We start from the raw sequence: 57,671 nt of genomic DNA on the forward strand, positions 1-57,671 counted from the left end.
CCAGCGGTCCCGCGCTCGCGGCGGCCGAAGAAGCGGCTCGCATTGCTCGCATCGGCTATCGGGAGGGCAAGTTCGGCCAGCTCGATTTGCTCGATGCTGAACGCACGCTCGCACAGACGCGGGCGGCGGCGGTCGACGCGCTGCTCTCGTATCACGTCGCCCAGGCGCAGCTTGAGCGGCTCACCGCCCGCGCGCCGATCATTCAGGGGGAATGACAATGAAGATCCGACACTCGGCGGCCCTGCCGCTCGCGCTGGCCGCTGTGCTGCTGGCTGGATGTTCCGGCAGCGAGAAAGCAGGCGACGAAGCGCAGAACGAGGCAGCGGCGGAAAGCGCCGCAAGCCCCGAGAACGGCGCGCACGCCGACGAGGAGGGCGAGATCGACCTCAGCGCCGATCAGATACGCAAAGCCGGCATCGAGCTGGTGCGCGTGATCCGCAACGGCGGCGGCGCGCTGACGCTGCCGGCGACAATCGAAGGCGACCCGCAAGGGATGCAGGTCGTGTCCGCCGCGATCGGGGGGCGGGTGGTGTCGCTCACCCGCAACCTCGGTCAATCGGTCGGGCGCGGGCAGACACTTGCGATCATCGAAAGCCGCGAAGCGGCCACGCTAAACGCAGAAATAGAGGCGGCGCGGGCCAGGCTAGCGCTCGCGGAAAGCAATCTGCGCCGTGAGCAGCGCCTGTTCAAAGAACGCGTCTCGCCGGAACAGGACTTGATAGCGGCGCGCACGGTAGCGACAGAGGCCCGAATCGCGCTGCGGCTCGCACAGCAACAGTTGTCGGCCGCTGGTGGAGGCGGTGGTGCGCTCAATCGCATTGCGATCCGTGCGCCGCTCTCGGGCCAGGTCGTCGCGCGTAGCGTGACGTTAGGCCAGACGGTAGCGGCCGATGCCGAGCTATTCCGCGTGGCCGATCTGGGCCGCGTCGCGGTCACGCTGGCGCTCTCGCCCGCTGACGCCGGCAAGGTGCGCCCCGGCTCTCGAATCGAGGTTGTTGCGGGCGATCGGCGATCGGTTGCGCAGGTCGATTTCGTGTCGCCCATTCTCGATGAAACCACGCGCCTCGCCACGGTCATCGCACTCATCGACAACCGCGCCGGCCAATGGCGCGTCGGTGAGCCGGTTACGACCTCGATCCAGCTCGCCGGTGGCGGTGCGTCCGCGCTGCTCGTGCCGCAAAGCGCGGTTCAGACGGTCGAGGGCCGCTCCACCGTGTTCGTCCGCACCGAACACGGCTTCAAGGCCACGCCTGTCACACTCGGGAGCCCCAACCGGGACAACGTGGTCGTGACCTCGGGGCTCAAGGGCGACGAACTGCTCGCCGGGCCGAACAGCTTCACCCTCAAGGCCGAGCTTGGAAAAGGCGAAGCGGAGCACGGGCACTGATATGATCGGCCGCATCGTCACATTTTCCGTCGAGCGCCGCTGGTTCATCCTGCTCATGACGCTCATCGCCGCGGTCATCGGAGGCTGGGCGATCTCGCGCCTGCCGATCGACGCCGTTCCCGACATCACCAACAACCAGGTGCAGGTGAACATCACCGCGCCGGCTCTGTCGCCTGAGCTGGTCGAGAAGCAAATCGCCTTCCCGATCGAAACCGCTCTCGCGGGCGTTCCTGGCCTTGAATATACGCGGTCGCTCAGCCGCAACGGGTTCGCCCAGGTCACGGCTGTCTTTACCGACTCAACCGACATTTATTTTGCGCGCCAACAGGTCGCGGAGCGGCTGCGCGTCGCCGAGGAAAGCCTGCCTGATGGTGCCGTCCCTACGATGGGACCGATCGCGACGGGCCTTGGCGAAGTCTATATGTGGACCGTCCATTTCCAGCACCGCAAGGAAGATACCCATAAACCGGGCGAGCCCGGCATGCAGCCCGACGGCAGCTACATCACGCCGGAGGGCGACCGTCTTGTCAGCGAAGCCGATCAGGCGACCTACCTTCGCACAGCGCAGGACTGGATCGTCGCGCCGCTGCTGAAAAACACGCCGGGCCTTGCCGGCGTCGATTCGATCGGCGGCTATGTGAAGCAGTTTCAGGTGATCCCGGACGTACAGCGGCTCGCCGCCCTTGGGCTGAACCTGAGCGATCTGGCGCGGGCGCTCCAAGAGAACAACGTCGGCGTCGGTGCCGGCGTCGTCGATCGCGGCGGCGAGGGCCTGGCTGTCCGGTCCGACGCTCGTATCCGCAATGTGGGCGAACTGGCAGGAACGGTCATCGCCACCCGCGAAGGCACCCCGATCCGGCTCGATCAGGTGGCGCAAGTCCGCCTCGGTCAAGCCATCCGCTACGGCTCCGCGTCCGAGAACGGCAAGGAGGTCGTGGTTGGAACCGCCATCATGCGGATCGGCGAGAACAGCCGCACTGTCGCATCGGCCGTCGCGGAGCGGATCGAGGCAATCAACGCCTCATTGCCAACCGATGTAGTGATTCAGCCGGTGCTGGACCGCACCGCGCTGGTCAACTCCACAATCAAGACGGTAGCGAAAAACCTGACCGAAGGCGCGCTGCTCGTCATCGTCGTGCTGTTCGTGCTGCTCGGCAATTTTCGGGCCGCTCTGATCGCGGCGCTGGTGATCCCGATCACCATGGCCATGACCAGCTTCGGGATGCTGCGAGGCGGCGTCTCGGCCAATCTGATGAGTCTCGGCGCGCTCGACTTCGGCCTGATCGTGGATGGCGCGGTGATTATCGTCGAGAACGCGCTGAGGCGCATCGCCGAACGGCAACATCACTATGGCCGAACGCTGACGCTGGAAGAGCGCCTGTCCGTGGTGACGCAGGCCGCGCGCGAGATGATCCGGCCTTCCGTCTTCGGGCAGGCGATCATCATCCTCGTCTATGTGCCGCTGCTGACCCTCACGGGCGTCGAGGGCAAGACGTTCACACCGATGGCGCTGACCGTCATCATCGCGCTCGTAAGCGCCTTCGTGCTTTCGTTGACTTTCGTGCCCGCCATGCTCGCAATCTGGCTCTCCAAGCCGGTCGAGGAAAAGGAGGGCCGGATCATGTCCTGGCTCAAGCGCAAGTATGAGCCGGGGCTCGATCAGGCGATGAAGCGGCAGACGCTGACCATGGGCGTTGGGGTCGGCGCGTTCCTCGCCGCCATCCTGACCTTCTCGTTCCTGGGGCAGGAGTTCCTTCCCCAGCTCGATGAAGGCGACCTGACCGCGCAAGTGCTGCGCGTACCGGGAACGTCGGTCGATCAAAGCCAGGCGATGCAATCGCGCATCGAGCGGGAGATCGGCAAGCTGCCCGAAGTCCGGTTCGTGTTCTCTAAGACGGGTACGGCTGAGCTGGCGTCGGACCCGATGCCCCCGAACATCTCGGACACCTTCATCATCATGAAGCCGCGCGAAGAATGGCCGGATGCCGGTCTCAGCAAGGGCGAGCTGGGGGCGAAGGTCGAAAAGGCGCTTGAGGGCCTGCCCGGCAACGCCTTCGAAATCAGCCAGCCTATCCAGATGCGGTTCAACGAACTGATCGCGGGGGTGCGCGGAGACGTCGCGGTCAAGGTGTTCGGCGACGACAGCGACGCGATGAACAGGACGGCCAACGCCGTTGCGGCGGTCCTTCGCAAGACGCAGGGCGCGGCCGACGTTCGGGTGGAACAGACCGAGGGCCTGCCGATGCTCGATATACGTCCCCGGCGGGACATCATGTCGAGGCTCGGGATCACTGCTCAGACCGTGCAGGATACTATCTCGGCCGCGATCGGCGGTCGCGATGCCGGCATGATCTTCGAGGGGGATCGGCGCTTTGCCGTCACTATTCGTTTGTCGGACGTGGCGCGCGCCAATCTGCAAACGCTCGGCCACGTGCCGGTGCCTCTGCCAGGCGGCGGGTTCGTGCCCCTACAAAGTGTCGCCGACATCGGCGTCACCGATGGCCCCAACCAAATCAGCCGCGAGAACGGCAAACGACGCGTCGTCGTGCAGGCGAACGTGCGCGGCCGGGACGTTGCAGGCGTGGTGGCGGACGCACAGGCGGCGATAGCGGCAGAAGTGCGTCTGCCTGCCGGCCAGTATCTCGATTGGGGCGGCCAGTTCGAGAATCTGCAATCGGCGACCGAACGCCTGATGCTGGTGGTGCCGGCGTGCTTCGCGCTCATCATCCTGTTGCTTTACGGGGCGCTGGGAAGCGTGCGCGATGCGGCGATCGTGTTCACTGGCGTCCCGCTCGCGCTGGTCGGCGGCGTCCTGGCATTGTTTCTGCGCGGTATGCCCTTCTCGATCTCGGCAGCGGTGGGCTTCATCGCCCTGTCCGGGATCGCGGTCCTCAATGGCCTCGTCATGGTGACGTCGATCCAAGGGCTCATGGCGCGGGGGCGGGATCGCGCAAAAGCGGCTCGTGAGGGGGCGATGCTGCGGCTGCGTCCTGTCGTCATGACGGCGCTGGTCGCCAGCCTCGGCTTCGTGCCGATGGCGATCGCCAGCGGTGCCGGTGCGGAAGTGCAGAAGCCGCTGGCAACCGTCGTCATCGGCGGCCTGATCTCGGCGACGTTGCTCACGCTGTTCGTCCTGCCGACGCTCTATGCCCGATACGGCCGTCCGGAAACGGATATTCCTCCGCCAACCAAGCACCTTGACGCGTCGCCTGCCGATCTCCCGCGCGCCGAAGGACAAACATCATGATCGAAAAGCTCCGTCTCGAAATTCCCGTCCTTTTGCCCGAGGTCACGGACGCGGCCGACGCGTTTACCCTGAAGGACACCACGGCGATCAATCAGGCCCCGGTCGCGGGCGAGAGTATGCCGGTCGATAAGCGGCCGGTACAGGACGATGCCGCGTCCCGCGCCAACCCCAATGCGGCAAGCCGCGTGTTCGCCGGCATCATCAACGGTCGCGGGTTGATCGAGATCGAAGTGACCCGCCTGTCCACCGAAAGTGTGCTCGCCAGGGTGGTGACGCTGGTCAGCGAAGCGGAAACGCAGAACTCGCCGACGCAACGCTTCACGGACAGCTTTAAGAAGTTCTTCGTGCCGGCAGTGCCAGCGCGTAGACCCATTATTCCGCGCAATGCAGCCCTATGCGAGGCGCGCAGTGGTGCCCGGGGACGGAATCGAACCGCCGACACCATGATTTTCAGTCATGTGCTCTACCAACTGAGCTACCCGGGCTTGCGACTGCGGCGGTCCCTTTACCGAGGTTTCGGGGACCGGCGAGCGGTTGGTTGCGGGCCTATGGCGAAGCGCGCCGCGCTTGGCAACCCCCCACTTGGGTTTTTTGAAGCAGCCTCCGCTCAGCCCGGTTCGCTCTCGTCCGGGATCTGCGCGGGGCCGGGGATGGCGTAGCCCTCATCCAGCCAGTTCAGCAGATCGCGGTCACGACAGTGCTTGGAACAGAACGGGGTGAACTGCGGGTCACGCGGCTTGGCGCAGATCGGGCATTTGCGTTCGAAGCGGGTCATGCAGCTATCGCCTGCGCGAAACCGCCGGTGAGGGCAAGGGTGGAATCCTTTTGCCAGATCACCGTGCGGCCGGATCGACGCATGAGTTCCGCTTCGTGCTGCGCAGCAATGGCGCACACGCGCGGATGAGCGGTGAGCAGCAGACGGCCCGGCGCGGCGACGAACGTGGCCTGCCGCAACAGCAGCAGGGCGCCGGCCAGCGCCGGGTCCTGGCGCAGGGTCTGGATCAGCGAAGGGCGTTCGAGCCGCGCCACCAACTGGACGAAGCCGAAGCCGTTCATCGCCGTGCGCTGGTGCGGCCAGTGCGCCAGCGCGGTGGCCAGCGCCTCGTCCACCGCGCGGCGATCCTCGCGGCGTTCGAGACTGGGAAAGTCGATGCCGATCGATCCGCCAAGGTCGAGCAGGCCGACGGCGGCGACGATCGGCGGAATCGCCGCCAGCGCCAGCGCGCGCGGCGGCAGGGTGCCGTCGATATCGATCAGCGTCATCGCCGGGGTCGGCGTGACCAGCAGCGCACCGCCGGCGAACGGGAAAGTGCCGTCGAGCGCCTGGGCGATGAGTTCGGGCCAGGGGTCTTCGGCGAACCGGGTCACCACTTTCACCGGCGCGCCTGCGCGGCGCAGGCGCTGGGCGAGCGAGGGGGCAGGGACTACCGCCTTGGTCGTAGGGCGACCCTGCGCGCGTTTGAGGCGGCCGGTTTCGGCGATGGCGGCGCGCGTCACTTCGATACGCAGTGGCGCGCCTTCGCTGGCGGCAGGGTCCAACCCATCTACCAGGGCTTCTTCACCCCCGGCAAAGCGCACGGTCCCGCGCGTTGCGCCTTTGGCACGGGCGATGAGCGTGGCCTCTTCGATTTGCCCGGAAACGAGCCTGCCGGGCCGTTCGAGCCGGGCGGCGATGACCTGGTCGTTTTCGACCAGTATCGTCCGGGTCTCGCCGATCCCTTCCTCGACCAGCCAGGTACGGGCGGCGGCTTCAGCCAATCGCGAAGCCGGCAGCGCGCAGCAGCGCGCGCGTTTCGAACAGCGGCAGGCCGACGACGCCCGAATGGCTGCCGCCGATCCACGCGATCAGGCCCTCGGCGCTGCCCTGGATGGCATAGCCGCCGGCCTTGCCGTGCCATTCGCCCCCGGCCACATAGGCATCGATCTCCGCCGTCGAGAGTGGCTTGAAGCGGACCACGGTTTCGGACAGCTTTTCGCGCAAGGTCCCACAAGGATAACGCAGCGCCACGGCGGAAAGCACGCGGTGGCGGCGGCCGGACAGGAGCGCGAGGCAGGCGCGCGCGGTCGCCTCGTCTTCGGCCTTGGGCAGAATGCGGCGGCCGCAGGCGACGACGGTATCGCCGGCAAGGACGTGAGCATCGTCCGCAGCCACTGCCAGCGCCTTTTCGCGGGCCATGCGGGTGGCGTAACCGCGCACCGGCTCTGCGGCGTGCGGGGTTTCATCGACGTCGGCGGCGCGGATATCCATCGCCGCAATGCCGAGCCGGGCCAGCAGTTCGCGGCGGCGCGGGCTGGCGGAGGCGAGGATCAGGCGCAAGGCGGCGGAGCCAGGCGGATCGGCGCGCTCCGCCTGCGTGGCGTCAGTACTGTCCGGGGCCACCGCGACCGGGCATGAAGCGATAGGTGATACGGCCTTTGGTGAGATCATAAGGGGTCAGTTCAACCAGCACTTCGTCGCCCACCAGCACGCGGATGCGGTTCTTGCGCATCTTGCCGGCGGTGTGGCCGAGGATCTCGTGGCCGTTTTCCAGTTCGACGCGGAACATGGCGTTGGGCAGAAGCTCAACCACCTTTCCGCGCATTTCGAGAAGTTCTTCTTTCGCCATGGGCGATCAGGTTCCAATGTTCTGTTCAGTCGTTGCGGCGCGCCATAGCCACACCCCGCCGAAAAGTGAAGCCTTGGCAAGGCCTGCGACAGCCACCCCACGACAAATTGTTACTGACCGCGACTTGTCTTGCGGAACCCGTGCCGCCATCGCTGGTCATAGGAGGCAGCGGGGCGTCAATTTCTGGAGTATGCTGCTTGCGGTCCTCACTTGTTCCGATTCTGCTTCTTTCGACCGCCGGTGGCGCGCTTGGCCTGGCTCCGAGCTTCGCGATGGCCGCTGCGGCGGCCGGCGCGCCGGCAAGCGATGATGACGATGACCCGGCCGGCAACGAAGGGCAGGAGCCGGCATCGGTGCCGGAGAACGAGATTCTGGTGATCGGCACCAGCCTCAAGGGCGAAGTGGACGTGCCGCAGAAGGCGGTGCAGACTTTCGACGAGGAGGACATCGCCGCATACGGGGTTTCCTCGATCGGCGAACTGATCGATGCGATCGCGCCGCAGACCGGCAGCGGTCGCGGGCGGGGCAATGGCCGGCCGGTGATCCTGCTGAGCGGCCAGCGGATTTCGAGTTTTCGCGAGATGCGCCAGATCCCGCCCGAGGCGATCCGGCGGATGCAAATCCTGCCCGAGGAAGTGGCCCTGCGCTTCGGCTATCCGCCGAACCAGCGGGTGGTGAACATCATTCTCAAGGACAAGTTTTCCGCCGTCACCGCCGATGGCGAATACAACCTCCCGACGCGCGGCGGCTATTCCAATTACGAAGCCCAGGCCGGGCTGTTCCGCATCGACGGGCCAAGCCGCTCGAACCTGTCCGCCAAGATCACCGAAAGTTCGCTGCTGACCGAGGCGGAGCGGGATATCACGCCTAACCCTGCCGAGGCGCGCACCGTGGCAAGCGATCCCGATCCGGCCCGGTATCGCAGCCTGTCCGACGCGAGCCGCGAGATCGTCATCAACGGCACCTCGACGCGGGCGCTGGGCGAGGGCGGGCTGGACGGGTCGATCACCGTCAACGGATCGTATACCCGCACCGACACGCGCGGTCTTCAGGGGCTGGATGCGGTGACTCTGAGCGACGGGACGGACACCGCCTATCGCACCTTGGCCGATCCGCGCACCACGCGCACCGGGACGGACCTCGCCGAAGCAGGGGCAGGCTATGCCCGGCAGTTCGGCGCGTGGCAGTTCAACGTCACCGCCGATGGCAGCTACAGCGACAGCACGACCCGGACCGATCGCCGCCGCAACCTGTCGGCGCTGCAGGATGCGGCCGCAGCCGGCGAACTGGCCGTGGCTGGCCCTCTGCCCGAGCTGGCCGGTGCCGGGACGGACAGCGCGCGCATCCGCAACCTCTCGCTCGACAGTCTGGCGACGCTGACCGGCAAGCCGTTCCGCATGCCCGCCGGCGATGCCCAACTGACCGCCAAGGCGGGGTACAGCTTCAGCCGTTCGCTCAGCAACGATACCCGCACCGATCTCGACCCGTTGCGGCTGACGCGCGGGGATGTGCAGGGCGGGCTGAACCTGGCGCTGCCGCTGACCAGCAAGCGCTATGGCGTGCTGGGCGGGGTAGGGGACCTGTCGCTCAACCTCAGTGGCGGACTTGATCGGCTTTCGGACTTCGGCACGCTGTTTGACTGGAGCGCGGGGTTCACCTGGTCGCCGACCAGTACGCTGACTTTCCAGGCTAGCTATATCGTCGATCAGGCGGCCCCGACGCTGGCCCAGCTTGGCGCGCCGCAGGTCGTCTCCAACGGGGTGACGGTCTACGACTTCGTGCAGGGGCGAAGCGCGCTGGTTTCGGTCATTACCGGCGGCAACCCCGATCTGGTCAAGGAAAAGCGCCGCGACATCAAGCTTTCGGCAACCTGGGACCTGCCGTTGTTCGACCGCTCCAATCTTCTCGTCGAATACTTCCGTAACCGCTCCAGCGACGTGTCGGAAAGCTTCCCCCTGCTGACCCCGGCGGTCGAAGCGGCATTTCCCGACCGCGTTACACGCGCGGCTGACGGTACGCTTATCGCGATAGACCGGCGCGCGGTGACGTTCGATGCCATCGCCAGTTCCAGCATCCGCTGGGGGTTCAACATCGGCGGCAAGCTGGGCAACAGCGGTGGCGACGAGGGACGGGGTGGACGCGGCGGGCGGATGGAAGGCGGCGGCGGCTTCGGTGGTGGCCCCGGCGGTGGGCCGGGGCGCGGCGGGCGCGGCAGCCGCTGGAACCTGTCGGTCTATCACACCTGGACCATCAGCGATCGCGTCCGCATCGCACCGGGAACGCCCTGGCTCGACCAGCTTGTCGGCGAGGCGCTGACCGCCGGCGGCGTCCCGCGCCACGAGATCGAGATGGAGGGCGGGCTTTTCGCCAACGGGCTTGGCGCGCGGCTCAAGGGCACTTGGAGCGCGCCGTCGCGGGTGGACGGCAGCGGTGCGCCGGGCAGTTCCGACCTGCGCTTCGGCAGCACGTTCGACCTCGGCTTGCGGCTGTTCGTGGACTTTGACCGCAGGGCGTCGTTGATCGAGAAGATGCCGTTCCTAAAAGGGGCGCGGCTGTCGTTCACCGTCGATAATCTGCTCGACAGCCGCCAGCGGGTAACGGACGAGACCGGGGCGACGCCTTATGCCTATCAGCGCGCGTTCCGCGAACCCCAAGGCCGGGTGATCGGCATCGACTTGCGCAAGATGTTCTGACCGCCTGCCAGAACCCTGCCCTATGTCCGGCATAGGGCGGCGGTATTGGTTCGCGGGCCATCGAGGGGTTACCCCCTTGCCGATCAGTGAATCGGCGCGGGGAAAACCTGCCTAACAATGGAGAGGTGCATGACCCAGGTGGACCGTACCGGACTTTCAGCGGACGAGATTTTCGTGCTCGATTTCCTCGACATGTGGGACGCCGAAGATGTCGATGGCATGGTGGCGAGATTCACGCCCGACGGCAGCTACATCGACATGCCGCTGCCGCCGCGCAACGGACAGGCGGAAATCGACACCTACATTCGCGCCGTGCTGAGCGCCTTCGCGGTACGGATCGAGACGTTTGCGATCGCTTCCAAGGGCTCGACGATCTTCACCGAACGGGTCGATCACCTGACGCTCAAGGACGGCAGCGGCAAGACGGTGCCGCTCCCGGTGACCGGGGTGATGGAACTGCGCGACGGCAAGATCCACAAGTGGCGCGAGTACCTTGATCTGGCGACGGCAGAACGCGGGCTGGGGCTCAAGATATCGTCCACCGAAGTGGTTGGATGATAACCGATGAGCCATGTTGATTGTGATCCGCAACGCTTTGCGGTTCATCGCACCACGGTGCGCGACAACGTGGAAATCGCATATGTCCGCGAGGGTATCGGCGGCGTTCCGCTGTTGCTGCTGCATGGCTGGCCGGGTTCGAAGCGATTGTTCTGGCGCAATATCGCCCCGCTGGCGGCGATGGGGTTCGAGGTCATCGTGCCCGACCAGCGCGGCATCGGCGATTCGCCGATCGTCGCCGATCATCCGCTGACGATCGCCGAAAGCGCGCAGGACATGCATGCCCTGATGCAGGCGCTGGGCCATGAAACCTGCGTGGGGGCGGCAGGGGATTTCGGCTCTATCGTCATGCTCGATATCGGCAAGCGCTTTCCGGGCTTCCTGCAGCGGCAGGTGCTGTACAACGGCGGCACCCCCGATGTGGCGGACGCCTATCTGGCGGCCGGACTTCCGGCCTCGATCCTTGACGACGTGACGCTACGTTCGGACCACTTCACGCTGCACGGCGCGCAGGCCGACGAACTGGTGGCACGGCTTGCCGGCGACGCGGATCGCCTCGCTTACGTCGAAAGCTTCTTCCTCGGCACGCACGAATGGCGCGAGGGCGATGGTCCGGTCGACCTGGCGGGGCCCGGCAACTTCACGCCTGAAGCCGCGCGGTTCCAGGCCGAGACGATGCGATCGGCGGACCGCCTGCGCGCCTCGCTCGATTTCTATGCCTGCCTGTTCGGGGAATTGTCGAAGACCGCAGCGCCGCCGATGCTGGCAGGCCCGGCGACGATCGAGACGATGGTGCTGTGGGGCATGGCCGACGGCATCGTCGCCTCCGCCTACCCGGCGATGATGACGATCGGCTGCACCGATCTGGTCGGCCCGCTGGTGCTGCCGGGCGTGGGCCACTTCGTGCCGTGGGAAGCGGCGACGATCTTCAACAACGTGCTGCGGGTGTTCTGCCGGGATCTGCTCGGGGCGCGGTGATCGGGGCGGTGTGTTGAAGTCCACACCAAAACAGAGAACTTCGTCACCCTGAACCTGGTTCAGGGTCCATTTCGCGGTCTACGCCGCCGCGTGCGCGCAGGCGCTTCCGGCGACGGTGTGCTTCGAGCCGTGCGGCGGGGCAGGAGGCCTGATGGATGCTGAAACGAGTTCAGCATGACCGCGATCGAGAGGGCAGGTTTGGGTCTGGCGACGGCGGCAGCCCACAAAAGAAAGGGCCCCGCGTTTGTGCGCGGGGCACTTTTGTGTCGCGGCGATCGGCGTCAATTGCCGAAGGTGCGCTGCCACCAGCCGCGGCGCGGGGAGTCGCCATCTTCGCCGGCACCTTCACCGTCGCTGACGGGCTCCGGTGCGGCTTCGGCGGTTGCTACCGGTTCGGCCGGAGCGGCGGATGCTATGGCCGGTTCGGCGGCGTCAGCCTTCTTGCGGCGCGGGCGCTTGGCCTTGGCCGGGGCTTCGGCATCCTCCGCCGGAGCATCGGCGACGACGGCTTCGGCGGCGGGTTCATCCGCCTTCTTGCGACGCGCGCGCTTGGGCTTGGCCGGGGCTTCTTCGGCCACGGCTTCAACCTCTGCCTCGGCCTCCTCAGCAGCCGGTTCGTCGGCCTTCTTGCGGCGCGTGCGCTTGGGCTTGACCGGGGGTTCCTCAGCGACCGGGGCCGCAGCGTCTTCGGCTGCGACTTCGGCGTCAGGCTCGACAGCATCGACGGTTTCGGCCTTCTTGCGACGGCCACGGCGGGGCTTGGCGACAACCGGTTCTTCGGCTGCCTCGGCCGGGGCCGGCTCGACGATCTCGTCCAGCCCGGCTTCGGCCAAGGCCGCTTCCTCACCGGTCAGTTCGCCTTCGCTTTCACCGGTCTCGGCACCATCCTCGCGGCGGCCGCGACGACGGCGACCACCACGGCGGCGGCGCTTGCGCGGGGCATCGCCTTCGAGCGTCTCTGCGGTGTCGAAGCCTTCGCCGACCTCGCTATCGGCAGCGTCTTCCGGCTCATCGCCTTCTTCGCCCTCATCAGCAGCATCGGCGCTGTCGACTTCGCCGTCAGCGCGATCGCGGTTACGGCCGCGCCGGCGCTTGCGCCGCTTGCGACGGGCACCGCCTTCGCCTTCGCCGTCCCCTTCGGCGCGCGGGGCACGCTCACGCGCGCCTTCGCGGACCGGGGTTTCTTCTTCCTCGTCCTCGTATTCGTCCTCAATGAAGTCGTCCTCGACCTCATCGGCGATGGGATCGAAGCGGGGCACGAAATCGTTGCGCGGGCCCGAGGAGATGACGCGCATCTTCGCGCCTTCGTTTTCGCCTTCGGGGATCACTTCGACCGAGACGCCATAGCGGGCCTCGATGTCACCCAGGTCCGAACGCTTGGCGTTCAGCAGGTAGACCGCAGCTTCGGTGCTGGCGAACAGCGAGATCACGATGCCCTTGCCCTTGGCAGCTTCGTCCTCGATCAGGCGCAGCGCCGACAGGCCGGCAGAGCTGGCGGTGCGGACGAGGCCGGTGCCGTCGCAGTGCGGGCAGGAGCGGGTGGTCGCTTCGAGCACGCCGGTGCGCAGGCGCTGGCGGCTCATTTCCATGAGGCCGAAGCTGGAAATGCGGCCGACCTGGATGCGCGCGCGATCGTTCTTGAGCGCCTCCTTCATCGCCTTCTCGACCTTGCGGACGTTGGAGCCGTACTCCATGTCGATGAAGTCGATGACGACGAGCCCGGCCATGTCGCGCAGGCGAAGCTGGCGGGCGATTTCCTGCGCGGCTTCGAGGTTGGTGGCGACCGCCGTCTGCTCGATCCCGTGCTCCTTGGTGGCGCGGCCCGAGTTGATATCGATCGAGACCAGCGCCTCGGTCGGGTTAATGACGATGTAGCCGCCCGAACGGAGCTGGACCACCGGATCGTACATCGCGGTCAACTGGTCTTCCGCACCGAAGCGCTGGAACAGCGGCACCGGATCGGAGTATGGCTTCACTTTCTTGCCGTGGCTCGGCATCAGGAGCTTCATGAAGTCCTTGGCCGCGCGATAGCCGTCCTCACCCTCGACGATCACTTCCTCGATGTCGCGGTTGTAGATGTCGCGGATGGCGCGCTTGATGAGATCGCTGTCCGAATGGATCAGCGCCGGGGCGGTGGAGCCCAGTGTCTTCTCGCGCAGTTCGTCCCACAGGCGGGCGAGGTAATCGAAATCGCGCTTGATCTCGGTCTTGGTGCGCTGAAGGCCGGCGGTCCGCACGATGCAACCCATCGACCGGGGCAAATGCATCTCGGCGATGATCGATTTCAGGCGCTTGCGGTCAGCGGCGGAGCTGATCTTGCGGCTGATGCCGCCGCCGTGGCTGGAGTTGGGCATGAGCACGCAGTAGCGGCCGGCCAGCGACAGGTACGAGGTGAGGGCCGCGCCCTTGTTGCCGCGTTCTTCCTTGACGACCTGGACCAGCAGCACCTGGCGGCGATGGATCACGTCCTGGATCTTGTAGCGGCGACGGATTGCCATGCGCTTGGCGCGCAGTTCGTCGGCCTGCTTGGAGCGACCCGCATTGCGTCCGCCCTGACGGCGACGACCGCGACGGCCGCGCGGTTCCTCGGCTTCGCCATCGGCGTGTTCGCCGTCTTCGTCCGCGAACGGGTTATCGACGTTCCCGTCTTCGATGGTCGCGACATCGTCCTTCTCGGACGTATCGACTTCCATGACGCCGCCATCGTCGTCACCGAAGCCGGCACCATCGTCGCCGTAATCGTCGTCCTCGTCTTCACCCTCGCTGGCGCGCAGGGCGGCTTCTTCCTCGGCCGCTTCGGCCTCGGCGGCGAGCAGCGCTTCGCGGTCTTCCTTGGGGATCTGATAATAGTCGGGATGGATTTCGCTGAACGCCAGGAACCCGTGGCGATTGCCGCCGAATTCGACAAAGGCTGCCTGCAGCGAAGGCTCCACGCGGGTGACCTTCGCCAGGTAGATGTTACCCTTTATCTGCTTGCGTTCATGACTTTCGAAATCGAACTCTTCAATGCGATTTCCCTTGAGTACCGCCACCCGCGTTTCTTCCGGGTGGCGCGCATCGATGAGCATGCGCGTTGCCATTATGATATCTCCATGAGCGCCGCGGCCTGGCCGGTGAAGGCAGGGCGGCGCTCTCATATTTGTGTGGTGTGCTGGTCGCCGCAGGCACGCTGGCCGGGCGAAATGGAATGCGCGACGCGGCGCCGGGGACGATTGCGTTCCCGGCCGGTGCGTTGTGCGCGCGATGTGCGTCTGCGAAGCGGAAAATGTGCGGCGATCGTGGTCGCACAGAGCCAGGCAACCGAACAGGCAACGCCCCTTCGGGCGCTTGCAGGTTCGACGGCATCTGGCTTTTCATGTTTCGCATCAACCTGTGGGTTGCCGGTGAAACCACCGGCCATATGACCAGTCCGATCGCCCGGCGATCCGCCGGCGCCGCGGCTGCGGCGTGTCCGGGACGGAAGATGCGAGGGCCTTGTCGACCTGGAATTGCGCGGACTAGCATTCATGGTCCGCTGCGGCAAGTTTATTGCCGGATTTCGTTCTAGTGCCACATGGTTAGCGTTTCGTTGCGCTTCAATGGGGGAAACTGCGCCGGTGCGGATTGTCGGGACCGGAATGGGTCAATAGGGATGGGGCCGCCTATGTCGCGCCGCCTGTCCCTGTTCGCCGTACTCGCCACGCCGCTGGCGGTGTTGGCGCTGGTGTTCGCCGTCAACCGGGATTTCTGGATGGCGAAGGATGGCGATGGCTACGTAATCCGGTTCGACATGCCTTCCGCGGACGCCCCGGTGGACTTGCCCGATGTGGAGGGGCCGGCGGATTCCAGCCGGCCGCTGGTCGTCATTGACGCCGGCCACGGCGGCTTCGATCCCGGTGCCGGCAATGCGGGCTTGCGCGAAAAGGACGTGGCCTTGGGCGTGGCGCTCGCGGTGCGCGACCGGCTGGTCGAGGAAGGCGGCATCCGCGTGGCTCTGACCCGCGACAACGATCGCTTCATCGCGCTGGCCGATCGCCCGGATATTGCCCGCCGGCTCAACGCCGACCTGTTCGTGTCAATCCATGCCGACAGCGCCGAGAACGATACCGCGCGCGGGGCCAGCGTCTATGTCCTGTCGGAAAAGGGATCGAGCGAGGCGGCGCAGCGCATCGCCGCGCGGGAAAACGGCGCGGGGCAGGTGAACGGCGTGCCGCTGGCGAACAACGACGCAGCCGTAGGCGCGATCCTCCTCGATCTGTCGCAGCGCAACGCGCAGGCCGGGTCGGCGCAGATGGGGAGACTGTTGCTGCGCGAACTGCAGGGCAACGTGGGTCTGCACCGCGACACCGTGCAGACCGCCGCGCTGGCGGTGCTGAAAGCCCCCGATATCCCGTCGATCCTGTTTGAGACCGGCTATATCAACAACGCCGATGACGCGCGCATCCTGACATCGCGGGCCGGGCGGGCACAGATCGCCGATGATCTGGCGCGCGCGATCCGGGTGTTTTTCGCCAGGAAAGCGGGTGCGTGACCCATGCCGTCTGGTCTTGCCCGAATACCCCGTGCTAGAGGCGTGCCCCGATGACTGACGCACCCCATAACGGCGGCCGGAACGGCAGCGACGACGCCGGCGAGTTCGAGGGCAGGGACGGCTCGTTCCGCATTCGCCGCGATGCCGGAATGCTGGGCGCGGTGCTGGCTGCCTGGCGTTCGCGCCGCTGGCTGCGGCGGCTGGGCTATCTGGCGCTGGCGGGGCTCGTGGCGTTCACCGGCTTCTGGATCGTCCTGACCAAGGATCTGCCCGATGCGTCCTCGCTGCTGAAATACCAGCCGCCGCTGCCGACCATCGTGCGCGACGGTGATGGCGCGATCGTCTACAGCTATGCGCGGGAACGGCGCGTGCAGTTGCGCTTCGTCGATTTCCCGCGCCCGCTGATCAACGCTTACCTTGCGGCCGAGGACAAGACCTTCTGGACCCATGGCGGTGTCGATTACACCGGCCTTGCCGGGGCCGTGGTCGATTACGTATCGAAGCTGGGCGGCGGCGGACGCGCCAAGGGCGGGTCTACGATCACGCAGCAGGTCGCCAAGAACATCCTCATCGGGGATGAGTATTCGGTCACCCGCAAGCTCAAGGAAATGGTTCTGGCGCGCCGGATCGAGGGCGTGCTGACGAAGCAGCAGATCCTCGAGCTCTATCTCAACGAGATTCCGCTGGGCCGGCAAAGTTTCGGCGTCCAGGCTGCCAGCCGCGCCTACTTCGGCAAGGACGTCGGCGATCTGGCGCTCTATCAGGCCGCTTTCCTGGCAATCCTGCCCAAGGCCCCCGAAAAGTACAGCCGCGCCAAGTACGAGCCCGAGGCCATTGCCCGGCGCAATTACGTGCTGGACCAGATGGTGAAGAACGGCTGGGCGACCCCGGCCGAGGCGGCGGACGCCAAGGCGCAGCCGCTCGGGCTGATTCCGCGCCAGTCGGAAAGCTGGAACCCGGCTGTCAGCTATTACGTCGAGGAAGTGCGCCGGCAGTTGATCGACCGCTACGGCGAGACCGCCGAGAACGGCCCGAACAGTGTTTACGCAGGCGGCCTGTGGGTACGCACGTCGCTGGATATGCCAATGCAGGACGCCGTTCGCGATGCGTTGCGCGCTGGGCTGTTGCGCTATGCTTCGGGCAAGGGGTGGTCCGGGGCGATCGCCCATATCGACGATATGACGAACTGGCAGACCCAGTTGATCGTCGCCAGCAAGACGATCGATTACAAGGACTGGCGCGTCGGCGTGATCCTGTCCGCCGGGGGCAGCACCGGCCAGCTCGGCTTTGCCGATGGCAAGACGGTGGCGCTGACCGGTATTCCCGACCGCGCGCGGGTGGGTGACCTGATCGTCGCCGCGCCGGTGTCGTCCGACACCTGGAGCGTGCGCACGATCCCCGAAGTGGCCGGCGGCATGGTGATGGAACAGCCCGCGACGGGCCGGGTGCTGGCGATGCAGGGCGGGTTCGATGCCGGGCTAGGCTCGTTCAACCGCGCCACGCAAGCGATGCGTCAGCCGGGATCGACGATCAAGCCGTTCGTCTACGCGACCGGGCTGGATAACGGCATGACCCCGGCCAGCCAGGTGCTGGACGGCACCTTCTGCGTCTATCAGGGCGCTAACCTCGGTCAGAAGTGCTTCCGCAACTTCGGCGGGGGCGGCGGCGGGGTCCACACCATGCGCTGGGGCCTTGAACAGTCGCGCAACCTGATGACGGTGCGGATCGCCAACGAAGCCGGCATGCCCAAGGTGGTCAGGACGTTCCGCAACGTCGGCATCGGCGAGTATCAGGCATACCTGTCGTTCGCACTGGGCGCGGGCGAGACGACCGTGCAGCGGATGGTCAACGCTTATGCCTCGCTCGCCAACAACGGCGTGCAGTACTCGGCTTCGCTGATCGACTATGTTCAGGACCGCAACGGCAAGGTCATCTGGAAGTCGGACAACCGCAAGTGCGATGTGTGCAACATGGCCGAGTGGGACGGCAAGCCGATGCCGCGCATCCAGCGCGTCGGCAAGCAGGTGCTGAACCCGGAAACCGCCTATCAGGTGGTCCACATGCTGGAGGGCGTGGTGACGCGCGGTACGGCGGTGCGGCTGCGCGATCTGAACCTGCCGCTGTTCGGCAAGACCGGCACGACCAGCGGCCCGACCGACGTGTGGTTCATGGGCGGTAACCAGGACTACGTGGGCGGGGTGTACCTCGGCTATGATACCCCCCGGTCGCTGGGTGGATATGCGCAGGGCGGCACGTTCGCGGCCCCGATCTTCAAGGACGTGGTGCAGGCCACGCTGCCGCGCTGGAGCCACCAGCCGCTGATCGCGCCGCGCGGCATCCGCATGGTGCGGATCGACCGGGTAACGGGCAAGCAGGTCACCGGCGTGGAGCCGGGCAACGATCCCAAGGCGGCCGTGATCTGGGAAGCCTTCAAGGCCGATACCGAACCGCGCCAGTACACCGCCGTCGACGAATTCACCCGCCGCCGAGACGCGCTGGTCGCCGAAATCCGCGACGCGCAAGCCGCCCGTGATTCCGCCGCCAACGGCGGGTCTGACGTCGAGACGGAAAACTTCGCCGAGGAGCAGGGCGGGGTTTACTGAGCGGGTTGCTTGGACTGCTATCCGGTGGTCACCTCGGTTGCAGGAGCGACCAGCAGGGGGAAGCTGCCGTGCAGCGCGCCGTGGTCTTGCACTGAAAAGCCCAGCGTGGTGCCCTTTCCACCCATCGCCGCCGGCAGCGGGGGCAAGTGATCCAGCGCGTGGCGCAGGCCGAGGCGGCTGGGCTCTACGGCCATCGCCAGCGCCTGCGCGATGATCCGTCCCAGATCGTGGCCAAGCGCGCAGAGCGCGGGATCGGCATCGGGCGGCAACGCGGCATCGGCCATGAGCCGATTGCCGCCGCCGATCGTCTCGAAGCGATACCACGCACTGTCGCGGCGGGAAGCGAGGGGCAGCGCGGCCCACGCGCTGGCATTCATGATCGCGGGGCCGCGCCAGTCGGTGCGCTTCAATGCCGCCACCAGCGCAGGTGCCTGCCCGCCGGTGCCAAGATGAACCAGCGCATCGGGCTGAGCGCCGAGTGCAGTATCGATAGCAGCCGCCGCTTCGGCTGACGTCGCGCCACTGGCCGCGATCGTCGTCGCGGCGATGTCCGCTGCCTGTGCTGCCGTGTGGAGATGGCGCAGCATGCGGGTGCCGGATGGTGTGGGCTCGTACAGCACCGCCACGCTGCGGCCGCCGTGCGCGGCGAGGTGGTCGATCATCAGGCCGGGTTCAAGTTCGTGGCTGCCGGTAGGCAACTGGAACATCCATCGACCTCTGGCGCGTGCGGTGTCAGCCCAGTTGATCGTCGGCACGCGCAGGTCGTCCGCCAGCGCGGTGGCGACGATGGCGTTATCGGCCAGAGACGGGCCGATGATGAGCGATACGTCCTGATCGGCCAGTTCGCGAAAGGCGCGCTCCACCGCTTCCGCCGTGCCAGTGGGCAGCCCCAGCGCATAGGCATAGATCAGCTCGACCTCGGCCGCCGTTTCGTCGCGATCGGCGAGGGCGCGGGCGATCCATTCCGCCGGGTCGAAACTGCTCGGCCCCGGATCGGCAAGGTCGGCGGCATCGTGAAGAAGGCCGATCCTGACCCGACGGCGTGACGTCATTACCGGCTCCCGAGCATTGTCCTTGCGCTGGGAGGAATGATCGACGCGGCCAATGGCTGCATGGCGTAGTGGTTAGCGCATCGGCCCGGACAGCACGCAGCGCACCGCGCTGGGCTTTCCCGCAAGGTCAAGCAGTTGCAGCCGCGCGCGGGACACCCGACGGAACCGCGAACCGTTGAGCGGGCCGCCGGTAAGAGTAACGATATCGTCGGTCAGCAGATAGCTGCCGGCCTTGCCGTTCTGCTTGTAGTTGGAGCCGTTGACGATCGAAAACGCGAGGTCTTTCTGCACGATCCCGACCGCGCCGGTGACGTCGCCCGGCGTCTCGCAGGTGTAGCTGCCCTTTGCCAGCGTGCCGATCCGGCCACCTGCCACCGGCGGCGGCGTATCGGCCGCTGCGAGACCGGGAGCGGTGGTGGCCGCGAGCGCGAGGAGCGGCAGGATGGGCAGGGGGCAACGCATCGTCGCTTGCTAGCACCGCCGTACCGCCGTTTCCACCATATTGCGACATGCCCTTTGCCGCTGGCGGCCAGCCTGGCGATTGCAACGCGGTCGCTGCTCGGCTAAGGGCGCTGGCGTTTCGGGCCGTTCACCGGTCCGTCAGGCTCTTTCCCATAGCAAGGTTCAACCCATGAAGATCAGCGGCGTCGACATCCGTCCCGGCAACATCCTGGAATACGAAAAGGGCATCTGGAAGGTGGCCAAGACGCAGCACACCCAGCCCGGCAAGGGTGGTGCCTTCATGCAGGTCGAGATGAAGAACCTGATCGACGGCCGCAAGACCAACGTGCGTTTCCGCAGCGCCGACACGGTCGAGAAGGTTCGCCTCGACACCAAGGATTTCCAGTTCCTCTACACCGAAGGGGAACAGCTCGTGTTCATGGACATCGAGACTTACGACCAGATCCAGCTCCCCGCCGACCTGCTTGGCGATGCCGCCGCATTCCTTCAGGACGGCATGCAGGTGCTGCTCGAACTGTGGGACGAACGCCCGATCTCGGTGCAGTTGCCCGAACACGTAGAAGCCACCATCGTCGAGGCAGATGCGGTGGTGAAGGGGCAGACCGCCTCGTCCAGCTACAAGCCCGCCGTGCTCGATAACGGCGTGCGCGTGATGGTGCCGCCGCACATCGAAAGCGGCACGCGCATCGTCGTCGACGTCTACGAACGCAGCTACTTGCGAAAGGCCGATTGATGCAGCGTATCCCCGTCATTCTGTCCGGTGCCGTTGCGGCGGCGCTGGCGACTGCTCCGGCACTGGCCGCGCCCGCCAAGAAGCCCGCGCCTGCAGCCGCTGCTGCGCCAGGCAAGGCAGCGCTGGAACACGCCGTCGCCTACTTCAAGGTCTTCGTCAGCGCGATGGAGGCCAAGGATGTGCCCGAGCCGGTCAAGCAGACCCTGATGGGGTGCATCTACAGCAATCCTTTCGGCAAGATCGCCACCGGCATCGATACCATCATGAACCAGAACGCCGGAAAGCTGGATCGCAGCAAGCCGAACGATGTGTTCAACGTGCTGGTGCGCATCTGTGGATACAACGGGCCGACCAACGCGCCCGCTCCTGCCCCCGCACCAGGTGCTGCGGGCCGCTGAGCCGGATCCGGCTTCGGCCGCATAGAACAGAAAGCAGATTTTCATGGCCATTTCCGGTCTTATCCGCGTCATGGAGAAGGCGGCCCGCAAGGCGGGCGGCAAGCTCCGCCGCGATTTCGGCGAAATCGAACATCTTCAGGTCAGCCGCAAAGGCCCGTCCGATTTCGTGTCCAAGGCCGATCAGGCAGCCGAGCGCATCATCTGGGACGAATTGCGCGTTGCGCGGCCGGGCTGGGGCTTCCTGTTCGAGGAAGCCGGCGAGATCGAGGGCGAGCCCGACAAGCCGCGCTTCATCGTCGATCCGCTTGATGGCACCACCAACTTCCTGCACGGCATCCCGCACTTCGCGGTGTCGATCGCGGTGCAGGAGCCCCGCCTCGATGGACGCGGCTGGGGCGATATCATCGCCGGGATCGTCTATCAGCCGGTCACTGACGAGAGCTTCTGGGCCGAAAAGAGCAGGGGCGCCTGGCTGCAGGACAAACGCCTGCGGGTATCCTCGCGCCGCCACCTCGATGAAAGCGTGATCGCCACCGGCATCCCGTTCCAGGGCCACGGCAATGCCGGCCAGTGGACCAGGATATATCACGCCCTGGCACCCAGCGTGGCGGGCATCCGCCGGTTCGGCTCAGCCGCGCTCGATCTCGCCTGGGTTGCCGCCGGGCGCTACGAAGGGTTCTGGGAGGCTGATCTCAAGCCCTGGGATACCGCAGCCGGTGGCCTGCTCGTGCGTGAGGCGGGCGGCTTCGTGTCCGACTGGAAGGGCCGCTCGCAACCGGTTTGTGATACGGAAATCCTCGCCGGTAACGACGCGCTGCATTCGCGGCTGCACAAGCTGCTGGTCAACGCGCTCAAGGATTGACCTTTCGGCAGTGCCTGTTGGTGTCCGGCGCGAATGCCGTGTGCCCGGCCGGGTTCCGCTGATCGGACATGTCGGCTTCAATCGTCATTGCGAACCTGCGCAGGTCGCGCGGCGATCCAGGACAGTACAGACCGCCCTGGATCGCCGCGCGACCTGCGGTCGCTCGCGATGACGAAGAAGGGGGCGAGTAGACAGGATGCGCTGTGATCTTTGGCAATCGCGAAAGTGTTCCGGCGTGCACTTCACGGCTAGAAATCGGGCAAAGGCCTCTCTATAGGCGCAGGCAGCAGGCTTTGATGCGGTCGCTCGGCGGACCGCAACCGGCATGCGGGTGTGGCGGAATGGTAGACGCAGCGGACTCAAAATCCGCCTCTGAGTAATCAGAATGTCGGTTCGAGTCCGACCACCCGTACCAGCCTCAACTTCGCTCAGTTCAACTGTGAAAGCCACGCGCCGATCATGGCGCGCCCGGCTGCAACGGCTGCCGGACCCAGCGCATCGTGGGTTTCGCGCAGCGCCAACGGGCAGCCGCCGGCGTCGATCACGGCATCGGGCCACTGCTCCAGCCAGGCGTCGAATCGCGGGTCTTCGCCCATCTCGGCGTGGAACTGCAGCGCCAGCACATTGCGCCCGCGCCGGAACGCCTGGTGATCGTAAGCGCTGGTGGAGCCCAGCATCTCGACACCATCCGGCCGGGTGAAGGTATCGCCGTGCCAGTGCAGCACTGGCACCGCATCGATATGGCTCAGCGGATTGTCCGCCACCGAGGTATCGACACTGACGGGGTGGAAGCCCACTTCCTTGGTGGCACCGGGATATACCGTGGCACCCAGCGCGCCGGCGATCATCTGCGCGCCGAAGCATACGCCAAGCGTCGGCCGGTCTGCCATCAGCCGGAGCGACAGCCGGCGCATCTGGCAGGTAATCCAGGGGTGAGCATCCTGCTCGTAGACCCCCATCGGCCCGCCCATCATGATCAGCAGGTCAGGTTCGCGCAGGTCGAGCGAGGAAAATTCGGGGTCGGTGACATCGACCCGTGACACGCTGTAACCCGCAGCCTCAATCGGCTGGCGGTACCCGGCGACCCCTTCGTGGGGAACGTGACGGATGATGAGAGCGGTTTTCACTGCAGAGGAATATGCCATGAGATTTCGAGCCGGGCGACTGTCTCGCGCGCGGTTTTCCACGCGCGAGACGGGTTGCGGACTATAGGCCAAGCCTTTCCCAGAAATCGCGGGCGGAGCCACCGAGCCGGCCGGACATGGCGGCTGCATGGCCGGTTGCCGCGCGCCAGCTCGGGTGGGGGAGCCGGTCGTTCGGCTGTCGGGCCGCGCGCAGCACGCGCGATCGGACAGGCGGGATGGGGGCGTTCAGAGGCGAGACTGAGGGCATTTTCGTATCTCCTGTCAAAGGAGCACGAATCCAGCGTGGTACCTGGGTATCGTGCGCTTTAGCGGTTGGTTTCGCGGAGCAAGCTGACGAGCATCAAAAGCCGCGGCCGGTGGGCGAACCCCACCGACAGGTTTATATCTACTGATTTGATCGAGATTTTCCAATCAGGGTTTCTTGTGCCGCTGTCAGAAAAACTTGAGCGGCGCTGTTTCGTCGGTTGCGGGCGGTTGCCGCCCGGCCAGCCGCGCCATAGACTGTCGCGATGCGCATCCTTCCACCGGCCCTTGGCCTTTTCGCCGTCCTGATTCCGCTGTCCGGCACCGCGGCCAATGCCCCGCCGCCGCTGGCCGAAGCGATCGCCGCCGACATGCCCGGCCTGATGACGACGTATCGCGATCTGCATGCCAATCCTGAACTGAGCGATCAGGAATTCCGCACCGCCGCCGTGCTCGCCGCTGCGGCGCGCAAGGCGGGGTTCACGGTGACCGAGAAAGTGGGCGGAACCGGAGTGGTCGCGGTGCTGCGCAACGGGCCGGGGCCGACCGTGCTGATCCGTACCGACATGGACGGCCTGCCGGTGGTGGAGCAGACCGGGTTGGCCTTTGCCTCCACCCGGCGCGCGGTGTCATCCGCCGGCGTGGAAAGCGGGGTGATGCACGCTTGTGGCCACGATACCCACATGACCGCGTGGATCGAGACCGCCCGGCAACTGGCGGCGCGCAAGGCGCAGTGGTCCGGGACGGTGGTGATGATCGGCCAGCCGGCCGAGGAAGTGGGCACCGGCGCACTCGGCATGCTGGGGGCAGGGCTCTACACCCGATTTCCCAAGCCGGACTTCGCGCTGGCCATCCACGATTCGGCCTCGCTGGCAGCGGGCACGGTCGCGGCGGCCAAGGGCTGGGCGCTTGCCAATGTCGATTCAGTGGACGTGCTCGTCCACGGCGTCGGGGGGCATGGAGCCTATCCGCAGACCACGAAAGACCCGATCGTATTGGGCAGTGCCATCGTCATGCGGCTGCAGACCCTGGTCAGCCGCGAGCGCGATCCCGGCGATCCGGTGGTGGTCACGGTCGGAGCGTTCCATGCCGGCACCAAGCACAACATCATCCCCGACGAAGCGCGGCTGCAACTGACCGTGCGCAGCTATTCCGACGAGACGCGCCAAGGCTTGCTGGACGGCATCGCCCGCATTGCCCGGGGCGAGGCGATAGCCGCCGGACTGCCCGATGCGCTGATGCCGCAAGTGACGGTCAAGGACCCGCACACCCGTGCCACCTGGAATTCGCCCGAGCTGGCGCAAAAGGCGCTGGACTGGCTGACTCCGGAGCTTGGGGCGGACCGCGTCTCGGTCTCTCCCGCAGTCATGGGCGGCGAGGATTTCGGGGAATACCGGCGGGCCGATACCGATCATATCCAGTCGGTGATCTTCTGGGTCGGCGGCGTGCCGGCGGAAAAGATGGCCGCCGCAGCCGCCGGCGGGGCACCGCTGCCGTCGCTCCATAGCCCGTTCTGGGCTCCCGAAGCGGAAAAGGTCATCGCCACCGGTGCCCAAGTGCTGACGTCTACGGCGATGCGGCTGATGCAGAAGGGCGGATAGGTGTGACGAAGTTGCGCGGGCGCTCTGGTGTCAGCGGCCTTCGCCGGAGCCCGATCGCGCGCGGGACTGGGCGAGCATCTGGGCGATCTCGTCGGCGCTGGGCGGGGCGGCGGTTTCGGCTTTCGCGCCGGGTCTGCGGCGCTTGGGATCAGCGTCGGCGGCGCTTGCCATGGCGATCTGGTGCGCCACCTCCTGGCTGACTGCCCCGGCGCGGCCGCTGGCACTGTCGATGTAGCTGTTGAACGATCCGCCGAGGTTCCCGCCACCCGATACGTTGGCGACCATGTTGTCGCCCTGGCCCATGCTGTCGACGTAGGTCCAGCTATGGTGTTCGGCGGTCTGGATGGAATTGCTGCCCTTGCCCGAAACGGCAAGGTCCACCTTGTCCGGGCCCGGTTTGGTTTCGGCGGCTTGCGAGGCCTGGACTTGCGCGTCATTGCCGCTGGCAAACATTGCCAGCACCCCGGTGAGCACCAGCGTGCCGACCGCGAAGTGGCGGAAGATGCCGAGGTTGCCCCCGGCCGGGCGTTTCGTCGCGCGTTTCATGGGATGTCGATTTACGCCGCCCAGGTTAACTCTCTGGCCGGGCAGGATGGTTAATACGGCCTTGCCTAGCGGTCACCGCACGCGACGGCCTCTGCAAGCGACCTGTAAGCCGGGCCGACATCTTGCCCCGAAATCCGTCTGGTACCGCGTAAAAGCGCGGAGGGGGCGCTGTCAGATTTACCGACATTTTACGCCTTTGCCCTAGGCAGGGAACGATCCGCCGGAAACGGCCAGGAAAGTTGGTAATTCTCGGCGATGATCCGTCTGTTCAAACACTATATCCCGCATTCGGTCGTCCTGCTGTGGCTGGTCGATGTCCTGCTGCTGGTCTGCGCCAACGAGATTTCGTGGCGGTTGCGGGCCGGCCAGATCGGGATGGAGGCGGGCGAGTTCACCTCGCGCATGGGGGCGCATGCTGCCTTTGCCGCCGTGATCGTGATGGCGATGGTGGCGGTCGGGGTCTACGGGACCGATGCCCTGCGCTCCATCCGCTTTGCCGCAGCGCGGCTCTTGGTGGCGATTTCGCTCGGCGTCATCGCCCTGTCATTCGTGGACTTTCTGGTGCGCGGGCAGACGTTCTGGCGTTCGACGCTCGCCTATTCGATGGCGATCGTCATCGTCCTTCTCATCCTCAACCGGGCGCTGCTCAGCGGTTTTCTCGGCACGTCTGCGTTTCGCCGGCGGGTGCTGGTGCTGGGGGCGGGGCGGCGCGCCCAGCGGCTGCGTGATCTAGGTAACCGGCCGGAAAGCGGCTTCGCCATCGTCGGCTATATCGGCATGAGCGAGGCGGCTCCGATGGTGGAAGAAGCCATTGCCCGTTCGGCGATCCACAACCTCACCCGCTATGTCGAGAACCTGGGCGTCAGCGAGGTGGTGCTGGCGCTGGAAGAGCGCCGCAACGCGCTGCCGCTCAAGGACCTGCTGCGGATCAAGACCGCCGGTGTCCACGTCAACGAATTCTCCAGCTTCCTGGAGCGCGAGACCGGCCGCGTCGATCTCGATACGGTCAATCCGAGCTGGCTGATCTTTTCGGACGGGTTCTCTTCCGGCCGGGCACTGTCGAGCGCGGCCAAGCGGATTTTCGATATCGTCGTGAGCGGGCTGCTGCTGCTGCTGACCGCCCCGGTGATCCTGCTGTTCGCGCTGCTGGTGAAGATCGACAGCAAGGGGCCGGCCTTTTATCGCCAGCAGCGCGTGGGCCTGTTTGGAGAGAACTTCAACGTCCTCAAGCTGCGCTCCATGCGCACTGACGCCGAGGTCAACGGGGCGCAGTTCGCGGCGGAGAACGATCCGCGCGTCACCCGCATCGGCCGGTTCATCCGCAAGGTCCGGATCGACGAGCTGCCGCAGGCGTGGTCCGTGCTGAAGGGCGAGATGAGCTTCGTCGGCCCGCGTCCCGAGCGGCCCGAATTCGTCGCCGATCTCGAAGAGCATCTGCCCTACTATGCCGAGCGCCACATGGTGAAGCCGGGCATCACCGGCTGGGCACAGATCAATTATCCCTATGGCGCGTCGCTGGAGGATTCCCGCAACAAGCTGGAATACGACCTCTATTACGCCAAGAACTACACCCCGTTCCTGGACCTGCTCATCATCCTCCAGACCCTGCGCGTGGTGCTGTGGAGCGAGGGCGCACGCTGATGATGCATGCACCGGGCCTGTTCTGGAGCAAGCTGGGCGTCGCGCTTGACCTGACCGGTGCCATTGCGCTGGCCAGTCTGGCGCTATGGCTGTGGCCGCGCCGCAACCGGTTCGGCGATGTCGGCCCCGGCATCCTGTGCGCGCTCGCCATTACGGCATTGTGGTGCCTGGCGATCGCGGCGTTGCCGATCGGCGCGCCGGGCCGCGATCTGGTGACGTTTGCGGAAAGCGCGCGCAACCTGTCGTGGCTGGTGGTGATATACCAGCTCTTCGCCGACGATGGCCGCAATTCCAGCCTCGCGCCGATCCGTCCGGTGATCTACGCGCTGGTCTTCGTCGAACTGCTCCACTTCGGGATCGAGCTCAGCCTGTCGCGCGTGGGCATGAACGAGCAGGTGCAGCGCATCGCCTTCGAATTCAACGTGATGTTCCGCCTGCTGGTGACGGTGGGCGGGCTGGTGCTGGTCCATAACCTCTACGCCGGCGCGTCGCGCGATTCGCGCCCGGCACTGCGCTGGCCGACCATCGGGCTGGCCGGGCTCTGGGCCTTCGACCTCAATCTTTACACCATCGCCTACTTGGCCGCGCACTGGCCGGCCGAGATCGCCGCGCTGCGCGGCCTTGCCGCGATAGCGCTGGCGGGGTTCTTCGCCATGGCGGCGGCGCGCAATGCCGAGGACTTGCGCATCCGCCCGTCACGCGCGGTCACGTTCCAGACGTTCTCGCTACTGGTCATCGGCTTCTATCTCGTGGCCATGGTCGCGGTGGCGCAGTGGCTGTCCTATGCCGGCGGCAACTTCGCGCGGCTGATCGAGCTGGCATTCCTGACCTTGGCGAGCGCCATCGCGCTGGTCGTGCTGCCGTCGCGCCGGGTGCGCGGCTGGCTCAAGGTCATGCTGGCCAAGCACTTCTTCCAGCACCGCTACGATTATCGCGAGGAATGGCTGCGCTTCACCCGGACCATCGGTAGCGGCGGGGCCGAGGCGATGCCGCTGGGCCAGCGCGTGGTGCAGGCCATGGCCGACGTCACCGACAGCCCCGCCGGGCTGCTGCTGTGCCCCGGTGAACACGGTGACCTGACGCTGGCGGCGCGGTGGAACTGGAACGACATCGACATTCCGGCCGGTGCCATCTCGGCTGCGGCGACGACTTTCTTCGAGCGTACCAACTTCATCACCGATCTCGACGACTGGCGCGCCCAAGGCCATGCGGCCGAGCGCGAGATGAGCGGCGGGCTGACCGTTCCCGCGTGGCTCCTGGCGGAGACGCGCGCGTGGGCGCTGGTGCCGCTGGTCCATTACGAGCGGCTTGTCGGCCTGGTCGTGCTGGCCCGGCCGCAAATGGTCCGCAAGTTCGACTGGGAAGATTTCGATCTGCTGCGGGTCATCGGCCAGCAGCTCGCCAGCTACCTCGCCGAGAATGCGAGTCAGGAAGCGCTGGCCGAAGCCAGCCGGTTCGACGATTTCCACCGCCGCATCGCCTTCGTGATGCACGATATCAAGAACCTGGCGAGCCAGTTCAGCCTGCTCGCGCGCAATGCCGAACTGCACGCCGAAAAGCCGGAATTCCGCGCCGACATGCTGGTGACGCTGCGGGCCTCATCCGAAAAGCTCAACGCTCTGATCGCGCGGCTTTCACGCTACGGCAACGGCGCGGTGGACAAGCTGGAGGAAGTGGCCGGCGAACAGGTTGTCCGCGCGGTGATGCAGCGGTTCCACGCGCGACCGCAGGTCGTGCTGACGCAGTGCGAACCGCTGGCGATCACCGCCAACGCGCATTCGCTGGAGCAGGTGCTCGTCCATCTCGTCCAGAACGCCATCGACGCCAGCCGGCCGGACAGCCCGGTGTTCGTCTCGCTGACCGCCGACGGCCTTGCCGCGCGGTTCGAGGTGATCGATGCCGGGTCCGGCATGTCGCCCGAATTCGTCCGCACGCGACTGTTCAAGCCGTTCGTGTCCACCAAGAGCGGCGGGTTCGGCATCGGCGCATTCGAGGCGCGCGAACTGGTGCGGGCGATGCGCGGGCGGCTCGATGTCGAATCGCGCGAAGGGCTGGGCTCGCGGTTCGTCGTGCGGGTGCCGCTCGCCGCTCCCGGCCGGCTCGTCGACCCGACCATTCCAGAAGACCAGAAAGTAGCGTGATGACCGAGACCCGCCCCAAGCTGCTCGTCGTCGAGGACGATGCCGGCCTGCAGGCCCAGCTCAAGTGGGCTTACGAGGACTTCGAAGTGATGATCGCGGGCGACCGCGCCAGCGCGCTGACCCTGCTGCGCGCGGAGATGCCCGATGTCGTCACCCTCGATCTCGGCCTGCCGCCGGACCCGGACGGCACCTCCGAAGGCTTCGCCGTACTGGACGAGATCATGGCGCTCAAGCCCGACACCAAGGTGATCGTGGCGAGCGGCCACAATGCGCGCGAGAGCGCATTGCAGGCGATCGCGCGCGGCGCTTACGATTTCTACCAGAAGCCCGTCGATATCGACGTGCTGGGGCTGATCGTGCGCCGGGCCTTGCAGGTCCATCGGCTCGAAGAGGAAAACCGCCGGCTCGCCGCCCGCATCGAGAAGGACGACAAGGTGCTGGGGCGGATGATCACCGCCGCGCCCGAGATGATCAAGGTGGCCCGCACTATCGAGCGGGTGGCCAACACCAAGGTTTCGGTGATGCTGCTGGGCGCGAGCGGGACCGGCAAGGAACTGCTGGCGCGCGGCGTCCACGAGGCGGGCGATCGGGCCAAAGGCGCGTTCGTGGCGATCAACTGCGCGGCGATCCCGGAAAACCTCCTTGAAAGCGAGCTGTTCGGGCACGAGAAGGGTGCGTTTACCGGCGCGGTCAAGACCACCCAGGGCAAGATCGAGCAGGCGGCAGGGGGCACCCTCTTCCTGGACGAGGTGGGCGACATCCCGCTGCAGTTGCAGGTCAAGCTGCTGCGCTTCCTGCAGGAACGGGTGATCGAGCGCATCGGCAGCCGCGAATCCATCCCGGTCGATACCCGCATCGTCTGCGCCACCCATCAGGATCTGGAAGCGATGATCCGGGACGGGCGGTTCCGCGAGGATCTGTTCTATCGCCTGGCCGAAATCGTCGTGAAGATACCCAGCCTGGCCGAGCGTCCGGGCGATGCCACCTTGCTCGCGAAGGCATTTCTCACCCGCTATGCGCGCGAGATGAACCCGCGCGTGCGCGGTTTCTCTTCCGAAGCGCTGACCGCGATCGATGCCTGGGGCTGGCCCGGTAACGTGCGCGAGCTGGAAAACCGGGTGAAACGCGCCGTCATCATGGCCGACGAAAAGCTGGTCAGCGCCGCCGATCTCGATCTGGGCGAGCCGGACCAGCAAGTGGTCAACGCGCTCAACCTTAAGACCGCGCGCGAGGCCGCCGATCGCAAGGTGATCCGCCACGCGCTGGCCCGCAGCGAAGGCAACATTTCCAGCACCGCCAAGATGCTCGGTATCAGCCGGCCCACGCTCTATGACCTGCTCAAACAGTACGACCTGCAATCCTGACCCCGCCGCGCGCAGGCGCAGCCGGATGAAGGCGGCGGGGGCTGCCCTGGGCCTGCTGGCGCTGGCGGGCAGCGCCGTGGCCGGACTGGCCGACCAGCCGGGACGGCAGAAGCTGGTCGACGAGGCACGCGCGGCAATTGCGCGCGGGGACGGCATTGATGCCGAAATGAAGCTGCGCGCCGCCATGCAGCAAGGCGCGAACCGGCAACAGGTCGCCGCCTACATGGGCGAGGCCTATCTGGCTCAGGAAAACCCCGACAAGGCCCGCGTCTGGCTCGGCAGCCACGATTTCACGCCCCAATCCGCCGCAGCGGGCTGGCGGGCGCTGGCGGCGCTGGAAAAGCTGGACGGCAATCTTCCCGCCTCCGGCCGGGCCTATGACAAGGTTCTGGCGCTGACGCCGAACGATCCGACGCTGTGGGTCGATATCGGCAGGCTGCGCTATGCCGGGGGCGAACACGCGCTGGCGATCGACGCCGCCCGGCGCGCCTTGCAGCTTGGCCCCGGCAACGTCCGCGCGCTGGAGTTCGGCGGGCAGTTGGTCCGCGATCGCTATGGCCTGGCGGCGGGCACGCCGTGGTTCGAGCGGGCGCTGATGCGCGACAAGGACGATGTCCCGGTGCTTCTGGAATACGCCGCGACGCTGGGCGATCTGGGGCGCAATGCCGAAATGCTGACGCTGACCCGGCGGGTCCTGCAGCTCAAGCCGAAGAACCCGCGCGCCTTCTATCTGCAGGCGGTGCTGGCCGCCCGTGCCGGCAACTACGCAATCGCGCGCAGTCTGCTGGGGCGCACGCGCGGCAGGCTGGACGGGCTTCCGGGCGTGATGCTGCTGCACGGCGTCGTCGAGCTGGCGGCGGGCAATTATTCGGCCTCGTCCGAAGCGCTGGAAAAGCTGTTGCAGGCGCGGCCGGACAACCAGCAGGCACGCGAATTGCTGGCGCGGGCGATCTATCTAGGTGGCCAGTACCGCTATGCGACGCTGCGCTTTGCGCCCGATCTGGCGCGCGAAGATGCCTCGCCCTATCTCCTTACCACCGTGGCCCGCGCTTACGAGGCGCTGGGTGATCGGGCCAAGGCCGGTGCGTTGCTCGATCGCGCCGCATTGCCGGTGCGGGCGGTGCTGCGGGTCGATTCGCTGGGTAGCGAGGCCGGTGCTCTCCTGAGTCAGGGCCGCGCGCACGGCGCGGCGGATGTTGCCGAAGCCGATCGTGCCCGCGATCCCGGCTTCTACGATACTTCCGCCATCGCCGGCGATGTCCAGCTTGCGCTCGGCAATGCCAGGGGTGCCGAGGCGCTCTATGCCACCGCTGCGCAGATACGGATGCCCGAGAGCCTGTTCCAGCGCCGGTTCGAAGCGATGGTGCTCTCGGGCGATCTGAAAGGCGCTGGCACGCTGGTCGACGCCTATCTGCGTGAGAATCCGACAAGCCGGGCCGGATTGCGCGCCGCCGCGTGGCTGGCGCTGGGTGCCGGAGATGCTGCCCGCGCCCGCGCAATCCTCGGCTGGCTGCGCGACAACGGTGGCCAGCGCGATGTGCAGCTTCTCTCCGACCTTGCCGTCCTCGCCGCCGGAAGCGGCGATGCGCAGGAGGGAGAGGTCGATGCCCTGACCGCCTACCGCCTACAGCGGGCCAGCCCGCTGGCGGCGCAGGCGCTGGCCTACACCCTCGCCCGGCAGGGCCAGCGCGGCAACGAAGCCGCCGACCTGCTCGCCAAGGCCCGTGCCATGACCGGAGGCACACCGATCACCGCTGCCGCCTATGCTGCGCTGAAGCCGGCGGGTTAGGCGCGGCTTTCTCGATGCGAACGGGAGGGCTCCCTCCTGGCTACTTGGGCTGGTAGGTCTGTTCCACGCCGGGGAAGGTGCGGGCGCGGACTTCTGCGGCATAACTCCCGGCAGCGCCCGAAATGAGCCCGGCGAGATCTGCGTAGCGCTTCACGAAGCGCGGGACCCGATCGAACATGCCGCACATGTCCTCGGTCACCAGCACTTGCCCGTCGCACAGGGCCGAGCCGCCGATGCCGATCGTCGGGCAGGCGACCGCCTGGGTGGCGGCGATAGCGATCGGTTCCACGACTCCTTCGATGACGATGGCGAACGCGCCCGCGTCGTCGAGCGCCTTGGCATCGGCAACGATCTTGTCGGCTTCGGCATCGCTGCGCCCGCGCGCGTTGTAGCCGCCGAGCAGGTTGACCGCCTGCGGCGTCAGGCCGACATGGCCCATCACCGGAATGCCCCGCGCGGTGAGGAAGGCGACCGTTTCCGCCATCGCCGCCCCGCCTTCGAGCTTGACCCCGGCGCACCCGGTTTCCTTGAGCAGCCGCGCCGCGCTCTCGAAGGCCTGCTGCGGGGATTGCTCATAGGCACCGAACGGCATGTCGACGATGACGACGGCATGATAGCTGCCGCGCACCACCGCTGCGCCGTGCGCGGCCATCATGTCGAGCGTCACCGGGACGCTGGACGGCAGGCCGTAGATCACCTGGCCAAGACTGTCGCCGACGAGCAGCAGATCGCAGTGCGCATCAAGCAACTGGGCCTGCCGCGCGGTGTAGGCGGTGAGCATGACGATCGGCTCGACCGTCACGCCGTCTTTCTTGCGGCGACGGATGGCGGGGACGGTCAGCCGCTTCATCGGTGCGGGGGTGGGATTGGCGCGACTGGTCGCGGTGTCGAGCTGGAAGGTAGTGGACATGGGAAGGGTTCTAGGCAAAGCCGGGGACACCGGCAAGCTAGGGTCTTGCCAAGCGGCTGCACTGCTATAGCCTCCCCGTCTTGTTGCGCAGTTACCCGGGGACCACTGCATGTTCGGACGCGTGAAGCCGCTCGACGCCATTCTGGCGACGGCAGAGAAGAAATCCCTCCACCGCTCGCTGGGACCTGTGCAACTGACTCTGCTGGGCGTTGGCGCGATCATCGGCACCGGCATCTTCGTGCTGACTGCCGAAGCGGCGCAGAAGGCCGGGCCCGGCATGATGTGGAGCTTCGTGATCGCCGGCTTCGTCTGCGCGGTCGCGGCCTTGTGCTATTCCGAACTCGCCTCGATGGTTCCGGTCTCGGGCTCGGCATATACCTACACTTATGCGGTGATGGGCGAAGTGCTGGCGTGGATGGTCGGCTGGGCGCTGATCCTCGAATATGCCGTCGCCGCATCGGCGGTGTGTGTCGGCTGGTCGGGGTATTTCGTCGGCCTGCTGCGCGATTATGTCGGCATCACCATCCCGGATGCTTTCGCCAACGGGCCGTTCGCGGGGGGGCTGCTGAACCTGCCGGCGCTGGTGATCGGCCTGCTGGTGACCTGGCTGCTGATGATCGGCACCTCGGAAAGCGCCAAGGTCAACGCCGCGCTCGTCGCCATCAAGGTGGCGGCGCTCAGCCTGTTCGTCTTCGCCACCGCCAAATATCTGAACAACGGGCCCAACTTCACGCCGTTTACGCCGAACGGCTGGGGCATCATCGGCGTCGGCGGTGCCGCCGCTTCGATCTTCTTCGCCTATGTCGGCTTCGATGCTGTATCGACCGCAGCGGAAGAGACCAAGAACCCGCAGCGCAACGTGCCGATCGGTCTGATCGGCAGCCTGGCGATCTGCACCGTGTTCTACCTGCTGGTGGCCGGCGGCGCGATCGGCGCGATCGGCGCGCAGCCGGTAACCGGTCCCGGCGGTGAAGTGCTCGCCCCCGGTTCGGTCGAACTGGCCAACCAGTGCGCCGCGCTGGCCAAGGCAGGCCATGAGCCGCTGTCCTGCTCCAAGGAAGCGCTGGCGCATGTCCTCAAGGAAATCGGCTGGACGAAGCTGGGCGGAGTGATCGGTTTGGCGGCCGGGATGGCGCTGCCTTCGGTGATCCTGATGATGCTGTTCGGCCAGACCCGCATCTTCTTCGTCATGGCGCGTGACGGCCTGCTTCCCGAAAAGCTGGCCACCATCCATCCCAAGTGGAAGACCCCCCATATCGTTACCGGCATCACCGGTGTGTTCGTCGCCGTGGCGGCGGCGTTCCTGCCGGTGGGCAAGCTGGCGGACATTTCCAATTCGGGTACGCTGTTCGCCTTCTTCATGGTGGCGATCGCGGTGCTGGTGCTGCGCAAGACAGAACCGAACCGCAAGCGGCCGTTCCGCACCCCGCTGATCTGGATCACCGCGCCGCTGGCGATCATCGGCACGGTCTCGCTTTATTTCCTGCTGCCGTTCGACGCCAAGATGGTGCTGCCGGTGTGGGGCGTGCTGGGTCTGGCGATCTACTACGGCTACAGTCGCAGCCGTTCGCATGTCGGTCGCGGCCTGGTCGAGGTGCACGAGGCGGACAGCGATGTGCCACATTCGTCGGTTCCGCCGCTGCCGGGCGTCGACGTCGACTGATTACACGGACGGGCCCGGCGGTATTTGTCCGCGCCCGTTCACCATTTTTCCACAGGTTATCCACAGGTCTGTCCGTTGCGCGCGTGATGGAATGCGACCATTGCGTTCCTGACTTGTTCCCGTTACCGAAAGCCGCATGGCCAAGCCCAAACGCCGATATGTCTGCGAATCCTGCGGTAGCGTAAGCACCCGCTGGCAGGGCCAGTGCGCCGATTGCGGCGAATGGAACACGTTGGTCGAGGACACGCCCAAGACGGTGTTTTCCGCCAAGCACGATCTTTCCACCGGCGGCCGCTCGATCCGCTTCGAACCGCTCGACGCGCCGGGCGAGATGCCGGTGCGCCGCACCAGCGGCCTTGCCGAATTTGACCGGGCGCTGGGCGGCGGGCTGGTGCCCGGCTCGGCGATCCTGATGGGGGGCGATCCCGGCATCGGCAAATCCACCCTGTTGTTGCAGGCCAGCGCCCACATCGCCCGCGCCGGGGGCGAAGTCGTCTACATCAGCGGCGAGGAAGCGGCCGGGCAAATTCGTCTGCGGGCGGACCGGCTGGGCCTGTCCGGCGCGCCGGTGCGCATGGCATCGACCACTTCGGTCCGCGATATCCTGACCACGCTGGGCGAAATGGACGCGCCCGCGCTGCTGGTAATCGATTCGATCCAGACCATGCATTCCGACCAGATCGAAGGGGCACCCGGCACCGTCAGCCAGGTGCGCGGCTGCGCCTTCGAACTGATCCGCTATGCCAAGGAGAACGGCGTCACCCTGATCCTCGTCGGTCATGTCACCAAGGACGGCTCGATCGCGGGGCCCCGCGTGCTGGAGCACATGGTGGACGTTGTGATGAGCTTCGAGGGGGAGCGCAGCCACCAGTATCGCATCTTGCGCAGCCTCAAGAACCGCTTCGGCCCAGTGGACGAGATCGGCGTGTTCGCGATGGAAGGGGCGGGGCTGGCTGAAGTCGGCAACCCGTCGCTGCTGTTCCTGTCCGGCCGCGACGAACCGCTGGCGGGCAGCGCGGTGTTCCCGGCGATGGAGGGTACGCGCCCGGTGCTGGTCGAAATCCAGGCGCTGATCGTGCGCCTGCAAAGCGGGGCAACGCCGCGCCGCGCCGTGGTTGGCTGGGATAGTGGCCGTCTGGCGATGCTGCTGGCGGTGCTGGAGGCGCGCTGCGGCCTCAACTTCTCCAACGCCGAAGTCTACCTCAACGTCGCCGGGGGGTATCGACTGGCCGATCCGGCCGCTGATCTTGCAGTGGCGGCAGCGCTGGTTTCGGCGCTGGGTGACAAGCCGCTGGCCAATGATGCGGTGTGGTTCGGCGAAGTGTCGCTGGCGGGCGAGATCCGGCCGGTCGCGCATTCACCGATCCGACAGCGCGAATCGGCCAAGCTTGGCTTTGCGCGGGGTTTTGGCCCCGTTTCTGGGGCGGGAGCGGAAGCGGGCATGACTTTTTCGGGACTTGCGATGCTGCCCAACCTCGTTGACCGGATTCTCGGGCATGAGTAGTCTTGCGGCATCCATGACCGGTTTCGACATCGCCGTCCTTCTCTTCGTGGGCCTGACCGCCATCACCGGCTTTCTGCGCGGCTTCGTGCAGGAAGTGCTGGCGCTTGCCGCCTGGCTGTTCGCGATCTTCGCCATCCGCATGCTGCATACGCCGCTGAGCGAATTCCTGACCGGCTATGTCGGCACGGAATCGGGTGCGGCCGTACTGGCTTTCGCGCTGCTGCTGCTGGTGCCCTATGCCACCGTCAAGCTGGTGGCGAGCTGGGCCGGCCAGCGCAGCCGCCAGTCGCTGCTCGGCCCGGTCGACCGGGTGCTGGGCTTCGGGTTCGGCGCGGTGAAGGGGATCATCATCGTCGCGCTGGGCTTTTCGGTGCTGGTACTGGGCTACGATACCGTCTGGGGCCCGGACGGGCGGCCGGAATGGATCACCAAGGCGCGCACTTATCCCTTCGTCAACGCCAGCAGCGAGGCGATCGTCAAGATGATCGCGGAGCGGCGGCGGCAGGGTCTGGTGGGCGAGGACGCCGCTGACGCCGATAGCGATCCGGACACATCGCCCAGCGGCGAGTAAAGGAGCCCATGGCCACCGCCACCCTTTATACCCCGCAAGTTCTGGAACTGGCGACCGCGCTGGCGGGGTTCCCGCTGGATGCCCGGTTCGCCACGACGGCGCGGGCCCGATCGCCCAGTTGCGGCAGCACGATCGAGATAGGGCTGCTGTTCGACGCTGACGGTACGGTGACGCAAGTGGGTCTGCGCAGCCAGGCCTGCGCCATCGGCCAGGCTTCTGCGGCGATCTTTGCGCGCCACGCCATCGGCCGCTCCGTCGCCGAAATCCGCGATACCGCCCAAGCGGTCAGCGTGTGGCTGAAGGGGGAGGGCGCGATTCCGGCGTTCCCGGGCATGGAGGCGATCGCGCCGGCTCCCGGTTACCCTGGCCGGCACGGCGCGGTGATGCTGCCGTGGAATGCGGCACTGCAACTACTTCCCTAGCCCCGAACGCGCGGTTAGAGGCGTAGCACGCAACCGATCCGCGCAAGACCTGACCTGAGGGGGAATCCATTGGCCGACGCACACCCGCATCCGCCCGCGTCCGAACCGAGCGAGTCCGACATTCGCCTGGTGATCGCGGCCAGCTCTGCCGGCACCGTGTTCGAATGGTACGATTTCTTCATCTACGGAACGCTGGCCAGCTTCGTGGGCAAGGCGTTTTTCCCCAACGTCGGGCCGACGCTTCAACTGCTGCTGGTCTGGGCCGGGTTCGCGGTGGGCTTCGGGTTCCGTCCGCTGGGCGCCATCCTGTTCGGTTACTGGGGTGACAAGCTCGGCCGAAAATACACTTTCCTCGTCACGGTGACGCTGATGGGCATTTCGACCGCCGGCGTCGGGTTCATTCCGTCTGCCGAGACGATCGGGCTGTGGGCCCCGTTCACCGTGCTGATCCTGCGTATCCTTCAGGGGCTGGCGCTGGGCGGCGAATACGGCGGCGCGGCGATTTACGTTTCCGAGCATAGCCCGCCCAGCCGGCGTGGCTATTACACCGGTTACATCCAGTCGAGCGTGGTCGGCGGGTTCGTGCTGTCGCTGATCGTGGTGCTGACCAATGCGGCGATTTTCCCGGCCGATACCCTGTCCGCCTGGGGCTGGCGCGCGCCGTTCGTGCTGAGCCTGGCCCTGCTGGCGATCTCGCTGTGGATGCGGCTCAAGCTATCGGAAAGCCCGGTGTTTCTGGCGATGCGCGAACAGGGCGAAATCGCCGGTAACCCCTTCGTCGAAAGCTTCACCTATCCGGGCAACAAGAAGCGCATCTTCATCGCCCTGTTCGGCATCACCGGTATCCTGACGACGATCTGGTACACCGCGTTCTTCTCGGCGCTGTCGTTCCTGAAGGGGCCGATGCGGGTCGCGCCGGAAACGGTGGAACTGGTGATCGGCATCGCCGCGATCATCACCATGGCATTCTACGTGATGGTCGGCGCATGGTCTGACCGGGTCGGGCGCAAGCTGCCTTTGGTGATCGGCGCAGGGCTGACGCTGGCGCTGCTGTTCCCGATATTCTGGGGCATGGGATCGCTGGCCAACCCCGGTCTCCAGGCCAGCGCCAAGGCGGCACCGGTGATCGTCGCCGGCCCGGCGTGCAGCACCGATCCCTTCGCCGACCTCAAGGGCGTCAAGCAGAGCGAGTGCGGCAAAGTGCTCGAAACCCTCACCGCCAGCGGCGTGCCGTACAGCGTGCAGGACGCTCCGGCGCTCGCCGTCACCGTGGGCGGCAAGCCGGTGGCGATCGACCCGGCCTGGCTGGTTGACGATGCGGCGCTGCGCAAGGAGGCGGACAAGGCGCGCAAGGCGGGGCTGGAAGCGGTGCTGACCGCCAACGGCTTCGATTTCAACGTGCAGCACCCCGGGCTCGGCGCGTTGATCGGCATCGGCGCGCTGCTGACGGTGCTGGGCGCGCTATCGGGTTTGACGTATGGTGCCACCGCCGCGCAGTTGACCGAAATGTTCCCGCCGCAGATCCGCTACAGCTCGATGTCGATCCCCTATCACATCGGGGCGGGCTATCTCGGCGGGTTCCTGCCGCTGATCGCCAGCTACATCAATGCCCGCACCGGTGATGCCTATGCCGGGTTGTGGTATACTTGGGCGGTGGTCGCGTTCGGGCTTGTGGTGGCGATGTGGGGGCTTAAGGGCGGTCCGCCGCACGATTTCCGAGACGATGCTGACTGATCTTCCCGTCCCCGCACTCAGGCTGGACCTCGATGGCGATGCTCTCGCCGCCAACTGGCGCATGCTGGACCGGTGGTCCGGCGCGGCGCGGGCCGGGGCGGCGGTAAAGGCGGACGCTTATGGCGTCGGCGCGCATCGGGTCGTGCCGCTGCTGCGCGAGGCCGGCTGCCGCGATTTCTTCGTGGCGCACTGGCTCGAAGCGGCCGCGCTGGTCGATCTGCTCGATCCGCGCGAACTGGCGGTGCTGCACGGCCCGCTGTCCGATGCGGACTGTCGCTTCGCGCGCGAAAGCGGGGTTCGCCCGGTGATCAATTCGCTGGAGCAGGCCCGGCGCTGGCTGGCGCAAGGCGGCGGGTGGTGCGATCTGATGGTCGATACCGGGATGAACCGGCTCGGCGTGGCGATGACCGATCTGGCCGACGAAACGCTGCGCGGGCTTCAGGTCGATGTCCTGCATTCGCACTTGGTCGCTTCCGAAGACGAGGCCGGGCCTAACGAGCAGCAACGCCGCCGCTGGCGCGAGGCCTGCGCGATCGTCCCCCATCAACGCGCCGCGCTGGCCAACAGCGGCGGCATCGCGCTCGGCCCCGATTTTCATGGCGACCTGACCCGGCCCGGGCTGGCGCTGTATGGCGGGCATCCGAACGCCGCTTTCGACGGAAAAATCAGGCAGGTGGTCGTGCCCCGGGCCGCCGTGCTCCAGGTCCGCCGCATCGCCGCCGGAGAGACCGTCGGCTACAACGCGACCTTCACCGCGCCGCGCGCCATGCGGGTGGGCACGATCGCCATCGGCTATGCCGACGGATACTTGCGCTGCTGGTCCTCCAGAGGTGTTTTTCGCAATAGCGAGAAGCCCTTGCCGGTATTGGGCAGGGTCAGCATGGACATGGTCGTGATCGATCTGGATGCCGCGCCGGACCTGGCCGAAGGTGACTGGGTGAGCGCGGATTACGCGCTTCCCGAAGCCGCGCAGACCAGCGGCCTTTCGCAATATGAGCTGCTCACAGGGCTGGGCCGACGCTTTCAGCGTTAAATCTGGTTCGTTCCGGGTTTTGCTGCGCAGCAAATTGTGTTGCGTCGCGTCAAGCGGCGGTGTTAACGTGCGTGTTCGACAGGACTGGGGATAGGTCATGGCTGAAACGGCGTCGCACGACGACAATACGGTAATCATCAAGAAGTACGCTAACCGGCGGCTCTACAATACCCGCTCGTCCAGCTACATCACGCTGGATCACCTCTCGAAAATGACCCGCGAAGGGGTGGACTACAAGGTACTCGACGCCAAGACCGGGGCCGATATCACCCACACCATCCTGACCCAGATCATCATGGAAGAAGAATCGAACGGCGAGCAGATGCTGCCGGTCAACTTCCTGCGCGAACTGATCAGCATGTATGGCAACCAGATGCAGTCGCTGATCCCGCATTACCTCGAAGCGTCGATGGAAAACTTCCGCGCCAATCAGGCCAAGCTGGCCAAGGCGTTCGAGGACAGCCTGGGCAACAACCCGCTGGCGAAGCTGGCCGAACAGAACATGGCGATGTTCCGCGCCGCGTCCGCCGCATTCATGCCCGGTGGCGAAAAGCCCGAGACCAAGCCGGCCGGCGAAGAAGGCGGCGGCGATCTTGCCGCGCTGCGCGACCAGATGGCCGAAATCCAGAAGAGGCTTGACGCGCTGGGCAAATAAGCGCCAGCGAGGCGCCGACGGCGGGCATACCCGCCGCCGCGACATTTCGCGCGCCGGACGGTCCGGCGCGGCGCATTCAAGCAGGAAGAACATCCGTGTCCGCCATACGTCACGCCCTCTCGGTCAAGCGCGAGGACGACTTCGCCCAGTGGTATCAGGAAGTGGTTTCGGAGGCCGAGATGGCCGAGGATTCCGGCGTTCGCGGGTGCATGGTGATCAAGCCCTGGGGCTATGGCATCTGGGAACGCATCCAGCGCCGGATGGATGACCGGATCAAGGCCGCAGGCGTCCAGAACTGCTATTTCCCGCTGTTCATTCCGCTGTCCTACTTCGCCAAGGAGGCCGATCATGTGGAAGGCTTCGCCAAGGAAATGGCGGTCGTCACCCACCATCGCCTGATCGCGGGGGAGAAGGGCGGGCTGGTGCCCGATCCCGAAGCGAAGCTGGAAGAGCCGCTGGTGGTCCGCCCGACGTCGGAAACCGTGATCGGCGCGGCGATGGCGCGCTGGGTCCAGTCGTGGCGCGACCTGCCGCTGATGGTCAACCAGTGGGCCAACGTGGTGCGCTGGGAAATGCGCACCCGCATGTTCCTGCGCACCGCCGAATTCCTCTGGCAAGAAGGCCACACCGCCCACGCCGATCGTGCCGATGCCATGATCGAGACGCTGCGCGCACTGGAGATGTATCGCGATTTTGCCGAGACCGAACTGGCGATGCCGGTGATGACCGGCGAAAAGCCCGAGAACGAGCGTTTTCCGGGAGCCGTCGCCACCTATTCGATCGAAGCGATGATGCAGGACGGCAAGGCGCTGCAGGCCGGTACCTCGCACTATCTGGGCACCGGCTTCGCCGAGGCGGCGGGTATACAGTATCAGGATCGCGAAGGCGGCCAGCAATATGCCCACACCACGAGCTGGGGCGTTTCGACGCGCATGATCGGCGGCCTGATCATGACCCATGGCGACGATGATGGCCTGCGCGTGCCGCCGATGGTGGCACCGCACCAGATCGTGATCCTGCCGATGCTGCGCGATACGCCCGAGGACGATGCGCTGCTGGCGTACTGCGAAGACCTGCGCCGTGCGCTGGCCGCGCAGCAGGCCTGCGGCGAACCGGTGCGCGTGCTGCTCGACAAGCGGCCCGGCAAGGCCACCCAAAAGCGCTGGGCGTGGGTGAAGAAGGGCGTGCCGCTGATCCTCGAAATCGGCGGGCGCGATGCTGCCGGTGGGATGGTATCGATGCTGCGCCGCGATCGTCTGTGGAATGAGGCTGCCAAGGCCAACTTCGTGGCGCTGGCCAAGGATGATTTCACCGCACGCGCCGCCGGCGAACTGGAAGATATCCAGACCTCGCTCTATGCCGAGGCGGCGGCCCGGCGCGATGCCAATATCGCCCCGATCGCCGACTTTGCTGCACTGGAAGCGTTCTTTGCCGAGGATCAGCGCTATCCGGGTTGGGCCGAGGTCATCTGGTCACGGCCCAGCGGGGACGACCTTGAGGCCGTGGTCCAGCGGCTGAAGGCGCTCAAGCTGACGATCCGCAACACGCCGCTCGATGGCGAAGCGGTGACGGGGTCGTGCGTCTTCACCGGGCAGCCGGGCGTGGAGCGGATATACGTGGCGCGTTCCTATTAGGCCCGGGGAAGTTCTTGACATGAGGCCGTCGCCAGCATGACGTGGGGTGTATAGCGAACTTTGGGGATAAAGGGGCAAGCGGCATGTTCGAAGCGATCCGTTACAATCTGGCCGGACTTGCCAATTTCTCGGGCCGGGATTCGCGGTCCACCTTCTGGTTCTACATGCTGTTCCTGTTCGTTGTGTACATGATCCTGTCGGTTGTCGGCGGGCTGGTGGTGGCCGGGGGCATGATCGGCGGGGCCTTCGAAGCGGCGAAGGCCGGGGCTGATCAGGTCGAGGTCAACCGGCAGATCATGAGCCGGTTCGAAACCACCATCCGCATGTCGGCGTGGCTGAATGTTGTCGTGACCTTGGTCATTGTGGCACTGGTCGCCGCGTCGTTCACCCGGCGGCTGCACGATTCGAACAAGCCGGGCTGGATCGGGCTGGTCATCGGAGTGATCTACCTGGGTGCCTGCGCCTATACCGTCGGCACGATCGACGAGACGATTGCGTTGATGCACAAGGCGCAGTCGGGCGATGCGGCCACGGCGCAGGCGATGCAGGCACGGATGGCGGCACGTGGGCTGGCCGGCTGGGCCGCGCCGGTGCTGTTCGTGATCTTCGGCCTCTTGTCCTCCAGCGACGGCGACAATCGTTACGGTCCCGAGCCTGACCATCTGTGATCCGGGGGTGGATTGCTGCCCGCCCTTGCATTGCCGGGGCGCCCGTCCCATTGCGGCATGATGGCACCCCGTAACCGGCCCGCACCCGGCTTGCCCACCCGCAAGCAGATCCTCGACTTCATCCAGAATTCGCCGACGCCTGCCGGCAAGCGCGAGATCTCGCGCGAATTCGGGCTGAAGGGCAACGAGAATATCCAGCTCAAGGCGCTGCTCAAGGACATGGCGGAAGAGGGCCTGATCGACGGCAAGCGCACCGCCTTCCATAAGATGGGTGGTCTGCCCAAGGTCACCGTGCTGCGGATCGTCGATATCGACGAGGGTGAAGCGATCGCCGTGCCCGATAGCTGGCAACCCGAGGACGCGACCCCGCCGCCGCGTATCAGGCTGATCGAGAAAGGAAGAGGCAGCGCGCTCAGGAAGGGCGATCGGGTACTGTCGCGCACGGAGGAGACGCCGGGTGGCGGCTGGCGCGCCTACCCGATGAAGAAGCTGGAACTGCGCAGCGAACAGGTGCTGGGCGTGGTCGAGATCGACGGCGTGGGCAAGCCGTGGCTGGCACCGGTGGACAAGCGCATCCGCAATTCCTCTCCGATCTCCGATCTGGGGGGAGCCGAAAAGGGCGAACTGGTGCTGGCCGAGCCGACCGGCCGTTCGCTTCGTGCGGCGATGAAGGTGACCCAGGTGCTGGGCGAACCGCTGGCTCCGCGCGCGTTCAGCCTGATCGCGATCCACAAGCACGGCATCCCGTTCGCCTTCCAGACCGAGACGCTGGAAGAGGCGCAGCGGGCGGCGAGGACGGCGCTGAGCCCCGATCATCGCGAGGACTTGCGCCACCTCCCGATCGTCGCCATCGATCCCAGCGACGCGCGCGACCACGACGATGCGATCTGGGCGCTGCCCGATGGCGAGGGCGGTTTCGACGCGCTTGTCGCCATCGCCGATGTGTCCTTCTACGTCCGTCCCGGCGGTGCCCTCGATCGCGAGGCGAGGAAGCGCGGCAACTCGGTCTATTTCCCCGATCGCGTGGTGCCGATGTTGCCCGAGGTGCTGTCGGCCGATGTCTGCTCGCTGCGCGGGGGCGAGGATCGGGCGGCGATGGCCTGCCACATGAAGATCGATGCCGGAGGCAAGGTTACCGGTTTCCGCTTTACCCGGGCGCTGGTCCGCATCGCCGAAGTGATCGCTTACGAGGAGGCGCAGGCGCGCATCGACGGCACCGCGACCGCACCGGGCGAGGTGGGTCCTGATGTGCTGCCCAACCTGTGGGCGTGCTGGAAGGCGCTGGCCGCCGCGCGCGCGGCGCGCGATCCCTTGGAACTGGAACTGCCCGAGCGCCGGGTGAAGCTGGACGAACACGGCCGCATCACCGAGATCGCGCTGCGTGAGCGGCTTGACGCGCATCGCGTGGTGGAAGATTTCATGATCGCCGCCAACGTGGCTGCGGCCAAGGCGCTGGAGGCCAAGGTCGCGCCGGTTGTCTATCGCCTGCACGAACCGCCCAGTCGGGAAAAGCTGGTGGCGCTGAAGGATTACCTCGCCACCTTCGGCAAGAGCCTGGCGCTGGGTCAGGTCATCACGCCCGGTCTGTTCAACCGCATGCTCAAGGACGTGGCGGACGAGGGCGAGAAGGCGCTGATCATGGAGGCCGTGCTGCGCAGCCAGACGCAAGCCTATTACGGCCCGCGCAACGAAGGGCATTTCGGCCTGGCGCTCGGCTCCTATGCCCATTTCACCTCGCCGATCCGCCGCTACGCCGATCTGCTGGTCCACCGCGCGCTGGTCGACGCCTACCAGCTTGAACAGCCCCGGCCGCACGGCGATATCCCGCCGACGACCGGACTGGCCGAGCGCGATCGCGACGACCTGTCCCGCATTTCGGACGCGATCAGCCAGGCCGAACGCCGCGCCATGGAAGCCGAGCGCGAGACGATCGACCGCTACGTTGCCGCCTGGCTATCCGCCCGCGTCGGCGAAGTCTTTCAGACGCGCATCACCGGCGTCCAGAAGTTCGGCTTTTTCGCCACCATCGTCAGCCTTGGGGGTGACGGGCTGGTCCCGGTCTCGACGCTGGGCGACGAGCGGTTCGCCTATGACGAAAAGGCGCAAGTGCTAGAGGGCGAAAACAGCGGCACCCGCTATGCCGTCGGCCAGTTCCTGCCCTTGCGGCTTGCCGAGGCCAACCCGCTGACCGGCGCGCTCAAGTTCGAACTGCCCGAAGGAAGCGGCCGCATCGAACCGCGCGGTGCCCCGGTGGCGCTGAAGAAAAAGGGCAAGCATCTGGTCGGCCAGCGCGGAAGGCCGAAGAATATTCGCCATCAGGGGCGAGGCAAGCGTTAGCGGCCTGGGCTTTGCGCGAGGGCCGTCACCCTACCGGCCCGCCCCTGTATCTGCGGCGGAGGAGAACGGCGTGATGGACCCTGAAACAAGTTCAGGGTGACGATGTGGTGATGTTGCTGGTGTTGGCGGGCTCGGCATAACCTCACCCAACCCTGTCGTGCTGAACTCGTTTCAGCATCCATCGGGCCGCACAATCGTGGGTTGATCGGCGCGCGCCATATCGGCGGCGGTAGTACGGAACTTGTGAGGGCGTACTCAGCTCAACCTTTCGATTGCCTCATCCGAAAGGCCGCCGGGGATCACGAAAACCGGGCAGGTAAGGTGCGTCATCCCCGCTCCGGTGAAGTGGGCGACTAACGGTCCCGGCCCGCCCTCACTGGCAGCACCCAGAACCAGCGCGGAAACCTCCGGATGTTCCTCAAGGTATTTGCGCACCACCTTCACGTCCTCGCCGATCTTGACCGAGATCAGCGGCATCTTGGCACCCTGCGAGAGCAGGTTGCCCGCCGCGGTGGTCACCAGCGTTTCGGCGCGGGCGCGGGCTTCTTCCTCGATCGTGGCCTGGATGCCGCCGAAGGCGTTGAACGGCTGCGGCGGCACCAGCGCCAGCAGGTGGACGACGCCATCGGTCTTGGCGGCGCGCCGGGCGGCGAAGCGCAGCGCCACGCGCGCTTCGTCGGTTTCGTCAACGATGACCAGATAAACGCGCATGCCCTGCCTCCCTCTTGCGGCTTATCGGAGCAATCGGGGCTGCGCGCAAGCAAGGACGAATGCTCAGGTCCGGCACATGGCAACACTTGCGGGCCGAAGGTAAATTGTCCAAACAGGCACCCATTCCCGACCTTCCCCAGGAACAAGGACACAAAGCGCTTCCATGCCCATCGAGATCAAAATGCCCGCCCTTTCTCCGACCATGGAGGAAGGCAAACTGGCGAAGTGGCTGGTGAAGGAGGGGGACGCCGTCTCCTCCGGCGATATTCTCGCGGAGATCGAGACCGACAAGGCCACCATGGAATTCGAGGCCGCCGATGAAGGGACTGTCGGCAAGATCCTGATTGCCGAGGGTACCGAAGGCGTGAAAGTCGGCACCGTGATCGCGACGCTTTCGGGCGAGGACGACGGCGAGGCACCGGTGGCCAAGGCTGCGCCGCAGGAAGTGGCGGCGAAGCCGGCCGTGGACGCTGCGCCTGCACCCGCTCCACAGGCCGCTCCCGCGGCCAAGCCGGCTCCTGCACCTGTCCCCAAGGCGGCAGCGGGCAATCGCGTGGTGGCCTCGCCGCTGGCACGTCGGATTGCTGCGGCCAAGAACGTCGATCTCGCCTCGGTCACCGGATCGGGCCCGCATGGCCGGATCGTCAAGGCCGATGTCGAGGGCGCGTCCTCCGGCGCACCCGCTCCGGCGAAGCAGGCCACCGCTCCGGCTGCTCCTGCTATCGCCGCCGCGCCCGCTGCCGATGCTGCGGCGCTGGTCGATGCGCGGGTTCCGCATACGATCGATGCGCTTTCGGGCATGCGCAAGACCATCGCCCGCCGGCTTACCCAGTCCAAGCAGGAAGCGCCGCACATCTATCTTACGGTGGACGTGGTGCTCGATCCGCTGCTGGCGCTTCGCGCGCAGGTCAACGCGGCACTCGAACGGCGCGGGATCAAGGTGTCGGTCAACGACATGCTGATCAAGGCGCTGGGCCTTGCGCTGATCGAAGTGCCGGAATGCAACGTGGCTTTCGCCGGCAATGACATCATCCGCTACCAGCGCGCCGATATCTCGGTCGCGGTGTCGATCCCGAACGGGCTGATCACTCCGATCGTCACCAATGCCGATGGCCGGCCGTTCTCGCAAATCGCGCTGGCGACGCGCGATCTGGCCACGCGCGCCAAGGAAGGCAAGCTCAAGCCCGAGGAATACCAGGGCGGCACCGCTTCCATCTCCAACATGGGGATGTTGGGCATCAAGCAGTTCGCCGCCGTGCTCAATCCGCCGCAGGCCACGATCATGGCGATCGGCGCGGGCGAGCGGCGGCCCTGGGTGATGCCGGACGATACGCTGGGCGTGGCGACGGTGATGAGCGCGACCGGCAGCTTCGACCACCGCGCCATCGACGGTGCCGATGCGGCCCGGCTGATGCAGGCTTTCAAGGCGCTGATCGAAAAGCCGCTCGGCATGGTGGCCTGACATGGCCGCACCGGGGGATGCAACCGGCGCGGGTGATCTTGTCATCCGCGTTACCGCCATGCCCACCGATCTCAATCCCTATGGCGGCGTGTTCGGCGGCTGGCTGATGTGCCAATTGGCGCTGGGTGCCAGTTCGCTGGTGACGCGGCGCACCGGGCTGAAGGCGGTGGTCGTCGGCGCGACGGATTTCGGCTTTCCCGGCGTGATGCAGGTGGGCGACGAGCTCAATGTCTACGCCGAGATCAGGCGCGTCGGCCGCACCTCGATCACGGTGGCCACGCGCGGTTTCGGCCGGGCCCGCGCCAGCGAGGCTTGCGTCGAAGTCGCTAACGGCAGCTTCACGTTCGTGGTGCTGGGGGCAAACGACAGGCCGGTCGAAGTGGGAACGCTCGCTCCGGCACCCGGCTGAAGGAGACATGTCCATGGAGGAACAAGCACCCGAGCTGGTGATCCGCATCACGGCGATGCCGGCCGATGCCAATGCTTATGGCGATATATTCGGCGGCTGGCTGATGAGCCTGATGGACATGGGGGCCGGCCTGATCGCCGCCCGCCGCGCCCATGGCCGCGCGGTGACCGTGGCGATGGATGGCATGCAGTTCCACAAACCGGTCAAGATCGGCGACGAGGTGACGGTCTATGGCGAGCTGCGCAAGGTCGGCCGCACGTCGCTGATCATCGCGGTCGAGGCGTGGCGGCGCAACCGCCATGCGGAAGAGAGAGTGAAAGTGACGGAGGCGGTCTTCACCTTCGTTGCCATCGACGAGGCCGGGCAACCCCGCGCCATCGAACAGGAGTTGTGATTCAGTGGCTGATACTTACGACGTCATCGTGCTCGGTTCGGGTCCCGGCGGCTATGTCGCGGCAATCCGCGCCGCGCAGTTGGGCCTGAAGACCGCCATCGTCGAGCGCGAACTGCTCGGCGGCATCTGCCTCAACTGGGGCTGCATTCCCACCAAGGCGCTGCTGCGTTCGGCCGAGGTGTACCACCAGATGAAACACGCCAAGGCCTATGGCCTGACGGCGGAGAACATCAGCGCCGATATCGCCGCCGTGGTCGCCCGCTCGCGCGGGGTGGCCAAGCAGCTCAATCAGGGCATCACGCACCTGATGAAGAAGAACAAGATCGCGGTACACATGGGGACCGGCAAGCTGATCGGCACCGGCAAGCTGGAAGTGAGCGGCGACAAAGGCAAGGAAATCCTGAGCGCGAAGCACATCATCGTCGCCACCGGTGCCCGCGCGCGTGAGCTGCCGTTCGCCAAGGCCGATGGCAAGCGTATCTGGACATATCGCCACGCGATGACCCCGGCGGAACTGCCCAGCAAGCTGCTGGTCATGGGTTCCGGCGCGATCGGCATCGAATTCGCCAGTTTCTACAACGACATGGGCGTTGAGGTGACGGTGGTCGAAATGATGGACCGCATCGTCCCGGTCGAGGACAAGGACGTTTCGGCGTTCCTCGAAAAGGCGCTGACCAAGCAGGGCATGAAAATCCTGACGGGCGCGGGCGTGGAAGCGATCACCGCCGATGCCAAGGGCGTCACCGCGAAGATCAAGGGCAAGGACGGCAAGGTTGCCGATCACCAGTTCAGCCATGTCATCTCCGCCGTGGGCATCGTTCCCAATACCGAGGAGATCGGACTGGAGGCGGTGGGCGCGAAGCTGGATCGGGGGTTCATCCAGATCGACGGTTACGGCCGTACCGGCGTGTCCGGCCTGTGGGCGATCGGCGACTGCACCCCGGGTCCGTGGCTGGCGCACAAGGCGAGTCACGAAGGCGTCACCGCCGCCGAGGCCATCGCCAAGGAACTGGGCAACAAGGATGTCCATCCCCACGCGCTGGACCGGGCGAACATCCCCGGCTGCACCTATTGCCACCCGCAGATCGCTTCGGTCGGCCTGACGGAGGCCAAGGCGAAGGAGGCCGGGCACGATGTGAAGGTGGGCACCTTCCCGTTCATCGGCAACGGCAAGGCGATCGCGCTGGGAGAACCCGAGGGCTTCGTCAAGACGGTGTTCGACGGCAAGACCGGCGAACTGCTGGGCGCGCACATGATCGGGGCCGAAGTGACCGAGATGATCCAGGGCTTCGTCGTCGGCCGCACGCTGGAGACCACCGAGGCCGAACTGATGCAGACGGTGTTCCCGCACCCGACGATCTCGGAATCGATGCACGAAGCGGTGCTCGCCGCTTACGGGCGCGCGCTGCATATCTGACGCGCGTCGTCATTCGACCAAACGGAAGGGGCCGGCATCGCGCCGGCCCTTTTTCGTATCCGCTCGGCGGGCAGCGTCAGCCGCCGGCGACGCGGACCAGGTGTTCGAACACGACCTGATGCAGCGGCGCATCGAACTCGCAACCCACCGCGCCTTCGCGTGCCCAGCAGATGCGGGCGCTCAGCAACTGGATGCCGGGGATGCGGATGCGCAGCGGCACTTCCACGCGGTGATCGGGGAAGCTGGCGATGCGGAAGCCGCCGGGGGACAAGTCCTCCAGCCGGGCGCTGCGCCACGGCCGGGTGCCCTGGCGCACTTCACACTGGATGACCACTTCGGCGCGCGGCTGCCGTTCGGCCTGCCGGCCCTTGGCTCCCGTGATCCGTTCGTGATGCAAATCAGGTCTCCATCCAGCAGCCCGCGCGCTGCGGGGCGGTGGACCGTTCCTTGCAGCCGCAGTGGTTACCAGACGATTAGCGCCAGCGCACTTTGCGCAGTATGTTGCGCTTTATTTCCCGTTCCAAAGCAACGGGATACGCGAAAGGTTCAGCGGAACGATCTGGACAGCATCACCAGCGTCGGATCGCCGTCCACCGGCTGCGGCTCGAACCCCTTTTCGCGCTCCAGTTCGATCGCGGCGTGGTTGTCGCGGTCCTCGATGGAGATCACCCGGCGGACGCCGCGCGCTTGTGCCTGATGGGCCAGGAAATCGAGCATTGCCCAGCCCACGCCCTTGCCGCGATGATCGGCGCAGACCGACATCGCGATTTCTGCGGTGTCCAGCGGGCCGTCGCAGGCGAGCAGCGCCGAGGCGACGATCTCGCCGGTCTGGCGGTTGACCGCCAGCCACGATTCGCTGCGGAAGTGATCGGCATGGACCAGCGGTTCGAGCTGCTGGTGGCTGACATGGTGCGCGGCGGAAAAGAAGCGGAACCGGCGGTCTTCATCGGTCACACGATCGAAGAACGCGGCCAGCGCGGGCTCATCGGCGGCCTCGGCAACGCGCACGTCCAGTTCGATGCCGGCGCGCGTGGTCAGGCACAGGGGTTCGGCGAGGGACATCGGCAATCTCCATTGGGGGGATGATGCCTGCAGTCCTGACAGCGTTTGTGCGATGCGGCATTGATCGAACGCAATCGCGGCGAAATTTCGCGCCTAAGCCTCGACCGCGATGGTGATGACGCCCAGGTCCGGGAGGCTGACGGTGCGCTTGCCGGAAAAATCGGTGCGCACAACGATCAGTCCGTCCTTTTCGAGGTAATCGAGCAGGCGCTGGACCCGGCGCGGGCTGCTGGTGCCGTAGATGCGCGCCAGCTCACCATCATCCGGGCAGGGCCGCCCTTCCATCGCCGCCACCGCGATCGCATAGAACGGGGCCAGCGCATCGTCGGGGACATGCTTGGCCAGGTTGACGAGGTCTTCCCACTCCGGCGCATCGGGATCGGCGATCCCGGCCACGGCAGCGGCATAGCCCCGCCGGAACGCGGTCGCATCAAGGGTGCGCACCGAAATGCCCTTCATCCGGCAGCGGATCGTGAAATCCTGGAACAGCGCGGTGGAAGACTGGAACGCACATTCGGGATCGGCCGCCATGGCGTTGAGGATGGCGAGCAGTTCCTCGCGATCGGGCGGAGTGTCCGCCTCGGGCTCGCGCCGCGAGGGCAGGGGCACGGCCGCATCGGTGCCGGCGGCGATGCGGGCCCCGATATCCTCGGGCTCCACGCGCGGCGCACGCACCGGGCGGCTGAAATCGGGGCGCTCGGGCTCGACGTGGAGATTGTCGTGCAAAAGCTCGCGCAGTTCCTCGGTCGAGGCGGTGGGCAAGGGCACCAGGCCGGGCGTGACCGATTTCGCCCCGGTCCGCACATCGCCGATCTGGACCGAGACCGGCCGCCGGGCGATGGCCGGGCCCAGCCCCAGGAACTGCCCCCGCGCCAGATCGCGGATCGCTTCGGCCTGGCGGCGCTCCATGCCGAGCAGATCCGCCGCGCGGATCATGTCGATATCGAGGAAGGTGCGCCCCATCAGGAAGTTCGAAGCCTCGGCCGCCACGTTCTTGGCGAGCTTGGCGAGCCGCTGCGTGGCGATCACCCCGGCAAGGCCGCGCTTGCGGCCCCGGCACATGAGGTTGGTCATTGCCGCCAGGCTGACCCGGCGCGCTTCCTCGGACACTTCCCCGGCAGCGGCGGGCGCGAAGAGCTGCGCTTCATCGACCACCACCAGCGCCGGATACCACTGCTCGCGCGGCGCATCGAACAGCGCCGAGAGGAACTGCGCCGCGCATTTCATCTGCTGGTCGATCTCCAGCTCGTCCAGCGCCAGCACGACCGAGGCGCGGTGCTGGCGGATACGGGCGGCAAGCCGGGCGATCTCCGCCTCGCCATAGGCAGACCCGTCGATCACCACATGGCCGAACGCTTCGGCGAGGCTGACGAAATCGCCTTCCGGATCGATCACTACCTGCTGGACGATGCCGGCGCTTTCCTCGAGCAGCCGGCGCAGCAGGTGCGACTTGCCGGACCCGGAATTGCCCTGCACCAGCAGGCGGGTCGCCAGAAGTTCCTTGATGTCTATTTCGACCGGCTGGCCTTGCGGCGTGCTGCCGATGACGATGGATGCGCTCACCCGATGGTCCCTGCCAAATCGGAAGGGGGCGGCACAAGGCGGCGACAAAGGTTATCCCAAGGCGCGCACGGGGCGGGGGGAACCTTCAGGTGCGATCGAGCAGACGGCCCACGCTTTCATGCGCGGTCCTGGCCTTGCCGCCGTCCTCACCCACTTCCTTTTCCAGCGCATCGCGCACCTTCTCGACCTCGGCCGCAGTCAGATGCTCGATACCGACGAACTCCTCGCGCGCTTTGTCCACCGCGCGGATCAGCTCGTCGAGCTTGGCCTGCATGGCGGCGGCGTCGCGGTTCTGGCTGTTCTGGATGAGGAACACCATCAGGAAGGTGACGATCGTGGTCCCGGTGTTGATGATGAGCTGCCAGGTATCCGAATACTGGAACACCGGCCCGCTGATCCCCCACACGATGATGACGGCCAGCGCCAGCACGAAGGTCATCGGCTGCCCGGCGGCATCGGCAATGCGGGTGGCGATTTTGGTGAACAAGCGGTCCATGTGCGGTTTTCCCGTCTGGCGGAGTGCGCGGGGATAAACCGGTGAGAGGGGGGAAGGTTTCGTATGGCCGGCGGCAAGGGCGCGGGCGCCTTGGCGCTGTTCACCGCGCTTGCGCCGATCAAACCATGCGGGCGGCAGCCCGAAGTTTACAAAGGTTACACCTTGTAACTTTCATTTTTGGAGATTAAATCTTATATTTCAATATATTATCCATCAAAAGCGAAAGTTACACTTGTCATGCCGGAACGATCATTTCCGCTGCGAATAGCGACGATGCGAAAAGAGCGGCGCATGCGCGCAGGGGAAACCGTATCAGGGGGCGAGGGAGTAGGAAAGTTGTGCCTCTTCGACTCAATCGATAAGCGCCTCATAAGCCGGGCTACTTAGCCTTGCCAGCGCGCGGTCACGTCGTACTCGAACAGTGCCTTATTGCTGTTTCGTTTACGGATAATCTTTGATTCGACATCCGCATATCCCAGCATCTTCATTGAAGCGGAAAGAATGGCTGGAGTATCGACCAAATTCCCAAAAAATGTGGAGTTACCGACAATATAATGTAGCTGCGCGCCATTCTCTAGCGCGTTGGGCAGCGTTGACAAGTGAAGGTGCATATCATGGAAGTACTTTAAGACATACATAGCCAGGAGTTGGGCATTCTTTCCATCGCTTTTGGCAATATTTTCGACCGTATTAGTCAGGATTTTTGGAAGAATCTCCCCAGTTGATTCCCACGTATTTAGGCGACTTGTCGCGACGCCCCAAGTGCCGCCAATGGCCTTCCAATCCATTTCCCCGGCTTCGCGAGCTTCCTCAAGAAACTTCATCCAATACATGTAAGGGCGAAGCTCTCGAATATAGCTGATTCTATTTGGATATGGTGGCGAAGTGACGACGAGGCCAAAGCGCCGGTCCATCTCTGGAATCTGGCGAGCATCTATTTCGACTATCTCACCATGCCCCAGTATTTGGGCGTCGCAGGAAGCCAGAACAGTGTCCAAAATAGCGAGATAGAGGTCTGTTACGTGCTCGACTTCGTGATGTACCGTTCCAGAGGAAAAAGACATCGAGACATGATTGAATGCAGCAGAGGACGTTTCAATAACAAGTCGGCAGAACGTTACCCAAGCCAAGCCGTCCGTGCAATCTCCCGCAGGCTCGCCAAATTCTTTAACCAACCCGGCGCGCAGCGCCGACAGAACCTGCAGAGTCGATGAGGACCACCATCGCTCAATGTTGAAAAGTGGGGGCGTCCAATTGGTCTGCTTCAATAGAGCTGTAACAGCCTCAATTGACCGTTCGACACCTCTTCGAACCAAGGCGACATGTTCAGATGAATACGAACGACATTTTATATTTCCTAGCCATATCAGGAAAGGATTGATATCGAAGGAAAGCGCAGGATTGCCGTGCTCCGCAGCCGTCAGTGTGGTTGTTGCGGTGCCCGAAAAAGGGTCTAGCACGGCCACGTTGGGTGGGCTGGATGCAATGATTTCCTTGACCAATTTCACAGAGTAGGCGGGCGTGAGGCGAAGCCAACCGTGACGTCCTAGCGACTTGTTGTGCTTGAACGTCAAATCAGAGCGTTGCTTCACTAACGGGCGAACGAGTTCAAGCATTCAACAAAGCTTCCAGTGTTTCGTGAACTTCAGCTTTAATGACGGGCGAGTTGCGGGTAAAGAAGTCGGCGAGGTCAAAGTTCAATACCTCTTTGCAGAATGTGAATAGCGAAGCAGTGGAAGAGCCAGTTGGACGCCCAAACAGAATTCCACCGCGGCTATTCCGATATCGAAGCACGAGATCGCCATCAATTTGACCAGAGAATATCGCGAAGACGGGCATATAGCCTTGAGCCCATGCAACTGCGATGTTGTCTATGTCGCCATTTTGACGCTTGCTGTCTTTGCTTTTATACCCTTGCCGAACTTCGAACACCGCACCTTGGGTCGGAACCTCCGCTCCGAGCATGTCGCAATATTCTGCCACCCAAGCGTTGACCCGGGCTTTTACTTCAGCATCCTGTATGTCATCAAATTGGAGGCGACCATCAAGGGAAAGAGTTTTTTCCTTCCCCGCGCTTGTTTTGGTCGTGTAGGACCAAAAGGCGCTGTTGCGGTCCGCGTAACCCGTTGCGTCGATAATCATCTCTCGAAAGAGGTGTTCACACCCTTTGCCGATCTGACGATACACCGAGGTCATTCCACCGGCCGCCTTATGAGCGGCATACATCAGTTCGGAGTCTAGCCCGCACCACGCATAGAATGGGTCGGCACCATAGAGGTTCAAGAACTGCGGGAGCGAGACGCCTTCTTCCCGATTGCCCTGTCCAAATTTTGGCTTGTAGCGTCTGCAGACCTTCAAGGGGTCCAAGAACTTCTTCAAGAGTTCCTTTTCAGTGGCCACGCTCGATCCCCTCGGTTCGTTTTTGGTGCCATCGAATGGCGGAAGCGGTGGGATTCGAACCCACGATACAGTTGCCCGTATGCCAGTTTTCAAGACTGGAGCCTTCAACCACTCGGCCACGCTTCCACAACATTCAGCGGCTTGCCGCTGATGACTGGCTTATAGGTAATTTGCCACCTAAGCCGACCCAACGCTAACCCTCTGCCAACATTCTCCATTCACTCAAGCGCCGCCACAAGCTCCGGTAGCTTTCAAGACCGCTGCCTTAAACCACTCGGCCACCTGTCCGCGCAACCGCCAGCGCATAGCGTAATGAGGCGGCAGTGCAAGGGGTGGCGGTGCAGGCCAGACTTGCGGGGTGTCCCCCGTATTTTTCGGTCAGGCGAACGGCGGGGCGGTTTTCAGGAGCGCGCCGATGTGCGAACCTGCGGGCAATGTTTCGTGAATTTTCTCTCGCAAGGGCGCTGCGCCTTGCCGGTGCCGCTTTCGTCTCGCTGAGTGCCGGGCAGGCGGCCGAAGCCCAGAACCCGCCGGAGCCGTTCTCCACCTATATGCAGGCGGTGGCGGCGCGGGCGCGGGGCGAAGGGGTGAGCGACGCGACGATCACGACAATGCTGGGCGATCTGACGCCGAACGAACGGGTCGTCGCGCTCGATAGCGCGCAGCCGGGGCGGCAGGGGACGCCCCCTTCGATGAGCAGTTACCTCGCCAAGCACCTCGGCGCGTCGCTGGTGGCGCGGGGGCAGGCGCGCTATGCGCAGCTTGCGCCGATCATGCCGGGGATCGAGGCGCGCTATGGCGTGCCCGCCAAGATGTTGTTCGCGATCTGGGGGCATGAGACCAATTTCGGCAGCTATACCGGCGATTTCGACCTGTCGCGTTCGCTGGCGATGCTGGCTTGGGAAGGGCGGCGGCGCGATCTGTTCGAAGGGGAACTGATCGCCCTCCTCAAGATGGCCGACCAGGGCATCCCGCGCTGGAAGCTGAAGGGCAGTTGGGCCGGGGCCTTCGGCAATCCGCAGTTCCTGCCCAGCGTGTACCTGCGGCTTGCGGTGGATGGCGACGGCAACGGCACCCGCGATATCTTCGCCAGCCCGGCCGATACGGTCGCATCGATCGCAAACTATTTCCGCGATGCCGGATGGCGGCCGGGGCAGCCCTGGGGCGTGCGGGCATCGCTCCCCGAAGGCTTTGCCGTAGACTCGCAAGCCACCCTGCTGGCCGCGCCCAGTTGCGACCGCGTCTATGCCCGCCATTCGCGCTGGAAAGCGGTGTCGGAATGGCGCGCGCTGGGGGTGACACCGCTGGCCCCGATCGCAAGCGACGTGCAGGCATTCCTGTTCCAGCCCGATGGCCCCGGCACGGCGGCTTATCTGTTAACCGGTAATTATCGGGTCATCCTCCAGTACAACTGCTCTAACTACTACGCCTTGTCCGTGGGGTTGCTTGCAGATGAAATTGCCCAATAATGTTCGCTTGCCCGTCGCGGCGCTGATCTGTCTGGCCGCCGGGACGGCCATAGCGCGGGACCGGATCGAGCCTGCCCCGCTGCAGCCGACCGGCCCGGCGGCGGATTATCCGGTGGTGGTGGGGGAGCCGTACACGATCGGCTCGGTCACCTGGACACCGGTGGACCAGCTCAATTACGATGCCGTCGGCAATGCCAGCGTGGGCGCGGCCGATGGTGCCGGCATCACCGCCGCGCACAAGACCCTGCCGCTGCCCTGCTATGTCGAGGTGACCGCGCTTGACACCGGGCGCACGATTCTGGTGCGGATCGAGCGGCGGGGGCCGATGGTCAACGATACGCTGATCGACCTGTCGCCCGCCGCCGCCGCGCAACTGGGGGTGACACCGGGCAGCCATCCGGCGGTGCGGGTGCGCCGGGTCAACCCGCCCGAGCCGGAACGCGCGGCCCTGCGGCAGGGCGGCACCGCGCCGCTGCGCATGGATACGCCCGAACCGCTGCTCAAGGTGCTGCGCCGCAAGCTTGCCAGCCAGTCGCCGCTGCAACCGCCGCCGTCCACCCCGCCATCGATGCCCAAGCTGCCGACTGACGCGCCGGCG

Annotated in this window: 49 protein-coding genes, 3 tRNA genes and 1 pseudogene (2 of these 53 only partly in view); 34 read left to right on the top strand and 19 right to left on the bottom strand. The window is 65.7% G+C overall.

Annotation, left to right across the window (positions count from 1 at the left end; genetic code table 11):
- From IE122_RS04880 to IE122_RS18535, 4 genes and pseudogenes are all read left to right on the top strand, one after another.
- Nucleotides 1-215, top strand: partial view of a TolC family protein gene (locus IE122_RS04880; protein ID WP_189619987.1) — the 3' portion only. The gene continues 1,087 nt to the left of window position 1, outside the view; the window shows 215 of its 1,302 coding nt (coding positions 1,088-1,302); its start codon lies off the left edge, out of view; it ends in the stop codon at nt 213-215.
- A gap of 2 nt (nt 216-217) precedes the next feature.
- The gene (locus IE122_RS04885; protein ID WP_189619988.1) at nt 218-1,387 is read left to right on the top strand and encodes an efflux RND transporter periplasmic adaptor subunit; all 1,170 of its coding nucleotides are present in this window, start codon (nt 218-220) and stop codon (nt 1,385-1,387) included.
- Nucleotide 1,388: 1 nt separating this feature from the next.
- The gene (locus IE122_RS04890) at nt 1,389-4,634 is read left to right on the top strand and encodes an efflux RND transporter permease subunit (RefSeq protein WP_189619989.1); all 3,246 of its coding nucleotides are present in this window, start codon (nt 1,389-1,391) and stop codon (nt 4,632-4,634) included.
- A pseudogene (locus tag IE122_RS18535) lies at nt 4,631-4,855 on the top strand (hypothetical protein); the annotation flags it as partial. The gene IE122_RS04890 and the pseudogene IE122_RS18535, both read left to right, overlap by 4 nt.
- A 188-nt stretch (nt 4,856-5,043) precedes the next feature.
- On the opposite strand, the gene IE122_RS04900 reads toward IE122_RS18535, so the two are convergent.
- From IE122_RS04900 to infA, 5 genes are all read right to left on the bottom strand, one after another.
- Nucleotides 5,044-5,119, bottom strand: a tRNA-Phe gene (locus tag IE122_RS04900).
- A gap of 122 nt (nt 5,120-5,241) precedes the next feature.
- On the bottom strand, nt 5,242-5,409 hold the full coding sequence (locus tag IE122_RS04905) for a DNA gyrase inhibitor YacG (RefSeq protein WP_189619990.1): 168 nt from the start codon (nt 5,407-5,409) through the stop codon (nt 5,242-5,244).
- A complete protein-coding gene (locus IE122_RS04910; protein ID WP_189619991.1) occupies nt 5,406-6,392 on the bottom strand; it encodes an Rne/Rng family ribonuclease in 987 nt (328 codons plus the stop codon). Before IE122_RS04910 ends, IE122_RS04905 begins: the two co-directional genes overlap by 4 nt.
- Nucleotides 6,385-7,014 carry a Maf family protein gene (locus IE122_RS04915; RefSeq protein WP_229813767.1) on the bottom strand — a complete coding sequence of 210 codons (630 nt, stop codon included), beginning with the start codon at nt 7,012-7,014 and terminating at the stop codon, nt 6,385-6,387. The genes IE122_RS04910 and IE122_RS04915 overlap by 8 nt, the downstream gene beginning before the upstream one ends.
- Nucleotides 6,995-7,240 (bottom strand): translation initiation factor IF-1, encoded by a 246-nt coding sequence (gene infA, locus IE122_RS04920; RefSeq protein WP_091145658.1) that lies wholly within the window; start codon nt 7,238-7,240, stop codon nt 6,995-6,997. The genes IE122_RS04915 and infA overlap by 20 nt, the downstream gene beginning before the upstream one ends.
- A 272-nt stretch (nt 7,241-7,512) precedes the next feature.
- Here infA and IE122_RS04925 point away from each other — a divergent pair, with 272 nt between their 5' ends.
- The 3 genes from IE122_RS04925 (at nt 7,513) to IE122_RS04935 (ending at nt 11,469) form a co-directional block, all read left to right on the top strand.
- Nucleotides 7,513-9,933, top strand: coding sequence for a TonB-dependent receptor (locus IE122_RS04925; RefSeq protein WP_189620231.1), 2,421 nt, complete (start codon nt 7,513-7,515; stop codon nt 9,931-9,933).
- A 129-nt stretch (nt 9,934-10,062) separates the two neighbouring features.
- Nucleotides 10,063-10,491: a limonene-1,2-epoxide hydrolase family protein gene (locus IE122_RS04930; RefSeq protein ID WP_189619993.1), complete on the top strand. Its 429-nt coding sequence runs from the start codon at nt 10,063-10,065 to the stop codon at nt 10,489-10,491.
- Nucleotides 10,492-10,497: 6 nt separating this feature from the next.
- Nucleotides 10,498-11,469 carry an alpha/beta fold hydrolase gene (locus tag IE122_RS04935; RefSeq protein ID WP_189619994.1) on the top strand — a complete coding sequence of 324 codons (972 nt, stop codon included), beginning with the start codon at nt 10,498-10,500 and terminating at the stop codon, nt 11,467-11,469.
- Nucleotides 11,470-11,750: 281 nt separating this feature from the next.
- On the opposite strand, the gene IE122_RS04940 is transcribed toward IE122_RS04935, so the two are convergent.
- Entirely contained in the window at nt 11,751-14,549 is a 2,799-nt protein-coding gene (locus IE122_RS04940; RefSeq protein WP_189619995.1) for an Rne/Rng family ribonuclease, read from the bottom strand.
- A gap of 563 nt (nt 14,550-15,112) precedes the next feature.
- On the opposite strand from IE122_RS04940, the gene IE122_RS04945 reads away from it, so the two are divergent.
- Both IE122_RS04945 and IE122_RS04950 read left to right on the top strand, forming a co-directional pair.
- Nucleotides 15,113-15,979 (top strand): N-acetylmuramoyl-L-alanine amidase family protein, encoded by an 867-nt coding sequence (locus tag IE122_RS04945; RefSeq protein ID WP_189619996.1) that lies wholly within the window; start codon nt 15,113-15,115, stop codon nt 15,977-15,979.
- Between the two features lie 50 nt (nt 15,980-16,029).
- Complete coding sequence (locus IE122_RS04950; protein ID WP_229813769.1) at nt 16,030-18,582, top strand: penicillin-binding protein 1A; 2,553 nt, start codon at nt 16,030-16,032, stop codon at nt 18,580-18,582.
- A gap of 17 nt (nt 18,583-18,599) precedes the next feature.
- Here IE122_RS04950 and IE122_RS04955 read toward each other — a convergent pair whose 3' ends face one another.
- Both IE122_RS04955 and IE122_RS04960 read right to left on the bottom strand, forming a co-directional pair.
- Nucleotides 18,600-19,634: an ABC transporter substrate-binding protein gene (locus IE122_RS04955; RefSeq protein ID WP_189619997.1), complete on the bottom strand. Its 1,035-nt coding sequence runs from the start codon at nt 19,632-19,634 to the stop codon at nt 18,600-18,602.
- Nucleotides 19,635-19,706: 72 nt separating this feature from the next.
- A complete protein-coding gene (locus IE122_RS04960) occupies nt 19,707-20,096 on the bottom strand; it encodes a hypothetical protein (protein ID WP_229813771.1) in 390 nt (129 codons plus the stop codon).
- A gap of 169 nt (nt 20,097-20,265) precedes the next feature.
- On the opposite strand from IE122_RS04960, the gene efp reads away from it, so the two are divergent.
- From efp to IE122_RS04980, 4 genes are all read left to right on the top strand, one after another.
- A complete protein-coding gene (gene efp / locus IE122_RS04965; protein ID WP_189619998.1) occupies nt 20,266-20,829 on the top strand; it encodes an elongation factor P in 564 nt (187 codons plus the stop codon).
- The gene (locus IE122_RS04970; RefSeq protein ID WP_189619999.1) at nt 20,829-21,227 is read left to right on the top strand and encodes a hypothetical protein; all 399 of its coding nucleotides are present in this window, start codon (nt 20,829-20,831) and stop codon (nt 21,225-21,227) included. The genes efp and IE122_RS04970 overlap by 1 nt, the downstream gene beginning before the upstream one ends.
- A 43-nt stretch (nt 21,228-21,270) precedes the next feature.
- Nucleotides 21,271-22,089, top strand: a complete 819-nt coding sequence (locus IE122_RS04975; protein WP_189620000.1) for an inositol monophosphatase family protein — start codon at nt 21,271-21,273, stop codon at nt 22,087-22,089.
- Nucleotides 22,090-22,416: 327 nt separating this feature from the next.
- Nucleotides 22,417-22,504, top strand: a tRNA-Leu gene (locus tag IE122_RS04980).
- A gap of 13 nt (nt 22,505-22,517) precedes the next feature.
- Here IE122_RS04980 and IE122_RS04985 read toward each other — a convergent pair.
- A complete protein-coding gene (locus IE122_RS04985) occupies nt 22,518-23,216 on the bottom strand; it encodes a glutamine amidotransferase (RefSeq protein WP_189620001.1) in 699 nt (232 codons plus the stop codon).
- A 527-nt stretch (nt 23,217-23,743) separates the two neighbouring features.
- Here IE122_RS04985 and IE122_RS04990 point away from each other — a divergent pair.
- Nucleotides 23,744-25,078 carry a M20 metallopeptidase family protein gene (locus tag IE122_RS04990; RefSeq protein WP_189620002.1) on the top strand — a complete coding sequence of 445 codons (1,335 nt, stop codon included), beginning with the start codon at nt 23,744-23,746 and terminating at the stop codon, nt 25,076-25,078.
- Nucleotides 25,079-25,108: 30 nt separating this feature from the next.
- On the opposite strand, the gene IE122_RS04995 is transcribed toward IE122_RS04990, so the two are convergent.
- A complete protein-coding gene (locus IE122_RS04995) occupies nt 25,109-25,624 on the bottom strand; it encodes a hypothetical protein (RefSeq protein WP_189620003.1) in 516 nt (171 codons plus the stop codon).
- Between the two features lie 255 nt (nt 25,625-25,879).
- On the opposite strand from IE122_RS04995, the gene IE122_RS05000 reads away from it, so the two are divergent.
- The 4 genes from IE122_RS05000 to IE122_RS05015 are packed head-to-tail and all read left to right on the top strand — an operon-like array spanning nt 25,880 to nt 32,559.
- On the top strand, nt 25,880-27,265 hold the full coding sequence (locus IE122_RS05000; RefSeq protein WP_189620004.1) for a TIGR03013 family XrtA/PEP-CTERM system glycosyltransferase: 1,386 nt from the start codon (nt 25,880-25,882) through the stop codon (nt 27,263-27,265).
- Nucleotides 27,265-29,406: an XrtA/PEP-CTERM system histidine kinase PrsK gene (prsK, locus tag IE122_RS05005; RefSeq protein ID WP_189620005.1), complete on the top strand. Its 2,142-nt coding sequence runs from the start codon at nt 27,265-27,267 to the stop codon at nt 29,404-29,406. Before IE122_RS05000 ends, prsK begins: the two co-directional genes overlap by 1 nt.
- The gene (prsR, locus tag IE122_RS05010) at nt 29,406-30,770 is read left to right on the top strand and encodes a PEP-CTERM-box response regulator transcription factor (RefSeq protein WP_189620006.1); all 1,365 of its coding nucleotides are present in this window, start codon (nt 29,406-29,408) and stop codon (nt 30,768-30,770) included. Before prsK ends, prsR begins: the two co-directional genes overlap by 1 nt.
- 25 nt (nt 30,771-30,795) lie before the next feature.
- On the top strand, nt 30,796-32,559 hold the full coding sequence (locus IE122_RS05015; RefSeq protein WP_189620007.1) for a tetratricopeptide repeat protein: 1,764 nt from the start codon (nt 30,796-30,798) through the stop codon (nt 32,557-32,559).
- Between the two features lie 40 nt (nt 32,560-32,599).
- Here IE122_RS05015 and panB read toward each other — a convergent pair whose 3' ends face one another.
- A complete protein-coding gene (gene panB / locus IE122_RS05020) occupies nt 32,600-33,469 on the bottom strand; it encodes a 3-methyl-2-oxobutanoate hydroxymethyltransferase (RefSeq protein ID WP_189620008.1) in 870 nt (289 codons plus the stop codon).
- Nucleotides 33,470-33,578: 109 nt separating this feature from the next.
- Here panB and IE122_RS05025 point away from each other — a divergent pair, with 109 nt between their 5' ends.
- From IE122_RS05025 to IE122_RS05070, 10 genes are all read left to right on the top strand, one after another.
- Nucleotides 33,579-35,132, top strand: coding sequence for an amino acid permease (locus tag IE122_RS05025; RefSeq protein ID WP_189620009.1), 1,554 nt, complete (start codon nt 33,579-33,581; stop codon nt 35,130-35,132).
- A gap of 136 nt (nt 35,133-35,268) precedes the next feature.
- Nucleotides 35,269-36,636, top strand: coding sequence for a DNA repair protein RadA (radA, locus tag IE122_RS05030; protein ID WP_189620010.1), 1,368 nt, complete (start codon nt 35,269-35,271; stop codon nt 36,634-36,636).
- A 13-nt stretch (nt 36,637-36,649) separates the two neighbouring features.
- Nucleotides 36,650-37,207, top strand: coding sequence for a CvpA family protein (locus IE122_RS05035; protein ID WP_189620011.1), 558 nt, complete (start codon nt 36,650-36,652; stop codon nt 37,205-37,207).
- A gap of 8 nt (nt 37,208-37,215) precedes the next feature.
- Nucleotides 37,216-37,629 carry an iron-sulfur cluster assembly scaffold protein gene (locus tag IE122_RS05040; RefSeq protein WP_189620012.1) on the top strand — a complete coding sequence of 138 codons (414 nt, stop codon included), beginning with the start codon at nt 37,216-37,218 and terminating at the stop codon, nt 37,627-37,629.
- A gap of 69 nt (nt 37,630-37,698) precedes the next feature.
- A complete protein-coding gene (locus IE122_RS05045; protein WP_189620013.1) occupies nt 37,699-39,363 on the top strand; it encodes an MFS transporter in 1,665 nt (554 codons plus the stop codon).
- Nucleotides 39,353-40,396: an alanine racemase gene (alr, locus tag IE122_RS05050; protein ID WP_189620014.1), complete on the top strand. Its 1,044-nt coding sequence runs from the start codon at nt 39,353-39,355 to the stop codon at nt 40,394-40,396. The genes IE122_RS05045 and alr overlap by 11 nt, the downstream gene beginning before the upstream one ends.
- A gap of 97 nt (nt 40,397-40,493) precedes the next feature.
- Nucleotides 40,494-41,051 carry a polyhydroxyalkanoate synthesis repressor PhaR gene (gene phaR / locus IE122_RS05055; RefSeq protein WP_189620015.1) on the top strand — a complete coding sequence of 186 codons (558 nt, stop codon included), beginning with the start codon at nt 40,494-40,496 and terminating at the stop codon, nt 41,049-41,051.
- 95 nt (nt 41,052-41,146) lie between these two features.
- Complete coding sequence (locus tag IE122_RS05060) at nt 41,147-42,685, top strand: aminoacyl--tRNA ligase-related protein (protein WP_189620016.1); 1,539 nt, start codon at nt 41,147-41,149, stop codon at nt 42,683-42,685.
- An 83-nt stretch (nt 42,686-42,768) separates the two neighbouring features.
- A complete protein-coding gene (locus tag IE122_RS05065) occupies nt 42,769-43,353 on the top strand; it encodes a DUF805 domain-containing protein (protein WP_189620017.1) in 585 nt (194 codons plus the stop codon).
- Between the two features lie 60 nt (nt 43,354-43,413).
- Nucleotides 43,414-45,690 (top strand): ribonuclease R family protein, encoded by a 2,277-nt coding sequence (locus IE122_RS05070; RefSeq protein WP_189620234.1) that lies wholly within the window; start codon nt 43,414-43,416, stop codon nt 45,688-45,690.
- Between the two features lie 255 nt (nt 45,691-45,945).
- Here IE122_RS05070 and IE122_RS05075 read toward each other — a convergent pair whose 3' ends face one another.
- Complete coding sequence (locus IE122_RS05075) at nt 45,946-46,401, bottom strand: universal stress protein (protein ID WP_189620018.1); 456 nt, start codon at nt 46,399-46,401, stop codon at nt 45,946-45,948.
- Nucleotides 46,402-46,564: 163 nt separating this feature from the next.
- Between IE122_RS05075 and IE122_RS05080 the strand changes: the two genes are divergently transcribed.
- From IE122_RS05080 to lpdA, 4 genes are read left to right on the top strand one after another with little or no spacing between them, the layout of a single operon-like run.
- Nucleotides 46,565-47,863 carry a pyruvate dehydrogenase complex dihydrolipoamide acetyltransferase gene (locus IE122_RS05080; RefSeq protein ID WP_189620019.1) on the top strand — a complete coding sequence of 433 codons (1,299 nt, stop codon included), beginning with the start codon at nt 46,565-46,567 and terminating at the stop codon, nt 47,861-47,863.
- Nucleotide 47,864: 1 nt separating this feature from the next.
- Nucleotides 47,865-48,272, top strand: coding sequence for an acyl-CoA thioesterase (locus IE122_RS05085; RefSeq protein WP_189620020.1), 408 nt, complete (start codon nt 47,865-47,867; stop codon nt 48,270-48,272).
- 13 nt (nt 48,273-48,285) lie between these two features.
- On the top strand, nt 48,286-48,666 hold the full coding sequence (locus IE122_RS05090) for an acyl-CoA thioesterase (protein ID WP_189620021.1): 381 nt from the start codon (nt 48,286-48,288) through the stop codon (nt 48,664-48,666).
- Nucleotides 48,667-48,670: 4 nt separating this feature from the next.
- A complete protein-coding gene (gene lpdA / locus IE122_RS05095) occupies nt 48,671-50,083 on the top strand; it encodes a dihydrolipoyl dehydrogenase (RefSeq protein ID WP_189620022.1) in 1,413 nt (470 codons plus the stop codon).
- A gap of 76 nt (nt 50,084-50,159) precedes the next feature.
- On the opposite strand, the gene IE122_RS05100 is transcribed toward lpdA, so the two are convergent.
- The 7 genes from IE122_RS05100 to IE122_RS05130 all read right to left on the bottom strand — a co-directional run bounded on the left by IE122_RS05100 (nt 50,160) and on the right by IE122_RS05130 (nt 55,730).
- Entirely contained in the window at nt 50,160-50,480 is a 321-nt protein-coding gene (locus IE122_RS05100) for a PilZ domain-containing protein (RefSeq protein WP_229813773.1), read from the bottom strand.
- A gap of 149 nt (nt 50,481-50,629) precedes the next feature.
- The gene (locus IE122_RS05105; protein ID WP_189620023.1) at nt 50,630-51,145 is read right to left on the bottom strand and encodes a GNAT family N-acetyltransferase; all 516 of its coding nucleotides are present in this window, start codon (nt 51,143-51,145) and stop codon (nt 50,630-50,632) included.
- A 93-nt stretch (nt 51,146-51,238) separates the two neighbouring features.
- The gene (locus IE122_RS05110; RefSeq protein ID WP_189620024.1) at nt 51,239-52,708 is read right to left on the bottom strand and encodes a helicase HerA domain-containing protein; all 1,470 of its coding nucleotides are present in this window, start codon (nt 52,706-52,708) and stop codon (nt 51,239-51,241) included.
- 85 nt (nt 52,709-52,793) lie between these two features.
- Complete coding sequence (locus IE122_RS05115; RefSeq protein WP_189620025.1) at nt 52,794-53,204, bottom strand: low affinity iron permease family protein; 411 nt, start codon at nt 53,202-53,204, stop codon at nt 52,794-52,796.
- Between the two features lie 383 nt (nt 53,205-53,587).
- Entirely contained in the window at nt 53,588-54,820 is a 1,233-nt protein-coding gene (locus IE122_RS05120) for a DNA adenine methylase (protein ID WP_189620026.1), read from the bottom strand.
- On the bottom strand, nt 54,813-55,604 hold the full coding sequence (locus IE122_RS05125; RefSeq protein ID WP_189620027.1) for a hypothetical protein: 792 nt from the start codon (nt 55,602-55,604) through the stop codon (nt 54,813-54,815). The genes IE122_RS05120 and IE122_RS05125 overlap by 8 nt, the downstream gene beginning before the upstream one ends.
- 36 nt (nt 55,605-55,640) lie before the next feature.
- A tRNA-Ser gene (locus IE122_RS05130) sits at nt 55,641-55,730 on the bottom strand.
- Between the two features lie 308 nt (nt 55,731-56,038).
- Here IE122_RS05130 and IE122_RS05135 point away from each other — a divergent pair.
- Both IE122_RS05135 and IE122_RS05140 read left to right on the top strand, forming a co-directional pair.
- A complete protein-coding gene (locus IE122_RS05135) occupies nt 56,039-57,073 on the top strand; it encodes a lytic murein transglycosylase (RefSeq protein WP_189620028.1) in 1,035 nt (344 codons plus the stop codon).
- A protein-coding gene (locus tag IE122_RS05140; RefSeq protein WP_189620029.1) for a septal ring lytic transglycosylase RlpA family protein crosses the window boundary here: on the top strand, nt 57,057-57,671 show its 5' portion. The gene runs 354 nt beyond the window's last position; only the first 615 of its 969 coding nucleotides appear in the window; its start codon is at nt 57,057-57,059; the stop codon falls past the right edge of the window. The genes IE122_RS05135 and IE122_RS05140 overlap by 17 nt, the downstream gene beginning before the upstream one ends.

The sequence above is a fragment of the Novosphingobium colocasiae genome (assembly GCF_014652555.1).
Lineage (GTDB): Bacteria > Pseudomonadota > Alphaproteobacteria > Sphingomonadales > Sphingomonadaceae > Novosphingobium > Novosphingobium colocasiae.

Coding starts and splice junctions, on each gene's coding strand:
- IE122_RS05065 (WP_189620017.1), top strand. CDS start 42,769: ATGTTCGAAGCGATCCGTTACAATCTGGCCGGACTTGCCAATTTCTCG.
- efp (WP_189619998.1), top strand. CDS start 20,266: ATGAAGATCAGCGGCGTCGACATCCGTCCCGGCAACATCCTGGAATAC.
- panB (WP_189620008.1), bottom strand. CDS start 33,469: ATGTCCACTACCTTCCAGCTCGACACCGCGACCAGTCGCGCCAATCCC.
- IE122_RS04890 (WP_189619989.1), top strand. CDS start 1,389: ATGATCGGCCGCATCGTCACATTTTCCGTCGAGCGCCGCTGGTTCATC.
- IE122_RS04925 (WP_189620231.1), top strand. CDS start 7,513: ATGGCCGCTGCGGCGGCCGGCGCGCCGGCAAGCGATGATGACGATGAC.
- IE122_RS05075 (WP_189620018.1), bottom strand. CDS start 46,401: ATGCGCGTTTATCTGGTCATCGTTGACGAAACCGACGAAGCGCGCGTG.
- IE122_RS05120 (WP_189620026.1), bottom strand. CDS start 54,820: ATGCTTGAACTCGTTCGCCCGTTAGTGAAGCAACGCTCTGATTTGACG.
- IE122_RS04970 (WP_189619999.1), top strand. CDS start 20,829: ATGCAGCGTATCCCCGTCATTCTGTCCGGTGCCGTTGCGGCGGCGCTG.
- IE122_RS05105 (WP_189620023.1), bottom strand. CDS start 51,145: ATGTCCCTCGCCGAACCCCTGTGCCTGACCACGCGCGCCGGCATCGAA.
- radA (WP_189620010.1), top strand. CDS start 35,269: ATGGCCAAGCCCAAACGCCGATATGTCTGCGAATCCTGCGGTAGCGTA.
- IE122_RS04955 (WP_189619997.1), bottom strand. CDS start 19,634: ATGACGTCACGCCGTCGGGTCAGGATCGGCCTTCTTCACGATGCCGCC.
- IE122_RS04885 (WP_189619988.1), top strand. CDS start 218: ATGAAGATCCGACACTCGGCGGCCCTGCCGCTCGCGCTGGCCGCTGTG.
- IE122_RS04935 (WP_189619994.1), top strand. CDS start 10,498: ATGAGCCATGTTGATTGTGATCCGCAACGCTTTGCGGTTCATCGCACC.
- IE122_RS04990 (WP_189620002.1), top strand. CDS start 23,744: ATGCGCATCCTTCCACCGGCCCTTGGCCTTTTCGCCGTCCTGATTCCG.
- IE122_RS05000 (WP_189620004.1), top strand. CDS start 25,880: ATGATCCGTCTGTTCAAACACTATATCCCGCATTCGGTCGTCCTGCTG.
- phaR (WP_189620015.1), top strand. CDS start 40,494: ATGGCTGAAACGGCGTCGCACGACGACAATACGGTAATCATCAAGAAG.
- IE122_RS04905 (WP_189619990.1), bottom strand. CDS start 5,409: ATGACCCGCTTCGAACGCAAATGCCCGATCTGCGCCAAGCCGCGTGAC.
- IE122_RS04995 (WP_189620003.1), bottom strand. CDS start 25,624: ATGAAACGCGCGACGAAACGCCCGGCCGGGGGCAACCTCGGCATCTTC.
- IE122_RS04940 (WP_189619995.1), bottom strand. CDS start 14,549: ATGGCAACGCGCATGCTCATCGATGCGCGCCACCCGGAAGAAACGCGG.
- alr (WP_189620014.1), top strand. CDS start 39,353: ATGCTGACTGATCTTCCCGTCCCCGCACTCAGGCTGGACCTCGATGGC.
- IE122_RS05025 (WP_189620009.1), top strand. CDS start 33,579: ATGTTCGGACGCGTGAAGCCGCTCGACGCCATTCTGGCGACGGCAGAG.
- IE122_RS04930 (WP_189619993.1), top strand. CDS start 10,063: ATGACCCAGGTGGACCGTACCGGACTTTCAGCGGACGAGATTTTCGTG.
- prsR (WP_189620006.1), top strand. CDS start 29,406: ATGACCGAGACCCGCCCCAAGCTGCTCGTCGTCGAGGACGATGCCGGC.
- IE122_RS04945 (WP_189619996.1), top strand. CDS start 15,113: ATGTCGCGCCGCCTGTCCCTGTTCGCCGTACTCGCCACGCCGCTGGCG.
- infA (WP_091145658.1), bottom strand. CDS start 7,240: ATGGCGAAAGAAGAACTTCTCGAAATGCGCGGAAAGGTGGTTGAGCTT.
- IE122_RS04950 (WP_229813769.1), top strand. CDS start 16,030: ATGACTGACGCACCCCATAACGGCGGCCGGAACGGCAGCGACGACGCC.
- IE122_RS05115 (WP_189620025.1), bottom strand. CDS start 53,204: ATGGACCGCTTGTTCACCAAAATCGCCACCCGCATTGCCGATGCCGCC.
- IE122_RS05035 (WP_189620011.1), top strand. CDS start 36,650: ATGACCGGTTTCGACATCGCCGTCCTTCTCTTCGTGGGCCTGACCGCC.
- IE122_RS05015 (WP_189620007.1), top strand. CDS start 30,796: ATGAAGGCGGCGGGGGCTGCCCTGGGCCTGCTGGCGCTGGCGGGCAGC.
- IE122_RS05070 (WP_189620234.1), top strand. CDS start 43,414: ATGGCACCCCGTAACCGGCCCGCACCCGGCTTGCCCACCCGCAAGCAG.
- IE122_RS05135 (WP_189620028.1), top strand. CDS start 56,039: ATGTTTCGTGAATTTTCTCTCGCAAGGGCGCTGCGCCTTGCCGGTGCC.
- IE122_RS04960 (WP_229813771.1), bottom strand. CDS start 20,096: ATGCGTTGCCCCCTGCCCATCCTGCCGCTCCTCGCGCTCGCGGCCACC.
- prsK (WP_189620005.1), top strand. CDS start 27,265: ATGATGCATGCACCGGGCCTGTTCTGGAGCAAGCTGGGCGTCGCGCTT.
- IE122_RS05085 (WP_189620020.1), top strand. CDS start 47,865: ATGGCCGCACCGGGGGATGCAACCGGCGCGGGTGATCTTGTCATCCGC.
- IE122_RS05080 (WP_189620019.1), top strand. CDS start 46,565: ATGCCCATCGAGATCAAAATGCCCGCCCTTTCTCCGACCATGGAGGAA.
- IE122_RS05090 (WP_189620021.1), top strand. CDS start 48,286: ATGGAGGAACAAGCACCCGAGCTGGTGATCCGCATCACGGCGATGCCG.
- IE122_RS04975 (WP_189620000.1), top strand. CDS start 21,271: ATGGCCATTTCCGGTCTTATCCGCGTCATGGAGAAGGCGGCCCGCAAG.
- IE122_RS05040 (WP_189620012.1), top strand. CDS start 37,216: ATGGCCACCGCCACCCTTTATACCCCGCAAGTTCTGGAACTGGCGACC.